The following is a 54333-nucleotide window of genomic DNA, read 5'->3' as shown; positions in this document are numbered from 1 at the left end:
CGGCGGTCTGTCGCGCTCGTTCCACTGGGCTGGTTACGACGCGGCTCGGATTGGTGAGCGCCCGGGCCAAGGCCTCGGCCTGACGTCGGCCGGCCTCGCCCAAACCTACGCCCGGCGCCCGCCCGCAAAGTCGCCGCGACACCAGGTCATGGGTTCCATGCCGGATCAGATGGATGAGGGTCATGAGGCGAGGCGTGCGGAGCGAAGGCCGGCTGCAGGCGAAGCTTCGTCTCCGTGGATGAAGCGCAGCGTCCGCGCGCGCGCCTCCTCGTCGGTGAACTGCTCGGGCGGCGACTTCATGAACCAGCTGGACGGTCCGATCAGGGGGCCCGATACGCCCCGATCCATGGCGACCTTGGCGCAGCGCACGGCGTCGATGACGACGCCAGCGCTGTTGGGACTGTCCCAGACCTCTAGCTTGACCTCCATGCTGATCGGGACATCGCCGAAGGTCGTGCCCTCCAGTCGGATGTGCGCCCATTTTCGGTCCGTCAGCCAAGGCACGAAATCGCTGGGGCCGACGTGGACGTCGTCCTCGGCCAGGGGCGCATCGAACTGGCTGGTGACGGCCTGGGTTTTGGAAATCTTCTTGGAGCTCAGTCGCTCGCGTTCCAGCATGTTCTTGAAGTCGGCGTTGCCCCCGAAGTTGAGCTGATAGGTGCGGTCCAGGCGAACGCCGCGTTCACGCATCAGATTGGCCAGAACCCGGTGAACGATGGTGGCGCCGACCTGGCTCTTGATGTCGTCGCCTAAGATCGGCAGGCCCGCCTGGGCGAAACGCTTGGCCCAAACGGGGTCAGAGGCGATGAACACAGGGATGCAGTTGACGAAGGCGCAGCCGGCCTTCAGCGCCTGTTCGGCGTAGTATTCGGTCGCCCGCTGCGACCCGACCGGCAGGTAGGACACCAGCACCTCGGTCCCGCTGTCGCGCAACGCCTGGGCGACGTCGATGGGCGGAGCCGCGCTCTCCTCCAGATCCTCGACCATATAGCAGCCGATCCCATCCAGTGTGGGGCCGCGCAGAACCTGCACGCCCGATGGGCGAGGCGAAGCGAAGCGGATGGTGTTGTTCGGCGCAGCGAAGATGGCGTCAGACAAATCTCGCCCGACCTTGGCGGCGTGGATGTCGAAAGCGGACACCACCTCCATGTCCTCGACGCGATACCCGCCGAGCTCGACGTTCATCAGGCCGGGAGGGGGGGCGTTGCTGGCGGCCGCCTCATAATGGGTGAGGCCTTGCATGAAGGACGACGCGCAATTGCCTACGCCGACGAGGCCGATCCGGACGGAGTTCCGCTGCATTGGCTGGTCCCCTTGGAGTAACGCGGTCTTGGCGACCGCAGCAGGGGAAGGATCTACAAAGCTCCCGGTTCCGTGAAATGGCTAAGTATCCATGATTACGGAAGCTGATCACCGAAAAGGCTGTGATTGTGTAGGTTTTTGAACACAATAATAGTGGCTATAAACTATAGTCCTTGATGTCTGTGTTCAACATTGAACACTGAATGTGGCGGAACAGATCTGTAGAAGAAGCTGTTGCTCAAGTGAACCTACCGGAGCCGTAAGATGTCCGAAGCGAACCGCCTGACCGATCACGACGCCATCCGCCGTTGGGCCGAAGCCCGAGATGCGAGGCCCTCTCGCGTGAAGATGACGACGGACGAGAAGGGCGGCGGAGTGCTGCGGTTCGACCTTGGCGACAAGGAGGACGCGCTGGAAGAAATCTCGTGGGACGACTTCTTCCGCATCTTCGAAGACAGCGAACTGGCCCTGCTCGAACAGGATGAGACCAGCGGCGGCCAGCTGAGCCGCTTTTCCAAGTTCGTGAAGCGCTGAGCGGGAGGAACCCATGGCGGACACCATCCTCATCACCGGCGGCGCAGGCTTCGTCGGCCGGCATCTCGCCCGGGCGTTGCTAGAGCAGGGCCACAGAGTGCGGGCGCTCGACAGCCTGATCGAGCAGGTTCACCCCACCGCAATGCGGCCGGAGGAACTGGATTCAGAGGTCGAGCTGATCGTCGGCGACATTCGCGACGAGGACCGGGTCAGGGCCGCGCTTGAGGGGGTGGACAAGGTGGTTCACCTGGCGGCCGAAGTCGGCGTCGGTCAGAGCATGTATGCGATTGATCGCTACACCTCCGTCAACGACTACGGCACGGCGGTGCTGTTCCAGCAGTTGATCGATCGGCCTGTGGGACGAGTGGTCGTGGCGTCCTCGATGAGCATCTATGGCGAAGGGCTTTACCGCACCGCAGACGGCGAGCTGCGCCAGGAGGTGGTGCGGGGCCCACGCAATCCTGACGGCTCGTGGGATCCGAAAGACAATTCAGGACGGCCGCTGATCCCTGTGCCGACGCCGGAGACCAAGTCGCCGGCGCTGAAGAGCGTCTATGCGATCAACAAGTTCGTTCAGGAACGGCTGACCCTGACCCTGACGGCGCAATACGGCATGGAGAGCTGCGCGTTGCGGCTCTGGAACATCTATGGACCGGGCCAGGCCCTTTCCAATCCCTATACCGGGGTCCTCGCCATCTTCGCCTCCCGCATCGCCAACGGACAGGCGCCGATGGTGTTCGAGGACGGGCTCCAGCGCCGAGACTTTGTCCACGTCTCGGACGTCGCGCGGGCTTTCCTGCTGGCGCTCGACAGGCCGGAGGCAAACGGCGAGGTGTTCAATATTGGCTCCGGCGAGGATCGCACCGTCGAGGAAGTGGCGCGGCTGCAGGCGGCGTCGATGGGACGACCGGACATCGAACCCCAGATCACCAACAAGGCGCGCGCCGGAGACATCCGCCACAATATTCCCGATCTGACCAAGGCGCGCGAAGGGCTGGGCTACGAGGCGCGTCAGGACTTTGCTGCCGGGCTGGAACAGTTGGCCGAGTGGGTGGCGCGACAGGAAGCGCAGGATCGCGTGGATCAGGCGCGCCGCGAGCTGGAGCTGCGGGGGCTGGTGGCATGAGCCGGGTCCTGATCACGGGAGGCGCAGGCTTCATCGGTTGCAACCTCGCAGATCGTCTGGCGGGGGAGGGCCACGAGGTCGTGGTGATGGACACCCTGGCGAGGCCGGGGGTGGAGGCCAATCTGAAATGGCTGCTCCTGCGCCACGGATCGCGGGTCAAGCATCTGACCGCCGATGTGCGTAAGGCTGAGGCGGTCGAGGCGGCGGCCGCCCGCGCCGATGTCGTCTTCCATCTGGCCGCCCAGGTGGCGGTGACCACCAGCCTGGCCGATCCCCACACCGACTTCGACATCAATCTGGGCGGCGCCCTGAACGTGCTGGAGGCGGTGCGTGCTCGAAGGACGCCGGTGATCTTCGCCAGCACCAACAAGGTGTATGGCGACCTGGCCGATATCGAATTGATTTTGCAGAACGAGGCTTGGCAGCCGGCCGATCCGGCGCTGCGGCTGCGGGGAGTCGATGAGCGGCGGCCGCTCGACTTCCACACGCCCTACGGCTGTTCCAAGGGGGCGGCGGATCAGTATGTCCTCGATTATGCGCGCAGCTACCAGGTGCCGACCTGTGTCCTCCGCATGAGTTGCATCTACGGGCCCCGTCAGCTGGGGACTGAGGACCAGGGCTGGGTCGCCCATTTCCTCATCCGCGCCTTGGAAAATGCCCCCATCACCCTCTACGGCGATGGGCGTCAGGTCCGCGACATCCTTCACGTCGACGACGCGGTGGACGCCTATGTCGCCGCCTGGACGCGGATGCAAGCCGTGTCCGGCCGCGCGTTCAACCTGGGTGGCGGGCCGGAGAATGCAGTCAGCCTTCGAGGTCTGATCGGCCATATCGACCGGCTGGTCGGGCGGCAGACAGACCTGCGGTTCGAGGATTGGCGAGCAGGCGATCAGCGCTATTTCGTGGCCGACGCTTCCGCCGCTCATCGAGCGTTGGGACTGGGTGCGCCGAAACCGTGGCGGACGGGCGTGTCCGAACTGGCGGAGTGGCTGAGGGTGGAGCGACGCCTGGACGTCCGCGTCGGATCGGCTGCGGCATGAGCCTGCACCCGCGTCATGTCCTGATGACCACCGACGCCGTAGGGGGCGTATGGACCTATGCGCTGGATTTGGCCGACGGGCTGCTGGCGCGCGGAATACGTGTTTCCCTGGCCATACTGGGGCCAGCGCCGGAACACACCCAAAGGCAAGCGGCGCATCGGATCCACGGCTTGAAACTGATCGAGGCGGGCGAGACCCTCGACTGGCTCGCCGACCGGCCGATTCAGCTCGACCAGGCAGGCAGAGCGCTGCGGAGCCTCGTTGCGCGGGTCGGCGCCGACCTGGTGCATCTGAACGCGCCAGCCCTCCGAGGCGAGGACGACTGGGGCGCGCCCGTCGTCGGCGTCTGTCATTCCTGTGTGGCGACTTGGTGGGACGCGGTTCGCGGGACCGATCTGCCGGAGGATTTCGAGTGGCGGACGGAGCGGCTGGGACGCGGCTATCGCCGTTGCGACCGTCTCATCGCCCCCAGCTATGCCTTCATGCAGGCGACGGCGGCGCGTTACGGCGTCCTGCCCACAGCCGTGCGAAATGGTCGTCGTCCGCCCGAGATCGGCGTGGCGAAGCGACGGCGGAGCGTGCTCACATCCGGTCGCCTCTGGGACGATGGAAAGAACATCGAGGTGCTGGAACGCGCCGCAAGTCGGATGCGGGGAACGGTGGAAGCCGCCGGCGCCCCGGAGGGGCCGAACGGCCAGGTCGCGCGTCTCGACCATCTTCGCGCGCTGGGTCAGCTGAGCGGCGGCGCGCTGCAGCGGCGCTTGCAGGAAACCGCCGTCTTCTGTGCGCCCTCCCTCTATGAGCCGTTCGGCCTGGGGGTGCTGGAGGCGGCTCAGGCAGGCTGCGCGCTCGTTCTGGCGGACATTCCGACCTTCCGGGAGCTTTGGGAGGGCGCGGCGCTGTTCGTGCCGCCACAGGACGATGTCGCGCTGGCGACGGTGCTGGACGATCTTCTGGACGACGCCGACCGTGCGCGCCGCCTCGGTCGTCTGGCGACGGCGCGGGCGCGTCAGTTCGGCGTCGACGCCATGGTCGAGGGCACGCTGGCGGTCTACGCCGAGGCGCTGGCCCAACGCGCTCCCTTCGGGGAGGCGGCCGCATGAAGGTCGTCTATTTCACCCATTCGTTGGAGTCTTGCTGGAACCACGGCAACGCCCATTTCCTGCGCGGTGTGCTGCGCGAGCTGATCGCGCGCGGTCACAAGGTCGAGGCGTGGGAGCCGCACGACGCCTGGAGCCGGGCCAACCTGGTCGCCGACCATGGCGAGGCTGGACTGGCGGCCTATCACCAAGCCTATCCCGAGCTGTCCAGTCGGCGCTTCCATCCGCCACTGGACGTGGATCTGGCGCTGGATGGGGCCGATTTGGTGATTGTTCACGAATGGAATGATCCGGCGCTGGTGGCCGCTATCGGACGCGCCCGCGCTCGCGGCCGTTTCACCCTGCTGTTCCACGACACTCACCATCGGGCGGTCAGCGAACCCGATGCCATGCAGGCCTTCGACCTTTCGCGCTACGACGGCGTCCTTGCGTTCGGCGAGACCTTGGCGGCCGTCTATCGTCGGTGGGGTTGGGGCGATCGCGTCTTCGTTTGGCACGAGGCCGCCGACGTCCGGCTGTTCCATCCGCCTGTTTACGAGCAGGCGCGCGAAGGGCTGGTCTGGATCGGCAACTGGGGCGACGGCGAGCGCGCCGCCGAACTGGAACGCTTCCTGTTCGCACCGGCGGCGGCGACTGGGCTTGGGCTCGATCTCTATGGCGTCCGCTATCCCGAGGCTGCCCGGCGGACGCTGGCGCGCTATGATGTCCGCTACCACGGCTGGCTGGCCAATGCGGCGGCGCCGCAGGTGTTCGCGAAACATATGGCGACGGTCCATGTGCCCCGTCGCTTCTACGTCGAGACACTGCCCGGCATTCCGACTATTCGTGTATTCGAGGCGCTGGCCTGCGGTATCCCCCTGGTCAGCGCGCCCTGGACGGACAGCGAGGGCCTGTTCGACATCGGCCGTGATTTGCTCATGGTCCGGTCCGGCAGCGAGATGGCCGCAGCGCTTAGGACCGTCAAGTCGGACAGGGACCTTCGTCGTGAACTGGCCGCCTCAGGGTTGGCCGCCATCCACGCCCGCCACACCTGCGCCCACCGTGTCGATGAACTGATGGCGGTGCTGGCTCGGCTCGGGGCCGGCGCACGCACCCCAGCCATGGAGATCGCGAAATGAAGATCGCCTTTTACGGCTCCAGCCTGTTGTCGTCTTATTGGAACGGCGCAGCTACCTATTACCGGGGATTGCTTGGCGCCCTAGCCCAGCGGGGCTGGGACATCCTATTTCTGGAACCCGACGCCTTCGAGCGCCAGCAGCATCGCGACATCGACCCGCCCGATTGGGCCGAGGTCATGGTGTGGGAAAACTCCGTCACAGGCTGCACCGCCGCCATGGCGCGCGCCGCAGAGGCCGACGTGGTGGTCAAGGCGTCGGGCGTGGGCGTCTACGACGATGTCTTGCTGGGCGTGTTTGACAGGGCGCGGACTGACGCTCTGACCGTCTACTGGGACGTGGACGCCCCCGCCACGCTGGCGGAGGTGAGGACCGCGCCCGATCACCCGTTGCGAGAGGTTCTGCCCCGGATCGATCATGTCCTGACGTACGGCGGCGGTGATCCGGTGGTGCAGGCCTTTCGAGCGCTGGGCGCCCGCGACTGCCGGCCGATCTACAATGCGCTGGACCCCGTCACCCATCACGCGGTCGCGCCGGATGCGCGGTTCTCCGCCGATCTGGCGCTGCTGGCCAATCGCCTCCCGGATCGCGAGCGCCGCATCGAGCAGTTTTTCCTGGAACCCGCCGCGTCCCTGCCGCAGCGACGCTTTCTGTTGGGCGGCAACGGTTGGGGCGACAAGGCCGTGCCTGAAAATGTGCGGGCCATAGGCCACGTCGGCACGGCCGAACACAACGCGTTCAACTGCAGCCCTTTGGCGGTGCTGAACGTCGCCCGCGACAGCATGGCGGAGGTTGGGTTCTCGCCGGCGACACGGGTCTTTGAAGCCACGGGCGCCGGCGCCTGCCTAATCACCGATCATTGGGAAGGCGTCGAGCAATTCCTGACGCCTGATGTCGAGGTGCTGGTAGCCCGCGACGGCCAGGACGTAGCCGCCCATCTCGCGTCACTGACGCCGGAACGCGCGCGGACCATCGGTCAGGCGGCGCGCGCCCGGGTGCTGGCCGACCACACCTATGCCCAGCGGGCGGCTGTGGTGGATCGGCTGTTTCGCAGCCGCCTCGAGGCCCGGCACGAGAGGAGCGCCGCATGAAGTTGGTCGTGCTCGGGCTCAGCCTGTCGTCCGCCTGGGGCAATGGGCATGCGGTGACTTTTCGCGCCCTGCTGTCCGCCTTTGCGGCGCGAGGCCACGAGGTGGTCTTCCTGGAGCGCGAAACGCCCTGGTACGCCGCGCACCGGGATTTGTCGGAGCCCGACTATTGCCGCCTGGCCTTCTATGCGGACCTGAAGGATCTGGAGCGTTTCGCCGGCGAGGTGCAGACCGCCGACGCCGTTCTGGTCGGTTCATACGTGCCGGAGGGGATCGCTGTCGGCCGGTGGGCGCGGCGCACGGCGAACGGCGTGGTGGCCTTGTACGACATAGACACGCCGGTGACGCTGGCGCGGCTGGCGCGGGACGACTGCGATTATCTGCAGACGGACCAGATCCCCGACTACGACCTGTATTTCTCCTTCACCGGTGGCGACACGCTGAAGCGTCTGGAGCGGGACTATGGCGCGCCGGCCGCGCGCGCCCTCTATTGTTCCGCAGACTCCGAGATTTACCGCCCGCAAGCCGTGACCATGCGGTGGGACCTCTCCTACCTCGGCACCTACAGCCCGGATCGTCAGCCGACGCTGGAGCGCCTGCTTCTAGAACCTGCCCGGCGCATGCCTGACCGTCGCTTCGTCGTGGCAGGGCCGCAGTACCCAGAGGACATCGACTGGCCTGCGAACGTCGAGCGGATCGACCACCTGCCGCCGGCGGAGCACTCGGCCTTCTACGCCGCCAGCCGATTTACCCTGAACGTCACACGCGACGACATGCGGATGGCCGGACACAGCCCGTCGATCCGCCTGTTCGAAGCCGCCTCGTGCGGCTGCCCGATCATTTCGGACACCTGGCCGGGGATCGAGACCCTGTTCACACCTGGTGTCGAGATCATCCTCGCCGAGGCCGCCGAGACGGTGATCGAGGCGCTGTCCGCACCTGCGGGTCAGGCTCAGTCGATGGGCGAGGCCGCCCGACGTCGCATTCTTTGCGAACATACCCCCTCCCATCGCGCCCAGACCCTGGAGCGTGAGTTGATCGCGGCCCGACGGGCCAAGACGAAGGACCGACCTATGAAGTCCATTTCCGACACCCGCACTGTCCTGGTCGCCGGCGGCGCCGGATTCTTGGGGTCCCACCTGTGCGACCGGTTGCTGGCGGAAGGCTGCCACGTCGTCTGCCTCGACAATCTGCAGACCGGCGACCTGGGCAACCTCAAGGCCGCGATGAAACAGCCCCGTTTCGAGTTCGTACGCCATGACGTCGTCGAGCCGCTGCCGGAACGGATCACCGAACGTCGCTTCGACCGCATCTATGACCTAGCCTGCGCCGCTTCGCCGCCGCAGTACCAGCAGGATCCAGAGCATACGATGCTGACCTGCATCCTCGGCGTCCGTCATCTGCTGCAACTGGCTGAGAAGACCGGGGCGCGCCTGTTGCTGACCTCCACCAGCGAAATCTACGGCGATCCGGAGGTGCACCCCCAGCCGGAGACCTATCGCGGCAACGTCAATCCGATCGGCCCGCGCGCCTGTTACGACGAAGGCAAGCGGGCGGCCGAGACCCTGGTGTTCGACTACGACCGGGCCGGGCGGTCCGACGTGCGTGTGGCGCGTATCTTCAATACTTACGGACCGCGCCTGTCCGCCGCGGATGGTCGGGTGGTCTCCAACCTGATCACCCAAGCACTCGCGGACGCGCCGATCACCATCTATGGCGACGGCAGCCAGAGCCGGTCTTTCTGCTATGTGGACGACATGGTCAGCGGCCTGATCGCGCTAATGGAGCATGAGGGGCCGCAGCCCGGCCCGATCAACCTCGGCAACCCGGTCGAGCTGACGGTGTCCGAACTGGTCGATGTCATCGTCGATCTGACCGGATCCAGCTCGGAGATCGTGTACCGGCCGCTGCCGATCGACGACCCTCGTCGCCGGCGTCCTGATATCGCCAAGGCGGAGACGGTCCTGGGATGGCGGCCTTGCATCGCCCTTCAGGACGGCTTGCGGCGTACGATCGATTGGTTCGACGCAGATCGCTCGCCGACGCTCGGCGATCGCCCGGCCCTCAGCGCCTAAAAATGCGCCCTGACGGAGACATGGCTGGCGTCTTAAGACGCAACATCGAGGTCATGCGTGCACAGCGCCGAGAGCAGGCCGAAGCGGCGCCTTGGCCGCAACGCCTGGCTCAGCGTATCACCGATTTTGCGGGAAGTATGGGGTTTGTGCTGCTGCACCTGCTGATCTTCGGCGGCTGGATCATCTCGAACCTGTGGGGGCCGGAGTTCTGGCGGTTCGACCCCACCTTGGTGATCCTAGCCATGGCGGCGTCGGTGGAGGCCATCTTCCTATCGACCTTCGTTCTGATCAGCCAGAACCGGATGGCCGCAGCGGAGCATGGGCGAGCGGAACTGGATCTGCAGATCAATCTGCTGGCCGAACATGAGATCACCCGGCTGATCGATCTCGTCGGCCGCCTCGCCGCACACGCCGGTCTCGCGTCCGACGATCCCGGCCTGGACGACCTTCGCCGCGACGTCGCCCCCGAGGTAGTGCTCGACCACATCAGCCAAGCCAACGAGGAAGACCATGACCGAGGTTCTTGACCAGACGCGCACCATGCGCGCCGCCGTCGTCACCGGGCCGGGCCAAATGGAGGTGCGCCACGTGCCTCGACCCGAGCCGGAGACCGGCCAGGTGCGGATCAAACTGGAAGGTTGCGGCGTCTGCGCCTCCAATCTGACGCCATGGGCAGGCCCTGAATGGATGACGTTTCCGACCTCGCCCGGCGGTCTGGGCCACGAAGGCTGGGGCGTGGTCGATGCGGTTGGATCTGGGGTGACCAGCGTCGTCGTCGGCGACCGGGTCGCCGCCCTCTCGCACAATAGTTTCGCCGAATACGATGTGGCCGACGCGGACGCAGTCGTGCCGTTGCCGCCGGAACTCGACGGCATGCTCTTTGCGGGAGAGCCGCTGGGATGCGCCATGAACATCTTTCGGCGCAGCGGCATTGAGGCTGGCCAGACCGTCGCCATCGTCGGCATCGGCTTTCTTGGGGCGGTGTTGACGCGTCTGGCGACGGACGTCGGCGCTCGGGTGATCGCCCTGTCCCGGCGGCCCTATTCGCTGGAGGTGGCGCGTCGGATGGGCGCTGCGGAAACCCTGGTGCTCGACGATCATTACGCCCTGATCGCCAAGGTGTCGGAGCTGACGGACGGACGGTTCTGCGATGTGGTGATCGAGGCGGTCGGCAAGGCCTGGCCGCTGGATCTAGCGGCCGAGCTGACGCGAGAGCGCGGGCGGCTTGTGATCGCCGGCTATCATCAGGACGGCCCGCGGCAGATCAATATGCAGCTGTGGAACTGGCGCGGCCTGGACGTCGTCAACGCGCACGAGCGCGACCCCGCCGTCTATGCCGAAATTGTGCGCGAGGCGGTCGAGGCGGTGCGCAGCGGTCGGCTGGATGTACGCGACCTGTTCACTCACGCCTATCCTCTGGAGCAGCTGGACGAGGCTCTGAACGCCACGCGCGACCGGCCGGACGGCTTTCTCAAGGCCGTAGTAGTGATGCGATGACCGATATCTTCCTGGAACGTTTGCAATCGTCCGCCCTGCGCCGTCCGCGCGTCGGCTTTCTGGGCGTCGGGTGGATCGGACGCAACCGCATGCAAGCCATGCTTGCGGGTGGACAGATCGAAGCGGCGGCAATCGCCGATCCGGACACGGAGATGGCGCGGGAAGCGCTCCGGCTCGCGCCGAACGCGGCGGTGTGCGCGGACCTCGATCAACTATTGGCCCAAGGGCTGGACGGACTGGTGATCGCGACTCCCAGCGCCATGCACGCGGAACAGACCGTGCGCGCGTTGGACGCCGGGGTCGCGGTCTTCTGTCAGAAGCCTTTGGGCCGAGACGCGGTGGAAACACGAGGGGCGATAGCGGCGGCGAAGTGCGCCGACCGGCTGCTGGCGGTGGACCTCAGCTATCGCCATACCGCCGCGGCCCAGGCTCTGCGAGGCTTGCTCAGGGCCGGGCGCTTGGGACGGATCCGGGCCGTCGATCTGACCTTTCACAACGCCTACGGCCCCGACAAGCCCTGGTTCTATGATCCTGCGCTTTCAGGCGGCGGATGCGTCATGGACCTCGGGGTCCATCTGATCGATCTCTGTCTTTGGCTGCTCGATGACGATATCGCCGAAGTCGATGCGCATCTGTCTCGCGATGGTCTCGCCGTGGCTGGCCGGACAGAGGCGGAAGATTACGCGGTGGCGACGCTTGTTCTGAAGTCCGGCGCCATCGTGCGGCTCGCGTGCTCATGGCGCCTGCCGGCAGGACAGGACGCGGTTATCGAAGCCGCCTTCTACGGCGAGGGCGCAGGCGCTGCGATGCGCAATGTCGGCGGCTCCTTCTATGATTTCGAAGCGGTGGCGTTCGAGGGCGTGAAATCCAGCGCGCTCGTCCGCCCGCCTGACGAATGGGGAGGGCGGGCCGCCTTGGCATGGAGCGATGCCCTGGCCAGGGGCGGTAGGTACGATCCTGCGGTGGAGAGCATGACGGATGTCGCCGCTGCTCTCGACCGTATCTACGCCTCCGCAAAAAGCCTGGTCGAGAGCTGAAAAAGGCCGGAACGCAGCCGTGCAACCGATGGGATCAGCGACATAATGCGTAAGCGCGGCGACAGGGAACATGTCCGGTGAAACAGGGTGAGCCCGAAGGGGGCATGGCGGCGGCGATTGCCCACAAGGACTGGTCGGGGACTTCCCTTGGGCCGATCGACGCTTGGCCCGCCACCTTGAAAACGACGGTCGCCCTGATGCTGGGGTCCGGCTTTCCGCAAGCCATTGTGTGGGGCGAGAATTTGATCACGCTCTACAATGACGCCTTCCTGCCCATTCTCGGCGACAAGTCGGAGCCCCTCGGGCGACCGTTCAGCGACATCTGGGCGGAGGCCTGGCCCCAGATCGCGCCGATCGCCGATGCCGCCTTTCAAGGCCGCGCCACCTATGTCGAGGACTTCCCGCTCAAGGTCGATCGGGGAGCCGGCTTAGAGGAAGCCTTCTTCACCTTCAGCTACAGCCCCATCCGGGACGAGCGCGGCGTTGTCGTCGGCTTCCTGGACACCGTCAGCGAAACAACCGCGACAGTCCTGGCCCGCAAGAAGCTGTCTATCCTCGACCATCTGAGCCGCGCGCTCACAGATGTGGCTGATGCGGACCAGATCATGGCCGAGAGCACCCGCCTGGTGGCGCAGCATCTTGGCGTCTCCAATTGCGCCTATGCGGACATGGATGACGACGAAGACGGTTTCACGATCCGTGGCGATTGGGCTGCGCCCGGCTCGCCCAGCATCGTCGGCCGCTACAGCCTCGCCGACTTTGGACGGTTAGCGGTGCAACAGTTGTCCGCCGGACGCCCGCTGATCGTGAACGACAACGGATCTGAACTGGCGCCTGAAGACGCGGCGACATTTCAGGCTATTGGCATCGCAGCGACGATCTGCATGCCGTTGATCAAGAACGGTCGCCTGACGGCGCTCATGGCCATCCATGATCGTGAACCGCGGCGGTGGTCCGCGTTCGAGCTTGAGGTCATCCGCGAGATCACCGATCGATCCTGGGCGCATATCGAACGTGTCCGTGACGCCGCCGAACTGAAGACATCGATCGGCGCCTTGGACGATCTCAACCGGACGCTGGAACAGAAGATCGACATCGCGCTGGCGGAACGCGCAACGCTGGAGGAGGCCTATCGGCACACGCAGAGGCTGGAAGCGATTGGCCAACTGACCGGCGGCGTCGCCCACGACTTCAATAATCTGCTGACGATCATTCGCGGGTCGGCCGATCTGCTGTCGCGACCCAATGTTCCTGAGGCGCGAAGGGAACGGTATTTGGCCGCCATCCGCGATACGGCGGACCGCGCGGCCAGGCTCACCAGCCAGCTCCTCAGCTTTTCGCGACGACAGGCGCTGGCGCCGCGGGTGTTCGACGTCGGGGAATGCGTTCGATCGATGGGCGAAATGATGCGGACCACCTTGGGCGTCGGCATCGTCGTGGACATGTCGGACGCACCCTTGGGTCTGTTCACGAACGCCGACCCGATCGAGCTGGAAACGGCGCTTCTCAACCTCGCCGTCAATGCCCGCGACGCCATGAAAGGGCACGGTAGGTTGACGCTTACGGTCGAGGCCGTCGGTGAAATTCCCGCAATCCGGGGCCAGGCCGTTCGTCCCGGAGCCTTCGTCGCCATCCACGTCGCCGACACCGGCGAAGGCATTCCCGCCGCACTTCAGGGACGGGTATTCGAGCCCTTCTTCACGACCAAGCCTGTGGGCGAAGGGACAGGTCTGGGCCTCAGCCAAGCCTTCGGTTTCGCCAATCAATCCGGCGGAGACATCACAGTCCAGAGCGACCTGAGCCAAGGGACCGTCTTCAGCCTTTATCTACCTCGCGCCGAGGCGTCGGAAGTCGTCAGCGAACCCGGCCGATCGGAAAACTGCCACCCGAGTGGCCGCGGCCGAATCCTGGTCGTTGAAGACAACGCCGATGTCGGCGCCTTCGCCGTCAATTTGCTGGAAGACCTGGGATACACGCCGGTCCTCACGACGACGGCCGAGGATGCGCTGAAGATTCTTGAAGGGGACGACCGTTTCGACCTTCTGTTCAGCGATGTCGTCATGCCGGGCATGGGAGGAGTGGAACTGGCCCACCTCTCGCGCAAGCGTTGGCCCGATATTCCGATCCTTCTCACCAGCGGCTTCAGCCATACGTTGGCGAACGACGCCGCGCACGGATTCGACATTCTGCGAAAGCCCTACGCGATGGACGAACTCTCACTCAGCCTTCAGGAAAAGCTGGGTTGATCCGCTCGCTTACAACTGCGGCCGGTCATCGAATGGAATGATGAAGACCCCGTCGTAACTCGCCCAGCCGTCGCTCCGTGGCAAGGCGACAAACTCCTGGCCAGAGCTATCGATGGCGTCACGAACGAAGGCGTCGAACGCGGCGGCATCCGTCTTGGGCGTCTTCAGGATGACGAAGCCTGCATCGATGGGTTCGACCAAGAAACGATCTGCGCAATTGCGCAGTTGCTGAACCGAGAGTTTCATCCTGCTGCAGCTCCGGTAATCGGTGGCGACGGATCAACGATGGGGGAACGGCGCTCCCCCGGCGACAACATGGATCAATCGCGCCGATAAATTTGGCGCCTGGATCGCCATACCTACCCCGACTCCCGTTCGAGAGCGCTCAGCGCTGTCGGCGGCGCAACAGGCTGGAGGCGATCGGGCGCTGTCGCGCGACGCTCGTGGCGGCCCAGACGACAGCCGCCGTCGAAAGAAGAATGCCGGACACCAATCCCCCGATTGCGAAGAGACCGCTGTTCGTGACCTTGACCTTTGCACCGCACCGGACGCGCCCGGCGCGAAACACGAGGGCTGCGGTGTTCATCGGTGGCTGTTCCATTCGTTTCCTCATCGGATCTCAGGGGGCAAGCGCCGATACTCGGAGGTTTCGGCGTTCTGCTACAGCGCTTGGAAGCTTGTAACGCCGGCTGATCCTCCCTTGTGTCGACGATTGGACGCTGGGAGCGTTTGCGTGGCGGTGAAGTTGGCGTCTGTTCGACGTCAATCTCATCTGGATGCCCGATGCGCGATTATCCCAAGCCGCCGTTCGACACGCCTCAACAAGCCGTTCCCGGACAGACGCAGTCGATGAACCCTCGACCGGATCATGGCGAGGACAGCTACAAGGGTTGCGGCCGCCTTCAGAACAAGGTCGCCGTCATCACGGGCGCGGACTCCGGCATCGGCCGCGCCGTCGCCCTGGCCTATGCCCGCGAGGGTGCGGACGTTGTCGTGGGCTATCTCAGCGAAAGGCATGACGCAGAGGAGACGGAGCGGCTGGTCAAGGACGCCGGGCGGGCCTGCCTGCTTTTCAAAGGCGATCTTGCCGATCCGCAGGTCTGCCGTGACTTGATCGCCCAGTCGGTCGATCGGTTCGGCCGCATCGACATCCTCGTCAACAACGCGGCGCATCAGATGTCTTTCGAGACGATCGAAGCCATTCCAGACGCGGAGTGGGAACGCACCTTCGCGGTCAATATCTCCGCGATGTTCTACATCGCCAAGGCGGCTGTGCCTCACATGAGGCCGGGTGCAGCGATCATCAACACGGCCTCCATCAATGCGGACAAACCCAACCCTACGCTGCTCGCGTATGCGACGACCAAGGGTGCGATCCAGAACTTCACTGCGGGGCTAGCGCAATTGTTGGGACCGAAAGGAATACGCGCCAACGCCGTCGCGCCTGGGCCGATCTGGACCCCGCTGATCCCCTCGACCTTGCCGCCCGAAAAGGTCGAGCAGTTCGGCGCGGATACGCCCATGGGAAGGCCAGGTCAGCCGGCGGAACTGGCGCCCGTTTATGTTCTCCTGGCCTCAGACGAGGCCAGCTATGTGTCCGGCTCGACCGTGGCTGTGACGGGCGGAATGCCTTTGCTCTAAGCGGCCCTTATCGCGCGGAGCTCAGATAAAAGCCCGCTCTCTCGAAGAGGGAGCGGGCCTCCGTTTGCGCAACGGGCGCCAAGACTCGACGCTGGGGGCGAGATCGGCTCGGCGAAACGTAAACCGGCAGTTTTGAGATGCGATCCAAATGTCGGGCTTCGAACATTGTTCAGCCCGCCAGCAAGCTCGTCTCCTATCATCAGGAACAGAGCCAAGCGCTTATGTGACAGTTACGTGGATCTCGTAGACGATGTCGCCGCCGGCATTCAACACCACCAAGTCCAGTGCGGCCCCATAGTCGCCTCTAAATGCTTGATCTCTCAGCATATCGCCCATGGTCAGCAACGCTTGCCGCCGCGCCGCGTTATCATCAACTGCCGTCAGTTGGAGCCGTTCATCTACACCAGCGACGCCGAGTTTTAATCGATATCCGCTCATGACGTTCTATACGCCCGGACCGGGAGAATGGATCGCACAATATAAGGATTTATTCGATGCTGGATGTGTTGATCCGAAAACTGGAAAGTCGAGATGATCTCAGCCGCAGCCAGCGCGAGGCGATTCTCAATCTGCCGTGCGAGCACCGGACCGCCCGCCCTGGCGACTTGATCGTCAAGGAAGGCGAGCGTCAGACAACCAGCCTGATGCTGATCTGCGGCTTTGCGGGTCGATTTGCACTTCTGGGGAACGGAGGCCGGCAGTTTACGGAATTGGCCGTGCCAGGCGATTTCATGGATCTCCACAGCCTTGTGATGAAGCGGCTCGATCACAGCGTCCTGGCGATCTCGGACTGCAATATGGCGACCATCCCGCACAGGGCCCTGCGCGAGTTGATCGCCCGAGATCCTCATCTTGGCCGCCTGTTTTGGCTGGAAACCGTGGTCGACGCCGCCATTCACCGGGTATGGCTGGTGGGGCTTGGGCGCCAGGACGCACAGGCGCGAATGGCCCATCTTTTTTGCGAGACCCAGACGAGATTGGATGCCGTGGGACTGGCCGATCAAGACGGCTTCGATTTCCCTCTCAGTCAGGCGGAGTTGGCCGATGTGCTGGGTCTTTCCGCGGTACACGTAAACCGTACCCTGATGAGCCTTCGATCGGCCGGTCTAATGGAATGGCGCGATGGGCGTGTCACCATCGGCGACTGGAAGCGGATGGTGCAAACCGCCGAGTTCGAGCCTCTGTACCTCAGACTATGGAAAGAGCCGGTCTGAGCCGTCACGCGCCTGAGCCAGGCTCGGCCATCTTGCGGTGCCTTTCCGCCAGCAGGGTCTGAGGAGTGACGGCCGCCATGGCGGCCTGAATCTTGTTGCCCAGGCCGGCGACGACATCGCCTTGACCCTTCTTCATCGCTTCATAACCTGCCTTGGCCAGGTCGGCCGGATCGGCCTTGTGCTCATCCTGGCCCACCTTGGTGTCGGACAGGTCGCCGCGTTCGAAGAAGTGCGTCTCGGTAGGCCCGGGCATCAGCACCGTGACGGAGACCCCAGTGTCCTTCAACTCATTGCGCAGGGCGAAGGAGAAGCTGTCCACGAAGGCCTTTGTGCCGTTGTAGACGGCCTGGAAGCTGCCCGGCATCAGCCCGGCGATGGATCCCGTGAACAGGATGCGGCCGCGTCCGCGCGCGCATCTCGCGGCCCAGCAGTTGCGTTAACCGGATGCATCCGGTGATGTTGGTGTTGATGACATGGACGATGTCATCGAAATCTTGATCGAGAAACGCTTTTCCCAGCCCATGCCCTGCATTGGCGGCGAGCGCCTCGACAGGACGGTCGGCGATGGCCTTGTAAAGCGACTGGACGCCTTTTCGGACGCCAGATCGACGTGAACCGCGTACACTTGCGCGCCCAGCCCCCGGAGCATCTGAACGGCCTCGGCCAAAGGTGTGTCGGCGGCGACCACCAAATCGTACCCGTCCTCGGCGAACAGTTTGGCGAGTTCATAGCCGATCCCGGACGAGGCGCCGGTCACGACCGCCAGGGGCCGAACGTGTTCTGCAGCGGCCGCAGAGAGGTCGTCGGTCATGAGAAATCTCCAGATTTGATGGGGAGCAACCCCTTCGTCAGGGGTGCTGTTCCGTCCAAAATCGGACGGAACGAAGGGGGGTGGCCCCGGTTGAGGAGGTTCAGCGGACCCGGAGTGACAGCCATGTCTCACAGCGAAGTTTCAACCGACGCCGAGGTGGGCGCCACAGCCTTCACCAACAGTGATCAGCGAGAAGGGGAGTATGAGGCGTCGAGTCTGCGGGCGGTGATGATCAACCGGCCGAGGCAGGCGCTTTACGCTTTCTGGCGCGACTTCAGAAACCTGCCGACCTTCATGGAAAACGTGAAGTCGGTCGAGATACTCGACGCCGACCGGTCTCAATGGGCGATCGCCGGCCCGGCGGGCGCCGAGTTCGATCTCGTATCGACGATCACCGAGGATATCCCCGGCGAACGGATCGCCTGGAGCTCTTCGGAGGGTTCCGATGTCGATCACGAGGGCTGGGTCGCCTTCAAGGACAACCCGTTTGGGCGAGGCACGGAAGTGCGGGTCTTCATCAGCTATGATCCGCCGGGGGGCGTGGTCGGCAAGATCGTCGCCAAGGTCATGCAGCGCGAACCTCGCATCCAGGCTCGCCGAGAGCTGCGTCGGTTCAAGCAGCTGATGGAGACCGGCGAAATCTCGACGTCGAAGGCCCCCGACGCCGCGCCTCGCGCGTCGCGCCATTTTTGATCATCCATCCATTCTAAAAAGGAGCCGCCGATGCGCGCCCTGACCTGGCACGGCAAACACAACGTCCAAGTCGATACAGTGCCCGATCCGCAGATCGTCAATCCACGCGATGCGATCATCAAGATCACCGCCACCGCCATCTGTGGCTCGGATCTGCACCTCTACGACAGCATGATCCCTGGAATGTCGAACGGCGACATTCTGGGCCACGAATTCATGGGCGAGGTCGTCGAGGTCGGACGGGGGAACACCAGCCTGAAGAAGGGCGATCGGGTCGTGGTGCCGTTCGTGATCGCTTGCGGCCAGTGTTTCTTCTGCGAGCGATCGATGCCGGCGGCGTGCGACAACTCCAATCCGGCCGACAAGGCGGACGCCACAGAGATCGCTTATGGCCAGTCGGTCGCCGGCCTCTTCGGCTATTCGCACCTGACTGGCGGTTTCGCCGGCGGGCAGGCCGAGTATGCCCGAGTGCCCTATTCCGACTACGGACCGATCAAGATTCCCGACGGGATCGAGGACGAGAAGGTTCTGTTTCTTTCGGACATCTATCCCACAGGGTGGATGGCGGCGGAGAATGCGCAGATTCAGCCTGGCGACACGGTGGCGGTCTGGGGCTGCGGACCTGTCGGCCTGTTCGCGATCAAAAGCGCGGTCCTGCAGGGCGCGGGCCGTGTGATCGCGATCGATCATCATCCCAACCGATTGGCCCTGGCCAAGGCGAATGGCGCAGAGGTGTTGAACTATCACGAGGTCAAGGTGCGAGAGGCTCTGCTGGAGATGACGGCCGGCCTGGGGCCGGACAGCTGCATCGACGCGGTGGGCATGGAAAGCCACGGCTTCTCCCCGGACAACGTCATCGACGCGATCAAACAGGAAACCAAGCTGGGCACGGACCGTCCCCATGTCCTTCGCGAAACCATCATGGCTGTGCGCAAGGGCGGCACGGTTTCCGTACCCGGCGTCTATGGCGGCGTGGCCGACAAATGGCCCGTCGGCGCCTTCATGGAAAAGGGGCTGACCTTGAAGACGGGTCAAACCCACGTGCAACGCTATCTGCCGCAACTGCTGCAACTGGTGCTGGACGGCAAGATCGATACGACCGATCTGATCAGCCACCGTCTTCCGCTGGAACAGGCGCCGGAGGGCTACAAGAATTTCAAGGAAAACCAGAACGAGTGGACCAAGGTGGTGCTGAGGCCTCACTGAGGGGCCGTCAGCAACCGCAGGCAAAACGTTCCAGTCGCGCGGGGTCGGTCACGATCAACCGCCCGCGCGACAGCCTGATGGCGCCGTCGCGTTCCAGAGCCTTGACTGCGGCATTGACGCTGGTGCGCTGCACGCCCATCGCCTGGGCCAGGATCGCCTGCGTCGTGCGAAGTTCCGGCCCCGCTACCTGATAGAGGCGGAAGATCCAGTTTGCTGCGCGATGGGGTATCTGGTGCACGGCATTGCAGGCCGCCTCGGCCTGAACGCGCGCCAGTCGATCCAGTGCATGTCTTGCAAAGACGTGCTCAAGCCAGTTCTGGCCCATCAGCTCCGAAAGCTCGTCCGCAGGGACCTCGATCCAGCGCGTGTCGAGGAGGGGCAAGAAGCGCACAGGGAAGAAGGCGGATGACAGGGACGCCTCCCAGCCGAACATCGATCCGCGCCCATGCAGACCGACGCAGGCGATGTTCTTGCGATCGAACGCCGCTAGGGCGCCGTCCAGGACGAACCCGACCGCAGCGCGTCCCGTCGCGCAATCACCCACGCTCAGGCTGCGCGACTGACCGCAGGTTCGGATCAGGTTCTGAACCTCCTCGGGCATTAGGCGAAGGACGGGATGATCGAGAATCGCCTGGGAACGATCATCAATGCGAACAGGCTCGGCGAGGATTTCCCTCGTGGAAGAGGCGGCGTCGAACATGAACGCAACCTGAAGGACAATCAAAGGCCAAGGCATTCACATGTGTTAGTCGATGTCGCGATAATGCGTTTTTTCGCGTGACGGGCGACTAGACTAACCTATGTGAAAGGGAAGGGCGGCGGCGCGTGCTGATGCTCTTTCTAATGACGAATCAAAGCCCCAGCGAATTTAGCAACGAGCGGCCCACGGCACCGCTGGAACGCCTTTTGGCCGGCTACGCAATGCTGGGTCACTCCGATATCGAACGCATTCGTGAAGGGATCGCAGGGGGCGAAATCGCTCATGGGGTCGGCGCTTTACTGGATGACGATCTCCGTCGTACGCCGGCTCGCCTGATCGCCAAGGGTTGGGTGGCGCGCGCGGGGGTGTTGGCCGATGGGCGTCGTCAAATCGTCGGCCTTCATCTGCCTGGGGACCTGCTGACCCCAGCCGAAGGCGAGGGCGGCGACATGACGGTTTGGGCGCTGACCGAGGCGATCACGATCGACGCCGGTCGCTTCTGGCGTGCTGTCGAAAATGAGACTGCACCCGACAGCAGACTGGGCGCAGCCTGGCGTCAAATCCGGGAGGTGGAACGCGCCCGACTGGTGCATCAGATCATCCGGCTTGGTCGGCTCACGGCCTATGAACGCACCGCCCATCTGTTCCTTGAGCTTCACGACAAACAGCTGCGGGCGGGGTTGACGGACACCGGCGCCGTGCAGCTGCCAATTACGCAAGATGTTTTGGCCGACAGCCTGGGCCTCAGCGCCGTGCACATGAACCGTACGCTGCAACAACTTCGTCGCGATGGCCTCATCGTCTATCGCGGAGGCCAGTTGTTGTTGCCCGATCTTAGAGGATTGCGGCAGGCCGCGCGGTTGAGTTCGGCGAACGAGGCTGAAACCCGCTAGGGCGCTTGTGCCGAAAATCGGCTGACGGAACCAATGGGCCACCCTGCGCTTGACCCACCAAAGGAGCCACGACGATGCGATTTTATGACGTTGAACTGGAAAGCGGCGGCGCCAGCCGCACCGTCCGCGTCTCCTCGCCGACGGACGTCCAGGCTGCCGACGCGGCCGCACCGCTTATGAAGTCCGGTGACCGGATCCTCGGCATCGAAGAGGTTGAAGATGACGGCCTTCAGCGGGCTGATGCTCCACCCCCGCTCTCACAAGCGGCGGAGTTGGCGGATGCCACACCCGGAGCGGCCGCCAAAAGTGATCGATCGTCTGCGAACCAAGGGTGATGGCGCTCGACAGCGATGTCTCAGGTCCACCAGGCGTCGTTTCTGAAGGTTTGGGAGCAGGATTAATGCCGCGATATTTCTTCGACCTCGTAGGGCCGCAAGATCGCCAGGTCGATGATGTCGGTCTGACGTTCGACGATCTGGACGCCGCCTATATCGACGCGCACCGGGCGATCGACGACATCAGTCTGGAGATGCTCCGGGACCGGATCGACTACAGGCGATACCGGTTCGAGATACGCGACGAGGGCGGCCGACTGCTTATGGAGGCGCTGTTTGACGAGCGGCTCAAAAACGCCGTGCAAAAACCGTCTGCAGGGCCGAACGACTTGGCAATACGGGTCAAGGCGACCCTGGCGCGCAGCCGCAGTCTGCGTGGCGAGCTCGCCGGTCGGCTGGACGAGGCCCGCGCCGGAGTAGATCGGTTGAGAGCGACACTGGAGCGTGCGGGCGATGCCGCAAAGCGCCCTGTTGATACAGCCGGCGGTTAAGGGGATGATTGGCGCGCCTCGTCCTCTTCGCCGAGTCGCTGCGGAATGATGGATAGGACGGCAATGAACGACACACCCGCAGATTCACGCTTTCCAATCGTCGGCGTGGGCGCCTCGGCGGGCGGCGTGGAGGCGCTGGAGGGGTTCTTCAAGGGCATTCCCGAGGCGCCGGGCTTCGCCGTGGTGATCGTCACCCACCTCAATCCAGAGCGGGAAAGCGTGCTGCACGCGATCGTCGCGCGCTACACCCACATGCCTGTTCACATCGCGCAGGACGGGGCGGCGGTCGAGGTCGGCAGCGTTCACGTCCTGCCGGCCGACGCCATCGCCACCATGCGAGACGGAATGCTGTCGATCCGTCCGCACGAGCCGTCCCAGCGCGAGCGCAAGCCGATCGACATTTTTCTCTCTTCGTTGGCGAAGGACCAGCAGGAATACGCCGTGTCCGTCGTGTTGTCGGGCGGCGACGGGGACGGAACGTTGGGAACCAAGGCCATCAAGGAGCATGGTGGGCTGACCCTGGCCCAGGTTCCCGACGGTCACGGTCCCGCCAACCCCGATATGCCGGAAAGCGCGATCTCCACCGGGATGGTCGATTTCGCCTTGCCGGTGGATCAGATGGGCGAGCGTCTGGCCGAGCATGCCCAAAGCTTCGGCCTGCTGGACGCCATCGCCGCCAATACGCCTGCCAACACGGGCGACGCGAACCGGCGCGCCATCTATGCGCTGCTCCGAGACCAGATCGGCCATGACTTCGAGGGTTACAAGCCGCTCACCTTCATGCGCCGGGTTCAACGCCGAATGCAGGTCGTGCAACTGACGACGCTTGAAGCCTACATTGAGCGCCTCCGGCACGACCCGAACGAGGTCAGCGCCCTGTTCCATGACCTGCTCATCAATGTGACCAACTTCTTCCGCGACGCCGAAGCGTTCTCCAAGCTGGAGACCCTGGTGATCCCCCGACTTTTTGAGGGGCGTGGAGCGAACGACACGGTGCGCGTCTGGGTGCCGGGGTGTTCGACCGGCGAAGAGGTCTTCTCCATCGCCATGCTGATGCGCGAGCATATGGACGGCTTGGCGGCACCGCCAAAGGTCAACATCTTCGCCACCGACATCGATGACAAGGCGTTGGTCGTGGCGCGTTCCGGTCGCTATCCCGAAGCGCTGCTGGACAGCGTCAGCCCCGAGCGCCGCAAGCGGTTCTTCATCCCCGATGGCGGCAGTTTCGTGATCGCCAAGGAGGTGCGCGATCTTTGCATCTTCTCGCCCCACAGCGTCATTCGCGACCCCCCGTTTTCGCGGATGGACTTGGTCTCATGTCGTAACCTGCTGATCTATTTTGGACCGCAGGTACAGGCGCAGGTCATCCCGACCTTCCATTATGCGCTGCGCTCGGGTGGTTATCTGTTCCTTGGCGGGTCTGAAAACGTCAGCCAGTATAGCGATCTTTTCGCCCCCGTGGACAAGAAGCACAGGATTTTCCGCAGTCGCGAGGACGGCGCGGCGCGCCGCCCGTTGACGGTGAACGGCAATCTGGGTGGAGGTCTCTTCAGCGGAGGCTCTGAGTTTTCTCGTCGGTCCTCGACAGGCGCGCTGGCGTTGCGCCAAAGCGTCGAGCAGCAGGTGCTCGATCGCTTCGCCCCGTCGCATGTAGTGACCAGCCGCGACGGCGAGGTCATCTACTATTCTGCGCGTACGGGAAAATATTTGGAATCGCCCTCTGGCGCGCCCAGCCGTCAGCTGATGAATCTGGCGCGCAAGGGCCTGCGGCTCGACCTTCGCACCGCGTTCCGCGAAGCGGTCGAATCCAATACGACTGCGGTGCGTGAGCACCTGGAACTCGAAGGCGAGAACGGTCAGATCCAGCTCGTCACCCTGACGGTGCAACCCATCCTGAACAGCCCGGACGGAGAGGCTCTGCTTCTCGTCCTGTTCACCGATGAAGGCCTGCCGCTCAGTCGCCAGGAAGTCTCCGTGCGCGCAGGCGCTCGCCGCTTCGGCGACGCCGAGCATCTGGAGCAGGAACTGCGAGACACGCGCGACCGTCTCCAGTCGTTGATCGAGGAATATGAGACCGCGCTGGAAGAGCTGAAGGCATCCAATGAGGAACTGGTCTCGGTCAACGAGGAACTGCAATCGACCAACGAGGAACTTGAGGCCTCTAAGGAGGAGCTCCAATCGCTCAACGAGGAGCTGCACACCGTAAACGCCGAACTGCACGACAAGGTCGAGGCGCTGGATCGCGCCAATGTCGATCTCCAAAACCTCTTCGCCAACACGCAGATCGCAACGGTCTTCCTCGACCGCGATCTGGTGATCCGCAGCTTTACGCCGACGTTGAAGGAAGTCTTCAACGTCCTGCCCAGCGACCGTGGACGCCCTATCACCGACCTGACTGGTCGTCTGTCATTGATCGACCTCGCGGAAGACGTTCGGCAGGTCATAAGGGATGGGCGGGAGCTGGAACGTCAGCTCGTCGCCACGGATGAGAGCGCCTATTTTCTGGTGCGGCTCGCACCCTACCGTGATGTCGATCAGCGTCCCCACGGCGTGGTGGTGACCTTCTCCGATATAACGACGGCGCGCGAGGCGGAGGCGACAGGACGTCGGATGATCGACGAACTGAACCACCGTGTGAAGAACATGCTCACGGTGGTCATCTGCATCCTTGAGCAGACGCTGAAGACCTCCGACGCAGCGGTGTTCCGAGACGTCTTCCTGGGTCGGCTGCACGCGATGTCGCGGTCCTATGAACTCCTCAGCCACGAGGCCTGGAGCGATGTCTCCATCGGCGAACTCGTTCGTCAGGAGATGGAGCCGTTCGGCCTGAACCGTGTGGAGTGCGACGGGCCTGTCGTCAGGGTTCAGCCACGAATGGCGCTCGCGTTAGGCATGATCCTCCACGAACTGGCGACGAACGCCGCCAAATACGGCGCGCTCTCTGACGCCAAGGGGCGCGTTTTCGTAACGTGGACGTTGGCGAATGATCAGGTCAGGCTGCACTGGGAGGAGCGGGATGGCCCGCAGGTCGCGGTCCCCTCACGGCGGGGCCTGGGTCTTAAACTCGTCGAGCGGGAAACAGCCTCGGCTCTGGGCGGAAAGGCCAAGGTATCTTTCGAAAGCCTTGGGCTTCAGGTGTCGCTCCTATTCAAGCGCACATCCCCATGATGCTTCCATTCCGAGTTGGTGAAGGACCATCTCGGGAACGCTCCAATAGTCGGATCACGGACTGCTTTTGAGCGTCTGCTCCCGGTCTGTCGCCGTGTGGTGGTGAGCCCGCACCAGGGTCAAGTGGAGCATCAGATACTGGTTTCCTCGACGAGATCGGCGAAGACCTTCTGCCACACCCCGGTCGCTGCCCACGCCTGACGCGCTTGTGCGCCGTCTTCCACTTGCCGTAACGCTCGGCCAGGTCTTGCCAGTGCGCGCCAGACCTCAAGACCCACAGCACACCGTCAGGTTGCCCGCCCCAGTCACGTCAGGATCGGAAGCCTTGCCCGCCAGCAAGGGGGCAATCCGATGCCAATGTGCATCGCCATGTTCGTAACGCTTCACACCCATCAAAGACTTCCACCGACGCGGAGACCCGCGGATCACTCATCAGGCCGCTCGGAAATCACAAGTGTCGATTGGACTCAGTCCATGCCCTTCGACGGGTCATCACCGGGTGTGTCGGGATCAATCTCTCTGTCGCGCTTTGCGCCGCGCAGATAGCCATAAGCGATGACGCAAAGCAGGATGGCTGGCCCGCCGATGATGACGAAGCCCCAAGGAAAGGTCTCCATCAAGCCTCTCCTTTGTGCGTGTATGCCGAGGAGGCAGTCACAGATGTGACAGCGGCTCCTTCCGGACGCATCGGGCTGACGGCATCCCGAATATCCGAGACTTGTCCTTCGCGTCGTGCGGTCTCCTGTATCGCGGAAGTTCCGCCTTCCTGAAGTCTGCGCGTGGACGGGTCCGGGCCGACCTGTCCGCCGGGGCCGATACCACCGGCTTGAAGTTGTTGCTCTTGCGGGGGCGTATCCAGACGGAGGCCCTTCGCGACGCCAGGCGGCAAGGCGTCTTCAGCTTCCTGATCAGTTTTCATCAGCCCCGTCGCTCCCGTTTGATTGCATCGGCTTGATCCCCACGTCTTAAAAGGCTTCGCGCAGGCGGTCTTCGCTCACATCGAACTTGGCCGCACAGTCTCGGACTTCGTAATCCTCGGTCGAACTTATGTGTTGGCGGTCCGCGCCGCCGCTGTTGAACCGCGTCCGTCACGACCTCTCTCCTTTAGACGGAGAGAAACTCAGCAAGCCATCACCTGTTTCGTGTGTCGGGTGTTGGTCAGTTGAGCTTACGTGAAGGCGAGCACGCGGCGCCGAAGACCTCGGTCTGCTGTCCACCCTCTGAGACATTGGAAGCTCCGTTGTCTGGTCGAGAAATCGGCGTGCTGAACGTGACTTGGAATGTTGTGGGGAATTTGACGTAGGTGCGCCGCCGTGGACGAGACTGAGAACTATTTCTCCAGTGTGACGCTGGCAGGGTGATGTCTTGAATGCGCCACGAGCGGTCATTGGCTAACCGCTGTAAACGCGACATTCAGCCGTCCTGCGTCCGTGTGTAGGCAGGTTCGCTTTTCGGAAGATCAGTCCGACCGAATTCAACCCTTGCCGACGTTGGAAAGCGGAAAGCAGAAGAGCGGGCGCGGAACGACGCGTTGGCCGCGTTGGAGGCTGACTTAGATCTGACTGATCGATTGGTCAGCTAACATTCGCCTGAGGGCACAATCCCGACAATCCATAACCACGCCTCCCGTCATCGAAACCGACCTGGTCTTCGTTTTTATTCAGGCTCGGCTTGTGGATTTTCTACGATGGCTGCCTCTCGCCAAGAGGAATCGGTTGCAACCTATAACTTTGGTTCGATTTGCCGTGTTCGAGGCGGCCGCGTGCTCGACACGAGGTCCAATGGGGTCGATTTTCTCCGCTCATACCGGCGGCGACGCCAGATTGGTGTTTGGAGAACTGCCATGAAGATCATTGCCGCAGCTGCTGCTCTTGTTGTGATCGCATTTGCGTCGCCCTCTTTGGCGCAGTCGAGTTCCTCGACCACCGGTTCGGGTTCGATCACCGTGATCCGTCCGTTGACCATCACCAAGACCGCCGACTTGAAGTTCGGCACCGTGGTTCGCCCCGGCTCGGGTTCCGGCACGGTCGTAGTCAGCGCCGCCGGCGCGCGTTCGGTCACCGGCGGCGTGGTTAGCTTGGTCTCGGGCGACACCCCGGCCGCTGCGGCCTTTGCGGTCGCCGGTGAAGGCGGCCAGTCCGTCTCGGTCACCATCCCCGCCACCTTCTCGATGGCGAACGGCACGGACACCCTGACGGTGACGACGTCGAACAGCCTGACGGGTTCGGCCGCGAGCCAGACCCTGTCCAACGCCCTGGGGTCGGCGGGCTCGCTGGCCTTCAGCGTCGGCGGCTCGGTTCCCGTCGGTTCGACCACCGCGACGGGCGCCTACACCGGCACCTTCACCGTCTCGGCCGCTTACAACTGAGATCAAAAGCGGCCGATGAGTGGCGATGGGCGAATGTGTCGCGCGGTCCAAAGGAGAGTTTGGCGGTAAAACTGCTGCAGGAAGCTTCTACAGTTGCGTGGGCGACAAGATGATCGTGCGTTGGCTTTGGCTACTTTGTGCAGTTGCACTTCTTAGCGGCGCGTCTGGAGCTCAAGCTCAAGTGAGCTTATCGCCTCGTACCGCACCCTCCCTTGGCACCACCATTCGCGGGTCCAGCGCGACGACATTTTCCATCAGCAATACAGGGGCGGTAAGCCGCCTCAGCGGTGATGCCATCCGGTTGTCAAACAGTTCGGTGACCGTGCCGACAATCTCCTTCAACTGCGGTCTGCTCAACCTGGGCGGCCTGTGCGCCCTCAGACCGGTGCGCATCACAATCGCCCCCGCGAACGCTGATCCAGTCGCTATATCGAAGTTCCGCGTCTCCGGTCTAAGAGGCGGGACGTATCGAACCGGGGCGGCGCCGCCTGACGCTCAAATGATCGTATTCGATCTCAATGCGATTGGACTACTTTCCACGGTCAGCTTTAATCTGAGCATGGATGTCGTTCTGCAGGGCGGCGCCTCGTCGGGAGTTCACAGCTTCCCATACACAGTGACCGTTCAACTCCTTTGAAGGCGATGATCGGTGCTGTCAGTCTAACGCTAACTTGTCTCCACTTCGGGCCGCCTAACGGTCTGATTGGAGATCGCATTTCGTGAAGCCACTCTCGTTTAAGCGCCATCGCTTCCCAGCGGCGGTGATCCGCCAGGCCGTGTGGCTCCACTTCCGCTTCAGCCTCAGCCTTCGTGACGTCGAAGAGTTGATGGCCTCGCGCGGAATCGACGTGAGCTATGAGACGATCCGTTGCTGGACCATCGAATTCGGGCCGCAGATCGTCCGACGGCTGAGAAAGCTTCGTCCCTCCCCCTCTCATTGCTGGCATCTCGACGAGGTCGTCTGCTCGATCGGTGGAAAGCGCATATTCTTGTGGCGCGCCGTGGATGACGAAGGCGAAGTGCTGTTCCTTGTCGTACAGCGACGCCGGGATACCGACGCGGCCTTGAAGCTGCTCAAGCGTCTCCTCCGGGACCAGCTGGTCGAACCTGAGAAGATCGTGACCGATGGCCTCGGGTCTGACCAAGCGGCGCTGGGCCAGCTTGCCCTGCGGCATCTACATTCCCCAGGCCGACTGCGAGAAAACAATCGAGCGGAAAACTCGCACCTCCGGATCCGGCGGCGAGAGCGGCAGCAGCAGCTGTTCAAGTCCCAAGCCTCAGCCCAGCGTTTCCTCACCACCCACGCCGCGATCCACAACACCTTCTACACCCAGAGACACCTCATCAGCCGACCAACTCTCCGCCGATTTCGCGCGGGTGCTGATGATGCTTGGATTGAAGCCACCGCCTGAGGTTCGTCTGGTTGGGCAAGGTTCAACTCATCCGTTTAACCTGACAACGCTCTCCGACAGCACTGGCGGTCTCTATGCGCGGCCGCGCTCATCAATACTGACCCGCCCGGCGCCAAAAGCGATGACCTGTAGCAGTCCGCCGGTGATGGCGAGATTTTTCATGAAGTGGATCATCTGGTTCTGGTCAGCCAGATTGTTGTGAAACAGAACAGCCGCGACGATGGTGAAGATCGCCAAGGCGAGTGCCGCCCAGCGGGTGTGGAAGCCGATGATCAAAGCCAACCCGCCGATGACCTCGACCAGAATGGCGAGGAAATAGCCGACCTCAGCGAAGGGCAGACCCACGGACTGGATGTAGCCGATCGTCATCGCGGGCGCAGCGATCTTGCCTGCGCCGGAGGCCAGGAAGATCACGGCCAGAAGCAGTCGCCCGGCGAGAGCGGCGGCGTTCGAAGGCGTGGAGGCGCGGTTAGGCTTGGCCATAGTCGAGGTCGTTGTCATGTTCTGCATTCTGGGAGACGGCGATCGAGCGCCGGGTTTCAGGGAAGGTTGGAGAGATCGGCGGTCACGCGGACGGCCTCGTCAGTGGGCCGACTTTGAAAGAGGACCCGCTCCCGGCGTTACCGGCGCTTCATGACGGGAGCGGAGATTGCAGGTGGTCAGTCCATCGCCCGCAAGGCGGCGACTTCCGGCGTTCGACCGAGATCGGCAATGTTCGCTTCTCCGACCGCCAGCGCCGCCTCGCTCGTGTGGACGGAGTAGTAGCCGAGCACGATAGGATGCGGGTGTCGCGCGGCCGACGCGATGACCAGTTCCACGGAGCCTTCCGCGACAATATCGATCGGCGCCGCCCCGTCTTCAAAGACGGCCATCTCCCGTTCAAGGATGGCGCCATCGACGTGGACCCGACCGCTGTTTAAAGCCAGCCAAGCGACATCGTGATCCGACCCCGGGTGGTAGGTCCAACGCTCCCCGTCGCTCAGTCGGACATGGAGATAGGTCAACGACATGGGCAATTCGATGGGGCTTGTTCGATCCTGATACTGGCCCAGAAGGATGCGCGCAGGACCCACCGCCTGGATCATCTCGGCGCCGAGATATCGGCTCTCCGGCGGGGTCAGCTCGAGTTCGGCGGGCAGGGCGAGCCACAGCTGATACCCCAGCAGCGGGCTGTTCTCGGTCGGCAGGCCGGTGTGCCAAACCCCGGCACCGGCGCGCATCCATTCGACGGAGCCTTCGGCCAGCGTGCCGGACTCTCCCGTCGAATCCGCATAGCCGGTCGCGCCTTTCAGCAGGGTCGTATGGGTGGCGATACCGGAATGCGGATGCGCTTTGAATCCTCCGCCCAGGGAATCCGCCTCGGCCAGATCGAGAAACACGAACGGCTTGACGATCTCACCGAGATCGCTCGGGCTCATCAATCGGGTGATCGGACCGTGCCGCTTGCCCCTCGTGCGGTGGACGATCTTGCGCGCCGGTTGAGGCAGGTCCAGCGCATGGGCAGACGCCGTTTCGACGGCGATGGAATGGGTGGCGGACATGGTGAGCTCTGAGCTTTCGTGAATCAGGCCGCCAGTGCGGCGATCTGGGTCGTCGCGGCGGCGAGGGCCTGTTCGCGTTGGGCCGGTCCGACGGCGATACCTTCCGCCGAGATGACCTCCGGATTGATGCCGACGAATCCGAGTGCGGTGCGGACATGGGTTTCGGCGTGTTCCATGGGCGCCATGGGCGAACCACTGGCATAGAAGCCCCCGCGGGCGACGGCCAGAATGACCCGCTTGTCACCCGCCAGTCCCTCGACTTGGCCTTCAGCGGTGTAGCGGAAGGTCCGGCCGTTGATCAGGATCCGGTCAAACCAGGCTTTCAACTGAGTGGGCATGCCGAAATTGTACAAGGCGAAGCCGATAACCACTGTGTCTGCCGCGAGAAACTCGTCGAGCAGAGTCGCGCCAAGGGCGAGATCGGCCCGAAGGTCAGGCGCATGCTGGCCTTCGGTGCTCTGGAGGGCCGTGAGGTAAGCGCCGGAGAGATGAGGCACCGGCGAGGCTGCCAGGTCGCGATACGCGACCTGGGCATCGGGCCGCTCGCTGGTCAGACGCGCGACGATCTCGGCCGACAAGGTGCGGCTGACGGAATATCCGCCAAGGATGCTGGAGTCGATGTGAAGGATGGTCATGTCTAGCCCGTTGCTGGTATCGGCTTGTAACTGGGGCTAAGTTAGTGCCTATAGAAACCCTGCCAAGGAGGCACAATTTTGGAACTCGAGCACACGGATGTGCCTGGGGGCGTCGCCGGCGAGCTACCAAATCGCTGCGGGGATGTTTCGCAGGTCCTCGCGCGCGTCGGGGACAAGTGGACGGTCCTAGTGGTGATGATGCTGGCTGCCGGGCCCATGCGGTTCAACGCGCTAAAACGGCGGATCGGCAAGGTGTCCCAGCGTATGCTGACGTTGACACTGCGCGGGCTGGAACGCGACGGTCTCGTCTCTCGGACCGTTTTTCCAACGGTCCCACCGCGCGTAGACTACGAACTGACGCCGCTCGGACGATCTTTGCAGACACCGGTCGTTGCGCTGGGGGAATGGGCGTTCGCTAACCTGGACGCGATGAACGAGGCGCGTCGAGACTACGATGCGCGACGGGAAGACCTTTAGCCGCCACGGCCTGACTGCGCCCGTCGGCCACCCCAAAACCCCAGCCCGGCGCCCAGCGCAAATATTCCGCTAGGGACACCGATCAGCATGCCGACCCAAAGCAGTGGCCATGTGGCGAAAGCCTCTCCAGATTTTAGTCCGAGGTAGCCCACGACAACCGATGCAAAAGCCAAGGGCAGACAGCACCAGCCTATCAATGCACACCTGCGAAAGCGGGCGGTGCGAGCGCGGGCAATCGCCACTCCCCCAAGCGCTCCGACGACAAAGGCGATCATCACAAGGCTGAACACAGGCGCACCTTTCGTAGTCGGAAGTTAGAACTGAGCTTTGCGCAGCAGGCCTGGCCGGGCTGCGTGGGAATTCTGCCGGCCTCGAGACGCCGCAACCTTGGCTATCCCTCAGTCGATGATATCGGTTTGCGGATCTAGAAAGCCGTATTTGCACTCGGGGCTATCGTCGCCCGAAAGACAGTCCGACCAACGGAACAGGTTTTCGATCTGGACGACGGGACCGGTCCTGCCTCCGCCGCCGGAACCTATGTAGGTCGTGCCCGAGATGCGACCGATGATCGTGACATTGGTAAGCTCATGAACCAGCCTCGGGTCGTACGCGCTCGCGGCGCAGGCTTCGAAGTGTTGATAGGTTGGCGTGTTGGTCCAGCGAGGCTCGCCATCCTCACCGCTGCGGGCATAAAGTATGGTCAAGCACACGCCCTGATCGGTTGCGGTGATCCGCTCTACCGCGCCTGCCCAACGGATGCGCTTGCCACGGTGTCGCTGCTCAATCCCCTGATTAGGGCTCAACGCAGCAACCGAAACTGTCCTTAAAACCTCGAAGTCGTCGGAGGCTACGCCCGCTTCCGAGGGCGAGGGCGAGGGCGAGGCGTAGGGCTCGGAAGATGCGAGAAGCGGCTTCACCGTCCGAGAGCCATCCGACGCGACCGGGATCGGGGACGTGACGCATCCCGACAAGACCGCACAACTGAGCAAAACGCCTGCATTCAGTCTGCTCGACATGTTGAGGAGGCGAAGTTTCATCGAGCTGCACTTTCGTCTTGGGCGGATGCGCGCGCAATCATCAAACCACAGGTCGGCGGTCACCACACCCTTCAACGCTTGCCTATACGGCGGTTGGTGTTTTGGGCCAGTGCGTGCAGCATCGGGCCCTAACTGCGGCAAGGGTTGATGTGATGGTGCGCACGACACGACAGTTTAAACAGAAGACCGTCGGCTCGATTGTGTCGCAGACTCTGGCTTGCGCGCTGCTCGTTGCGGGCGTCTGGACTTCGACCGCCGTCGCTGCGCCCGAACGTTCGGGCGAGGAAGTCTTCCTCACCTGTCGAATTGAAGGGCGCGATCGAGAGGCATCGGTATCTCTCAGTGATATCGGCGCAACCTATCGCTACGGGCCTTCGTCGTCAGAGCCGGAGTTGACGCTGACGAGCCCCTTGGCCGACCTCGACTATGTCCGCTACAACGGCCCGGCGGGAACGGTCGACGAGATCATGACCTTCGCGAATGGAGACACCACCTACCGTTTTGAGACAGGCCTTCGCAACGGCGCGCAGCCCGATCCCTCTGCCCTTCTCCCGTTCGGGCATCTCACCATCAGTCGCAGCGGCAGCGAACTTGCTCGGCTGCCTTGCCGTCCCGACACGATTGAGCGCGCACACGACCGGCTGCTGGCGCGCATGCGCGACATCGGGCGGGAGCGGGCGTCGGACGGCGTTGGCTTCCCAAACTATACTATTCATGACCTCGCGGCCGCATCGGCATCTGCGCCTTGCGAGGTTGAAAACAACGTTGACACCTGCTGGAGCCGCGGCGTCAGCGCGGCCCGGGGCGGCGATCTGAAGGCGGCGCTGGAACACTACGACATGTCCTGCGCTGCCCGCATCATGACTGCAGGCTGCTACGAGGCCGGCAAGCTGTATCTCCAGAACCGCCAGCTGCGCGATTACGTGCGTGCCCGGCAAAGTCTCGTGCCCACCTGCGACGGCGACGATTCAGGTCAAGGACCCTACGCCTGCAAATACCTCGGCTGGATGTACCTCACGGGAACCGGCGTCGAGCGTGATCTAACCCAGGCCTTCGTCGCGCTATCGAAGGCCTGCTTTCTGCACAACGACGCCATCCTCATCGACGGAGAAGGCTGCCATTTCCTCGGCCAGGTGATTTTCGAGACGCGGTCCCCATCCGTCCGCAGCGAGACGAACGTCGATTACCTTGCTTTCCTGTCGTTCGCACAGGGGTGCACCGACGAGGCCGAGACGGTTTGCAACGAAGGACGCGCCCTCCTCCGGCGGGGGCAGGCGAGCGCCGCGCCATGGATCAAGCGTTGCGATCGAAACGTCGGCCGTTACGGCGACATAGGCTCATGCGCGGAGTTGCTCACCCTTTCGGCGGACTACGACGTCCGGCAGGCGATGCGGCGACAGCTCAAGTCACTCTTTAGCCAGGCCTTAGCCGCCCCGGAATAGCGCGCTGGGTTGAAGCTCATTGTCATTCTCCAGTGATGGTTGCGCGCAATAGGTGCGCACGATTACGTCGAGGCTGAGCCTTTCGGCTCACTCTAGCGGGGATCTAAGGCTGAAGATTCCGCAGATGCCCCGGCCAGTCTTCCGAATTTGCCAAGCCGTGCAGTGAGGCGATACGGCAGAGCTGTCGCGGCTCATGCCCGAACTGCGTCACGCGGCCCGGCTGGGCGAGGACACATTCGGCCGGGCCGCATTACAGCGATGGGGGTTGCGATGGATGACGGGACGCTGGAGCGGCGCGCTATGGGGGCTGAGCAGTTGGTCGCCGCCAAGATGACCGAGTTCGGTGCGCACTTGACGGCAGGCGACCGAGCAGCGGCCGAGCGAGCGCGGACGGAAGTCCTTGCCGCCCTGGAGGTTCACCTCGACCTGACCGATCAGTTGATCAGCCAGACGTTCGCGTAGGCCTGATGATCCATCATAGCAGCCTTGCCGGTTGAACGACTCGCGTTATCTAAAAGGTATCCGGGAGGAAACATCCGGACAGGCCCGTTCCGAACCTTGTCGGGTCAGGTTGGGCGGCTGGCGCGCCTGTCTGAATACGCGATGGGCGCAGGCATGATCGCTTCCGACGGTGGACGCTTCCATCGCGGAGCTTCGACTGGCTCGCAGCCCGGGCAGTCGCGGGGCCCGCAACCGTTGACGATAGCCGCCACAGCCGACACCTGAACAGACATGCGTTTCATCGTGGTAGGGACATGAACACCGACGGTCCAATTTCCACCCAAGCCGACAACCAATAGGTCGGCCCCCGTGCTTGGATTTCGGCATTTTGTTTCAGCGACTTCGCAATGACCGAGGTCAAGCATTGCAGACGGGCAATCCCTGTGTGAAACGCCCAACGAACGCGCAGGAAGTCGCCATGCAGCTATTCCGACCCATCCTGCCCGGCACGACCATCGTCGATCGAGTTATCGCCTGCATCGGAGCCATAATCGGGATCGCGGCGACCGGGCTCGTCACTCGATGGATGCTGGGATCGGACAGCCCAGCGTCCTTGGTGATGGTCGCATCGATGGGAGCCTCCGCCGTTCTGGTCTTCGCCGTTCCCGCGAGCCCTCTTGCACAGCCTTGGCCTGTCCTCGGCGGTAATGTTGTTTCGGCCGCCGTAGGCGTGGCGGTCGCCCACTTGATCGAGGATCCTATGCTTGGCGCAGGAATCGCGGTCGGAGCGGCCATCGGAATGATGTCGCTTCTTCGCTGTCTACATCCGCCAGGCGGGGGAACGGCTCTCATCCCGGTGCTCGCCGGCGTCGGCGCACCAACGGCGATGTGGTTGTTTCCTTTTTTGCCGGTTGCGCTCAACGCCGCGTTTTTGCTTGGCGTCGCCTGGCTCTTCCACCGTTTCTCGGGGCACCGCTACCCGAGGGTCGTCCAAGTCGCGACAGCGCCAACGGTCTCAATCAACGACGACGACATCACCTACGCACTCGCCCAACTTCACGAGCCTCTGGACGTAAATCCAGGCGACCTCCGTATCATCGCAACACTGGCTGCCGAGCACGCGCGAAGTCGCAAGTGAAATGTCCGCCACTCGTCACTAACGTTGCACACGTCCGCTTGAAGGAAGGGCAGCCTCGAACCGAGGTTTCTTCCAAAAGCGGACCCTGCGAACGTCTCAGATGAGTCGGGTCCAGTCGTAGTGAAACGCACCACCGATGGCCTAAGCGAGGTTTGTCGTAGGTGCGACCGGAGCGATTCGAACCGCCGTTCCCACTGGGTGGATCTAGGTGGAGTAGGAGGCCGCGCTTGTGCGGTCGGTCGTATCCAAACGTAGAATTTCGAGAGAACGAAAAGGAACGAAAATAGGAACTCCGTGTGCAAATTTTGCACACGGAGAAGCTTAAATATCTGAATTAAATCAGCTAGTCGTCCAATCCATCATCGGGGCGATGGAGAGCGTGCGGTCCTGATTGGTCAGCATCGTGATATTATATCAAACGGGGGGTTGGATTTGGCGTGTAAAGGGCAACGGGATGGGTCGCTATATAGGTGACGCATTCGTCAAACGCGATGTGCCGCTGGAGGGGGGCGCACCACACCCGAAGGTTCTACGGGGATCCGGTTCCAGACTGACGGAACATCCGAGGGCGCGGATCGGTTAAGCTGGCGCTTGAACCCGTTCACCCCGGAGACTTCCCATGCCCGTCCGCGTCGCCCTGATCGTCGGGAGCCTGCGTGAGGGATCCCATTCCCGCGCCATAGGCCTGGAGATGAAGACCATCGCCGCGCCAGGGCTTGAACTGGAATTGATCGAGATCGGCGACCTACCGCTCTATAATCCTGATCTGGAGACCGACGCCCCGCCGGCCCCCTGGGTGCGGTTCCGTGAAGAGGTCGAGACGACCGAGGCCGCGCTGTTCGTGACGCCGGAATACAACCGCTCCATCCCCAGCGCTCTGAAGAACGCCCTGGACGTCGGTTCGCGCCCCTATGGCCACAGCATCTGGCAAGGCAAGCCTGCCGCCATCGTCAGCGTCTCGCCCGGCGCGCTGGCCGCTTTCGGCGCCAACCACCACCTGCGCCAGCCGCTGGTCTTCCTGAACATGCCCACGATGCAGCAGCCCGAAGCTTATATCGGCAATGTCGCCGACCTGCTGGACGACGACGGCAGGCTGAAGAAGGACGATACGAGGGCGTTCCTGAAGAGCTTCATGGACGCGTTCGCCAAATGGATCGACCAGACGAAGGGGTGATCACCTTTGTCGGGCGTCGGTGTCGGCGTTTAAAGTCATTCGACTGAAACCGCCTTGAAATCCAACGTCATTATGGCGCGAGTATTTTCGATATCCTGATGCCGATCAGTAAAATAATCAACCAAATCAAATAAAAAAGAAGAATAAATTCGATCAAATATTGGGAAAAATGGAACAAAATCTCCCCAATAACGCTGATACTGTGAACAGCGTTATTGGACGCGAACCCATGTGCCTCTCTATCAAGATGAAGATCACTTCGACCATCAAGTCCTAGAACTTGGCGGATTCCTCACATCGTTGCTCGCAAGTCTGGGCGCGTATATGAAACGAAGAGATGAAGCCTGTCAGGCCCAAACGGTCGATCTCAAAGAGATTTGGGCCGAGGATTGCATCACGGAGCCCGCCGACCAGTCCTTTGCAGACGAGCCCGAGTTGAAGGCCGCCTAGACCTGGAATTGAAAACGGCGGCTCCGTGAGGAGCCGCCGTCGTCCTATCAGCTGTGAAGCTGAAATCAGCCGATGGTTTGCAGCTGGCCAGCGGATTCCTTGCCCGAACGCTTGTCGCGTTCCAGCTCGTAGGAAACCTTTTGGTTTTCATCCAGGCCGCGCAGGCCAGCGCCTTCAACGGCCGAGATGTGGACGAAAACGTCCTTGCCGCCGTCGTCGGGTTGGATGAAGCCATAACCCTTGGTGGGGTTGAACCATTTAACAGTGCCGGTAGCCATTTTGAGACCTCCGTTAGAAATTGACCGAGGGAACGTCCGTTCGGCCTGTCGGGTCTGAATGGGAGCGGCCTTGACTCGTGCGTTCGCAGAGAGAGTGGGCGTTACGCAGAGAGATCGACGAGCGATATGTGCGCAGATATTTGCGGCGGATGCAAGAGTGACTCATGTGAAGGAAATTCAACGGTCGGAACGGTTTAGCTTGGCGGGCGTTGTTAAGGATCACGAAAGGCTCCCATCATGAACCGCACCCACGTCGTGGAGCGCGCCTACCAGCTCGCCCGTTCGCCGGATTGTCTGAACACTGGCGACGTCGTCAAGGCCCTGTCCGGCGAGGGTTATTCCGGCGCCGAGATCTCACATTTCCAGGGCAGTTCGATCCGCGCCGACCTGAACCGCATCTGCAAGATGCCCAAGCCGGACTTGGTCGCCAACGCCGACGCGGAGCCGGCTTCAGACGCCGCCTGACGCCTGCTCAGTGCGCGCCGGCCCCGTCCGGCAGATGCATTTTCTCGAACCGCCCCACCCGCGTGACCAGGGTGCGGGCGGCGTCGTTCATGCCCACCACCTCGACCTGCGCGCCTTGGCGGCGATAGCGGAAGACGACCTTGTCCACGGCGGCGACGCCGGTCAGATCCCACAGATGGGCGTCGCTGAGATCGATCTCGACGCGTCTGGGATGGCCATGGTGCTCGAAACTGGCGGCGAACAGATCGGCCGAGGCGAAGAACAGCTGGCCTGAAACCCGGTAGCGCAGCACGCCCTCCTCTGGCGTCTCGATCTCGGTGACCATGATCGTCTTGCCGACCTTGCGCATGAAGAAGACCGCCGACAGCAGCACGCCCAGGATCACCCCCTTGGACAGGTCATGGGTGAGGACGACCGTGACCGTGGTGGCGATCATCACCAGCGACGACTGGAAGGGCAGGCTGCGCAGGTTCCGCAAAGAGCTCCAGTCGAACGTCCCCACCGAGACCATGGTCATGACCGCGACCAGGGCCGCCATGGGGATCTGCGCGACCCAGTCCTGAAGCACCAGCATCAGGAACAGCAGGAACAGGCCGGCCCACAGGGTCGACAGCCGACCGCGCGCGCCAGACCCGACGTTGATCATCGACTGGCCGATCATGGCGCAGCCGGCCATGCCGCCGAACAGGGGCGACAGGAGGTTGGCGATGCCCTGGCCGCGTGTCTCGCGGTCCTTGTCGGACGGGGTGTCGGTGATGTCGTCGATCAGATTGGCGGTCAGCAGGCTTTCCAGCAAACCCACGAAGGCCAGGGTCGCCGAGATCGGGGCGATGATCGTCAGCGTTTCCCACGTCAGGGGCACGCCCGGCAGGTGGAACATCGGCAGGGTCGTGGGCATCTGGCCCATGTCGCCGACGGTGCGCACGTCCAGATTCAGCACGATCACCACCGCGCTGATGGCGACGATGGCGACCAGGGGCGAGGGCACGGACTTGGTGATGCGGGGGAAGCCGTAGATGACCACCAGAGCCGCCGCGACCAGGGCGTAGGTGATCCAGCCCCTGCCGATCAGTTCGGGCATCTGGGCCAGGAAGATCAGGATCGCCAGGGAGTTGACGAAACCGGTCATCACGCTGCGGCTGACGAACTTGATGTAGCGGCCCAGTTTCAGCAGGCCGATGACGATCTGGAACACGCCGCACAGCAGCGAGGCGGCGAACAGATATTCGAGGCCGTGGTCGCGCACCAGCGTGACCATCAGCAGGGCCATGGCCCCGGTCGCGGCCGAGATCATGGCCGGGCGCCCGCCGACGAAGGCGATGGTCACGGCGATGACCACGCTGGCGTAAAGGCCCACGGCCGGATCGACGCCCGCGATGATGGAAAAGGCGATGGCTTCCGGGATCAGGGCCAGGGCCACGACGGTCCCCGCCAGCAGGTCGCGGCGAGGATTGGCGAGCCATTGCTGGCGCGCGGAGGCGATGATGGACATTTCAGGATTTCATCTGGATGAGCCGTACCGATGCTTCGGTTTCGGGCTCGGTTTCCCAGCGGATCGGCGGCGGGGATAGCCACCCGTCGCCTGCGAACAGGGCCGGGTCCAAGGTGATGGCGTCCTGATGCGGCGTTGCGTCGCGAAAAGCAAGCGTGGCGGCTAGACGAGACTCTCCATCACCGGCGCCTCGACGGCGCTGCCGGGGAAGACGCGGGCGTCCAGGGCGGCGCGGTCGACGCCCATATGGTCGCGCAGCACGCCCTTGAACACCGAACGGATGTCCATCGTCGGCGTCAGGTCGCGGTTCTCGAACAGGCGGTTGTCGGCCAGGGTCGGCCAGTCGCCGATGGGGCCGCCGCGCTTGATCGCACCGCCCGCCAGCAACAGCGACGAGCCGGTGCCGTGGTCGGTGCCTTGCGTGCCGTTGGCGCGGGCGGTGCGGCCGAACTCGGTGGCGACGACGACCACCGTGCGCGACCATGTTTCGCCCAGCCCGTCCTTCAGACCCGTGACCAGTTGATCCAGGCCGGTCAGGCGCGTCTGAAGCTGCGCCCTCTGGCCCGCATGGGTGTCCCAGCCGTCCAGCGACACGGCGACAATGTCGGCCCCCTCGGCGCCGGACATCAGTCGGGCGACGGCGCGACCCAGGCCCAGGACGTCGTTGCGGCGCAGGCGGCCGTCCTCGCCGTCCATGTTCTGCCCCTGGCCGACCAGTTCCTCGGTCGCCAGGCCGCGCGCCAGGTTCTGGCCCAGCATGGGATCCTCGACATAGAGGTCCTGAAGCAGGGAGGCGATGCGGTCGCCGCCGCGCACCTGACCGCCCGGCGCCCAGCTGGAGACGGGGGCTTCGCCGCGCAGGATCAACGGCGTCTGGGCGCCGATCGACAGGCCCTTCAGCGACCCGCCGCCCGCCGCCACGATGGCGCGGTTCAGCCAGCCGTCGGTCTGTTGACGCAGACCCTCGCCGCCGTTCTCCAGCACGTCCTGAGCATCGAAGTGAGAGCGAATGCGGACGGGCAGGGCCATGGCGGGCGCGAACCGCATCTGGCCCTGACCATACAGGTCGTGCAGGCCGGCCAGCGCCGGGTGCAGGCCGAAGCCTTCGCCCAGCGCCAGGGCGCCGTTCGCCTCGCCGGGGGCGGGGATGGCCAGGCCGCCACGCAGCGGAACGTAGTTGGCGTCGCCATAGGGGACGGTGACGGACAGGCCGTCCATGGCGCCGCGCGCGATGACCACGACCAGTTTGTTGGCCGGTCCGTTGGTCTGGGCGGCGACCCGTCCGGCGAAGGCCAGGCCGACCCCGGCGGATGCGGCGGCCAGCAGATGGCGGCGGTTCATATTAAGGGCGGTCATCGGCGTTGGAACTCCGGCGACATGAAGAGAAGGGTGAGGGCCTCGGGCCGGCTTTCGGCGCGGGCGACGGCGAGGCGGGTGCGGTCGCTCAGGCGGGGCCCGAGAGCCGAGGCGGCGACGGCGCTGGGGTCGGCCGCCTGGGCCGTGTCGGCGGCGGTGCGCGACCAGTTCAGCCGTTTGACCAGGGCGTCTGGACCGGCCCAGTCGGCGGCCGCGTCGGGCCACCCCTCGGGCGAGGGGGCGGAGAACGGCGGCTGGCCCATGTCGAACAAGGCCTGGCGCAGGGGCTGAATCCGCTGGGGCCGGGTTCCCAGGGCGCGGTGGGTGGAGACGACGAACTCATACGGCGTCTTGATCTTGGCGGGCTGGGGCGTCCAGGTCTCGGGCGCTTCGATCAGGGCGCGCGCGACCTGGGCCAGATCGCCGCCGGATCGGGTCCAGGCGTCTTCCAGCCGGGCGACCAGGGTCTGGGGCGGGTCGTCGGCGACGAAATGGGCGGCGAGGCGGCGCGACAGGCGTTTGGCGGTCGCCGGATGTCGGGCCAGGTCGCGCAGGATGGCCTGACCCTGAGCCAGGCCGGCGGCGGGATAGGTCTTGCCCATCACCGTGCGGTCGCCCGGTTCGTGGACATTGAGGCGGAAGATGAAGCCGTTCGCCTCCGGCTGGGCCTGTGCGGCCGCCATGCGCGCCCGTCTTGGGCGGGCGGTCTGACGTTGATCGCGCGCTGTGGGGATCGACCAGCCGGTCAGGGCGCGGGCCAGTTCGGTCACGTCGGCCTGGGTGTAGCCGCCGTCGGCGCCGACGGTGTGCAGCTCCATCATCTCGCGGGCCAGGTTTTCGTTCAGCCCGGCGTTGCGGCGGGCGCCGGCCATGCTGTCGGGACCGACCGAGCGGGCCTGATCCAGATAGAGAAGCATGGCGGGATGCTGTTCGGCGGCCAGGACCAGATCCTCGAAGCGGCCGAAGACGTGGGGGCGGATGGCCTCGCGCTCGTACTGGCCGACGAAGGCGCCGCTGGCGAACTTGACGGCCGAGACGGTGACGGCGTTGGCCCAGAACAGCGCCCACCGCTCGGCGAACCCGTCGTCTGTGGTCGCGCCCAACTGCGCGCGGGCGAGGAACTCTTGCGCCGTATCTTGGGTGATCTCTCGACGCGCGGCCTGGCGGGCTTCGCGCCGGGCGACGGCCTCGGGATCGGCATCGGGGGCGGGCGCGGTCTGCGCCATTGGGGTGGACGTGGCGCCGGCCTGTGGCGCAGAGCGTCGATCACGACGGACCAGACCGGCGTCGCTCTGATAATCGACATACTGGGCGACACGCTGGGCGGTGTCGGCGAACGCGCCGGACGGCTGGGGCGCGCCCTGGAAGCGGATCTGGGCCGTGGCCCAGGCGCGTGGATCGGCGGCGACGCGTTCGATCTCGCCGGGCCTGGCGCCGAGACCCAGGCGGGTCAGGGCGATGGCGGCGTCGGTCGGTGATGAAGCCATGGCCTTCTCCTCGTCCGTCCCCGCAGAGTGTAACGCAGCCGGTGCGAAAACTCCGTCGCGAGATCGGATCAGAGGATCAGGCCGGCTGGGCCACGCCCGCCTCGGCGTCGGCGATCAGGTCGCGGTCGTCCACCTGCCACGGATGGAAGTCGGGTTTGTAGAAGGCGAGGTAATCCCCGAGCATGCGGCGATAGAGGCCCGGCTTCAGCCACAGCCAGCGGAACAGGCCCAGGCGCGCCTTCCAGCCGACGATGCCGTCCTGCTTAAGCAGCATCAGGGTCGTCTCGCGCACCGCCTGGGTGAACAGCAGGGTCGTCAGGAACATGGCCCAGCGCCGGATACGCCAGCGCTTCAGCGGGCTGAGGTCGCGGGTCGCGTGCAGGAAGACGTCATAGGCCACGCCCTTGTGCTCGATCTCCTCGATGGAGTGCCAGCGCCACAGGCGGGCCAGGTCGGGGGGCGACCCCTTCAGCAGGTCCGGGTCGGCCAGAAGCCGATGGGCGAAGGCGGCGGTGAAATGCTCCAGCGCCATGGTGGCGGCAAGCTGGATGATGGCCGGGCGGGCGCGGGCGAGATTGAGGCGGGCCGTGACATAGGCCTCGATCTCGGCGGTCTCGTAGCCGGCGCGGGCGGTGATGGCGTTGAAGGCGATATGTTCGCGCGTGTGGGCGCCTTCCTGAACGGTGAAGGCGCGGATGTCGGCGGCCAGGTTCGCGGGTGTATCCTTGGCGAACCGCTTGACCGACTGGATGAAGAACCGCTCGCCGTCAGGGAAGGTCAGGCTGAGGGCGTTCATCACGGCCGTGCCGAACGGGTCGCCGTTCAGCCACCAGCGTGGCGTCGGGGCCTCGCGGTCGATATGCAGGTCGCGCGGCTTGATCTGGAGATCGGCGGGGGTGGCGGATTTCGCCATGGGTCTGCTCCTCGATTTCAAGAGGAATATGGAGTTAACTGACATCAATGTCAACTAATGGTCCGGTGAAGCGGAGACGCGGGGCGGTGGCGCGCGAAGAGGCGCTGGAGGCGGCGCGCGACTTGCTGCTGTCCGGCGGCCCGGCGGCGGTGACGCTGAAGGCGGTCGGCGAGCGGATGGGCGTGGGCCACGCCAATCTGATCCACCATTTCGGCTCGGCGGCCGGGCTTCAGGGCGCGCTGATGGACGCGATGGTGCGCGATCTGGCCGAGCGGATCGAGGCGGGCCTGAATGAAGGATCGGGCGAAGGGCGCGAGGGGGTAGAGCCGGATCGGTTGATGACCGTCGTCTTCGACGCCTTCGGCAAGGGCGGGGCGTCGCAGATGGCGGCCTGGCTGGCCCTGGCGCGCGAGCAGGGGCGGGCGGAAAGCTTCGGCGGGGTGGTGCGGGACTTGGCCGACCGGCTGGCGGCCATGGCGCCCGACGATCCCAGGGCGGCCGAACGGGCGCGGTCGCTGGTCATGACGGCGGCCTATATGGCCTTCGCCGAGGGGCTGATCGGCGACATCCTGACGCCGATGCTGGGCGCGCCCGAGGGCCTGGGTCGCGAGCTGGCGTTGAAGTTGACGGCGACCGTCTTGGCGGAACCGTGAGTTCAGGCCACAGTCGTCCTGTTGTATGAGGCGTCATGGCCCTGCTGGACTGGATGAGCGATGTGGCCGGGCCGGTGGTCCGGGGGGACGGCGTGCTGCTGCGGCCGCCGCGCGCCGGCGACTATGCCGCCTGGTCCACGCTGCGCGACGGGTCGCGCGACTATCTGCAACCGTGGGAGCCGGCCTGGCCCGAGGACGATCTGACCAAGGCGGCGTTCCGGCGTCGGCTGTCCATCTATGCGCGCGAGATGGAGCTGGGCCACGCCTGGCCCTTCTTCGTGCTGGTGGACGGGGGCAAGACCCTGGCGGGGGCGGTGACCCTGTCGAACGTGCGACGCGGCGTCGCCGAGACCGGGACGCTGGGCTACTGGATCGGCCAGCCCCATTCCGGTCAGGGCGTGGCGACGGCGGCGGTGCAGGCCGTGGTCGGATACGCCTTCGACAAGCTGAAGCTGCACCGTCTGGAGGCGGCCTGCCTGCCCACCAACCACGGTTCGCGCCGGGTTCTGGAAAAATCGGGCTTTCGCAACGAAGGTCGGGCTCGCGCTTATTTGAAAATTAACGGCGAGTGGGCAGATCATCTGCTGTTCGGCCTGGTCGAGGACGAGCGTTGACGGCCGGGGGCCGTCTGAAGGGGCGAGACGCGTGACACCACGATCCCGATCGCTGGCCTGGGACGCCACGACCGCCATCGAGGCGTTGGCGGCCGCCGACACGGCCCTGTGGGTCTGGACGCCGGCGACGGACGAACTGCGCTTCACCGGCGCGACCCGGTCGCTGGGCCTGGGACCGCTGGCCCCGGAATGCACCGCAGCCGGCTTCGTCGCCCTGGCCATGCCCCAGGATCGCAGCCTGGCCGAACGCATGCTGAAACCGCAGGACGAGGGGGCCGAGGTCGCCGTGCGTCTGCGGATGCGCGGATCCGAGACCTGCCTGTGGCGTGGCGTCTGGCTGGAGGACGGACTGCGCGCCGCCGGGGTCGTGGCGCTGGAGACCAAGTTCGCCGGATCGGATCGGGATACGCTGACGGGCCTGCTGGACCGTCGCGCCTTCATCGCGCGCGTGGGCGAGGTGCTGACCCAGCCGGGCGAATACGAGATCGTGGTCGGCGACGTCGACCGGCTGCGGCGCCTGAACGAGGCGCTGGGGCATGAGCGCACCGACCTGGTGCTGTCGGCTTTGGGCTCGCGTCTCGCCGCCGCCTTCAACAAGGACGCCTCGGCGGCGCGGATCGGCGAGGACGAGTTCGCCATCATCGTGCCCAGGACCGCGTCTCACACCAGCTACCGCGTCCGCGACGCGCTGGAGCAGCCGTTGCGGGTCGCGGGCTTCGACATCTATCCGACCGTTTCCATCGGGGCGGTGATGGTGGAGGGCGGGCCGGATGCGCCCGACGCCGCCGAACTGTTGCGCCGGGTCGAGCTGGCGGTGGAATCGGCCAAGGGCGCCGGGCGCGGCGGATCGGCCGCCTATGGCCGGGCGCTGGAAAGCGACAGCCTCAGCCGCCTGGCCCTGGAAGCGGACCTGCGAAACGCCTTCGTGCGCGGCGAGATCGTGCCCTTCTTCCAGCCGATCGTGAACCTGAACACCGGGGCGGTGGCGGGCTTCGAGGCCCTGGCGCGCTGGCGTCACCCGCGGCGCGGCCTGGTGCCGCCGGACGAGTTCCTGGGTCTGACGGCCGACTTGGGCATGATGAACGACCTGGGCCTGCTGATGATGACCCAGTCCGCCCGGCAACTGGCGGAATGGATCGAACGCCATCCGCTGGCGGGCAAGATGTTCTGCAGCGTCAATCTGTCGGTCGGCGAGATCGAACGCCCGCACCTGTGCGAGGACGTGGCGCGCATCATCAAGGAAAGCGGCCTGCCCCGGGGCGCGCTGAAGCTGGAGGTCACCGAGGGCGACATCATGCGCGACACCGCGCGCGCCGCCGAGGTGCTGCAATCGCTGAAGGACGTGGGGGCGTCGCTGGCGCTGGACGACTTCGGCACCGGCTTCTCGTCCCTGTCCTATCTGGCGCGCCTGCCGTTCGATACGCTGAAGATCGACCGCTATTTCGTGCTGACGATGAACAAGGACGAGGGCTCGGCCAAGATCGTCAAGTCGGTGGTCAACCTGGGCCGCGATCTGGAACTGGAGGTCGTCGCCGAAGGGGTCGAGAACGCCGAACTGGCCGCCCTGCTGCTGGAAGCCCAGTGCCACTACGGCCAGGGCTTCGGCTATGCGCCGGCGCTTCCGGCCCAAGAGGCCGAGGTCTATCTGGCCGAAAGCCTGGCGGACGGGACCGCGCCGCTGAAGCAGCGGTCGGCTTAGGCTTCAGTCCACGATGCGGCCGATGCGCACCAGGGCGCCGTTGGGGTCGCTGACGGCGAACTCATACGTGCCCCACGGCTTCTTCTCCGGCCCTGCGCCGATGATCAGTTCGCGCACGCGGTCGGCGACGGCGTCCACATCATCGACGTAAAGGTAGAGCCCGAGGGCGTTGTCCTCGATACGGGCCGGCCAACCGGGCGTGGCGTTGAGGTGCAGATGGCCGCCGCGCCCATCCTCCAGAATGCGATAGTCGCCGTAGTCGCTGACCAGGTCGAAGCCCAGGCGGCGATAGAAGGCTTCGCTGAGGTCCATGTCGCGTGCGGGCACGATGGCGACGGCGCGGTGCTGTGCAGTCATTGAAGCCTCTCTGGATGAGGGGCGATGATGCCCTTCGCCCGGCCTGCGCGAAACCCACAACGCCCGGCCTTCGGCCGTTTCCGGACAGTGGGGCCATCTTGTCCGTAAGCCTCGGAAAACTCTGCCTGGCGCGACGCGCGTGGGCTAGGTTGTCGGCATGATCGAAGGCGACGCGCAGGATCGGGACGGCCGCCGCGCGCGGACGTGGCAGGCGATCACGGATGCGCTGATCCGGCTGATGTCCGATCAACGATACTCTGCCATTCGCACGACAGATTTGATCCAGGCCGCCGGCGTCGGCCGCTCGACCTTCTACGAGCATTTTCAGAGCAAGGCGGCGGTGCTCGAAGCCGTCGTTGAGCCGATCCTGATCCCCTTGGCACAGGCCGGCGCGGGGCAGGGCAATACCGCGCGGCTCAAGGTCATGCTGGACCACCTCTGGGATCGTCGCACCCTGACGCGCCACCTGTTCGAGACGCCCCTACAGACGAAACTGCAACGCAGGCTGGCGGCGATGATCGAAGCGAAGATTGCGGACCGCGCCGACGACGTCCTTCCCGCTTCGCTGATCGCGAGGGGCACGGCGGCCGGCCAATTCGCGATGCTTCAGATGTGGCTAACCGGCGAGGTCTCGTGCCGTTCCGGTGATCTGGCGAATGCGCTGGCGGGCGTCCGGCGGACCCAAACGATCAGATGCGATCCTGTGCTCTGATGAGGTCATAGACCTGTCTCAGATTCCTGATCTGCAGGAACTGCGAAGAGCCGCCGAGTGACGGAGTCCAGAGTCCAAATCCATTCATGGCGATGGCTGACGTCATCCAGTTGCCTTCGAAAACGATGCTACCCGTTCCGTCGCTGCGCTCCGAAAGTTCCAGCTTCGGCAATCGCCGGATGTCAAGAGACGTAAGCTTAGGCTGCTTGCGACCCCGCAACATCAGAACGCGTTGGTTCGTCACGGCGTAGAACTGGGTTTTTCTGATCATCGCGTCGTGAAAGAAGCGGCCGACGATCATGTAGAGGCCGACGACGAGGAATGGCAGGCCCCACAGGCGAAAGAACCAGAGGCCCGCTTGTTCGCCGCCCGGCAGGATCCACACCATCGCATTCCAGAAGATCGCAAACCCTCCCCAAAGCAGGGTGAATGGGATCAGGAAGATGTCCTTGCCGCTGACCATCAGCCCTTGCTTAGGCTGCCCTGCCCATAGAACGTTTTCGTCTGCGGCCAAGTAAGATTTGAAACGGTCGGTTGCATCTAGGGAGTTCATAGGGCGCTCCTAACCGACTTCGGAAAGCGGCGCTATATGTGGCGGCATATATGGCCGCGCTTCCACCTAGCCATCGGCGCTGCGATCCCACAAAGTGTGTTTCATGACCGACGCCAGACTGGAGATCGCCGCCGGGTTTGCGACCTTGCAGGGGCCAAAGGCGGACAATCAGGATTTCGGCGGCGTCCATATCGGCACGGCGGCCGAGCAGCGCGAGCACGGGGTCGTGGCGGTGATCGCCGACGGGGTGTCGGGGTCCAAGGCCGGGCGGATGGCGGCGGAGCTGACGACGCGCAGCTTCATCGACGGCTATCTGGATCAGAACCCGCTGAACGGCATCGCCGCCAACGGGATCAAGGCGCTGAGGGGCTTCAACCGCTGGCTCCATTCGCGCGGCAAGATCGATCCGGCGATGGAGGGGGCGGCGACCACCTTTACGGCGGTCATCCTGCGCGGGCGCGAGGCGACGGCCCTGCATGTGGGCGACAGCCGGGCCTGGCATTTCCGCGACGGCGTGCTGACGCGGCTGACGGAGGATCATACGCGTTCTCAGCAGGGGCTCAGCCATGTGCTGTACCGCGCGGTGGGCATCGAGGCGGACGTGAAGCTGGACGTGCGACAGGTTCGGCTGGAGCCGCACGACAGGCTGCTGCTGACCACCGACGGGGTGCATGGGGTGCTGACCGATGCGGTCATCGCCGTGCTGCTGGGGCGGCGGAGCTCGCCCGACGCGGATGCAAAGGCGATCCTGGCCGAGGTCGAGGCGGCGGGCGCCCGCGACAACGCCACCGCCATCGTCATCGACGTGGTCCGCACCGGCGCGCCCGACTGGGAGGCGATCACGGCCGAGGCGGAAGGCCTGGCCATCCTGCCGCCGCCCGTCGTGGGCGACAATGTCGACGGCTTCGCCCTGCAGCGGCTGGTCGCGGACGGACGCTATACGCGGCTGTTCCTGGGCAAGGATACTCTGGGCGACGGAGGCATGGTGGTGCTGAAGTTCCCCAAGCCCGCCGTCGTGTCCGAGCGCGGCGCGCGCACGGCCTTCCTGCGCGAAGCCTTCATCGGGCGGCGCATCGACAGTCCCTTCGTCGGCAAGGTGCTGAGCCTGGATGCGGGCCGCCAGAGCCGCCTGTATATCGCCCAGCCCTTCCATGCCGGTCAGACCCTGCACGCGCGATTGGCGGAGGAAGGACCGTTCGAGATCGCCGAAGGCATCGGCGTGGCCCTGCGCCTGTCGCGCGCCGTCTCTGCCCTGCACCGGGCGGGGGTGACTCACCGCGACATCAAGCCGGACAATGTGATCCTGGAGAGCAACGGCGGGCTGAAGCTGGTCGATCTGGGCGTGGCGCGTCTGAGGCAGGCCGAGGAGTTCGCTGAGGCCGAGGCGCCCGGCACCGCCGGCTACAAGGCGCCCGAGATGTATGCGGGCGAGAGCGGGAACGCCGCCACCGACCAGTTCGCCCTGGGGGTGACGCTGTATCGGCTGTTCACGCGCACCTATCCGTGGGGCGAGGTCGATCCCGCCGATGCGCCGCGTTTCGACCGGACGCCCGTGCCGCCGATGCGGCATCGGCCGGACATGCCTGCCTGGCTGGAGGCGGCCATCATGCGCGCCGTCGCCGTCGATCCGAACGAGCGGTTCGAGGATGTGGAGGAGCTGATCCATGTGCTGGAAACCGGCAGCGCCGTCGCCGCCCCGCCGCCGCGCCAACTGTCCCTGATCGAGCGCGATCCGGTACGATTCTGGCAGGGGGTCAGCCTGCTGCTCCTGCTCGCATTGCTGGTGTCGATGACGACGCGTTAGGCCCCCATACGTCCAAACCAAGCCTTTGGATGTGCGGCATTTAGCGGCGCGAATGGCGGGAACCTGTGGCCGCCTTCGGCTTTTGTGACGGCGAGCGGGGACGTCGCGCCCGCAAGTTTTGGCACGAAAGCCTCCCCCAATGATCAAGACACTCGCATCCAGCGCCCTGGCGCTGGCCATGGTCTCCACCCCCGCCCTGGCGCAATCGGTCGCCCCCGACTGGTCCGGCCCGTACATCGGCATCTTCGGCGGCTATAACCAGTCGAACGACGACGGCGACGAGATCCTGCGCTTCGACCGCAATCTGGACGGCAACTACGGCGACCCCGTCACCACCGCGCCCCCGGCCAACGCCAACGCCTTCAGCCCCGGTTTCTGCGGCGGCATGGCGACCAGCACCGCACCGGGCACCGGCTGCCGTGACGACAACGACGGCGTCGAGGCGGGCGTGCGCGCCGGTTACGACATGCAGTTCGGCAACTTCGTCGTCGGCGCCCTCGCCGAATACAGCGTCAACAACGTCCAGGACTCGGTGACTGGCTTCTCGACCACCCCGGCCTTCTACACCTTCACGCGCGAGCTGGAGAGCACGGCGGCCGCCCGTCTGAAGCTGGGCTACGCCTATGGCCCGGCGATGATCTACGGCACCGGCGGTTACGCCTATGGCAAGTTCGAGAACAAGTTCCGCACCTCGAACCAGGCCAACAGCTTCACCGAAACCAGCGAAGGCGATGACGGCGACGGCTGGCAGGCCGGCGGCGGCGTGGAATACGCCCTGGGTCGCGGCCTGACGGTCAACGGCGAATATCTGTACACGTCGCTTGACGTGGACAGCCCGGTGATCCGCGTCGGCAACACCGGCACGACGCCCGCCGCCAACCCGTTCATCCTGGCCCCGAACACCACGGGTACGGACATGGTGCGCGGCAACGGCAAGTTCGGAACCCACATGTTCCGCATCGGCATGAACTACCGCTTCTAGGCCTCAAAGCGGGCGGCTGAGCTCAGGCTCGGCCGCCCTGGCTGGACAGCATGGCCGCGTCGACGCCCATCTGGGCCAGGGCGCGCGTCCATTTCGACGTGTGTTCGCCGTCGAAGATCAGATCTAGATCGGCGTCGGCGGTCAGCCAGACGTTCTCGGCCAACTCCTCCTCCAACTGCCCCTCGCCCCAGCCGGCATAGCCCAGCAGCAGGGCCGAACGGCTCGGCCCCGAGACCGCATCGGTCATCGCCGCCAAAGCCTCTCGCGTGCCGGTCATGGCCAGGCCGTCGCCGAACGGCAGGCTGTCGTCCCCGATCATCCAGTCGTCGGTATGCAGCACGAAGCCGCGCTCGCGCTCGACCGGACCGCCCATCAGGACCGCGCGGCCGATCGACTGGTCCGGGGCCGGGGCGTCCAGCTTGTCCAGGACCGTCTTCAAATCCACCCCCGGCGCCGGTCGGTCCAGCCTCAGACCCATGGCATGGTCGGGTCCGTGGGCGCAGATCAGGATGACGGCGTGTTCGAAACGCGGGTCGTCGATACCGGGCATGGCGACCAGCAGACGACCGGTCAGGGTGGAGGCTTGGCTCATGATCCGATCATCGGTCGCGAAAGCGGCGCATGCAAGTCGAGCGGACGCTTGCGGTCCCGTCGGCGCGCTCTATGTGTCGCAGACGGTGTTTCCTACCCCGTCAGCCCCAACCTCAGCGAGACAATCATGACCATCCAGATCGGCGATCGCATCCCGAACGCGACCCTCGCCCAGGCGACCGCCGAAGGGCCCAAGCCCGTCAGCACCGCCGACATCTTCGCGGGCAAGACCGTGGCCCTGTTCGCCGTGCCCGGCGCCTTCACCCCGACCTGCTCGGCGCGCCACCTGCCGGGCTTCAAGGATCATCTGGCCGACATCAAGGGCAAGGGCGTCGATACGGTCGCCTGCATCTCGGTCAACGACGCCTTCGTCATGAAGGCCTGGGCCGACAGCCAGGACATCACCGACGACAGCATCGTCATGCTGGCCGACGGCAACGGCGAACTGACCAAGGCCCTGGGCCTGGTGCTGGACGGTTCGGGCTTCGGCCTGGGCGAGCGCTCGCAGCGCTATTCCATGCTGGTCAAGGACGGCACGGTGACCCAGCTGAACATCGAACAGGGCGGCGAGTTCAAGGTGTCCTCGGCCGAGCATCTGCTGGCGCAGCTCTAATCTGGTTTGACCACGCTATCGCTTCGCTGCTTGAGCGTGGTCAAACATTGATGTCTGTCGATCCAGGCTCAAGTAGCGAAGCGATAGCCTGGATCGACAAAAGATGAATACCGACGTGTTCAGCCCCGAAAAGCGCAGCGCCGTGATGCGTCGCGTAAAGGGCAAGGATACGTCGCCGGAACTGGCTGTGCGCAGGATCCTGCGTGCGGCCGGGATCGGTTATCGGCTGGGCGGGGTGGGTCTGCCCGGTCGGCCGGATGTCGTGATGAAGGGCCGCCGCGTCGCCCTGTTCGTCCACGGCTGTTTCTGGCACGGCCATGACTGTGCGCGTGGCGCGCGCCAGCCCAAGACCAACGCCGATTACTGGATCGCCAAGATCGCCCGCAATCGCGCCCGCGACGCCGCCGCCGTTCAGGCGCTGGAGGTGTCAGGCTGGCGCGTGGTCACGGTCTGGGAATGCGACATGCGGCGGCCCGACTTCGCTGCGACCCTGGTCGCCGCCGTCAGGGATCAGGCGGCCTCGGTCCGGGCCTGAGCGGCGGTGTCGTTCAGGACGTGCTGCAGGGCGCCGATCAGCGCCGTGGGCGTCAGGGGCTTGGAGACGAAATAGGCCATGCCCGCCGCCTGACACGCCGCGACATCCTCGGGTGCGGTGTCGGCGGTGACGGCGACGACGGGCGTGCTCGCATTGGGTCCGCTGCCGGCGCGCAGGCGACGCGTGGTCTCGCGCCCGTCCAGCTCGGGCATCCGCACATCCATGAAGATGACGTCGAACACCGCCTCGTCGCAGCGTTCCAGCGCGATCAAACCATCGGCGGCGGTGGTGATCTCGCAGCCCAGCGGCTGAAGGATCAACTGTACGGCGCGGCGATTGATGTCGTGGTCGTCCACGACCAGCAGGCGCAGGGGCTGGTCGTCGGCGTGGTCGGGTTCCGCTTCAGCTTCGGCCGCCACAGGTTCAGGCGTGGGTGCGGGCGCAGGTGTGACGACGGCCTGGACTGCGGGTGTGAAGTGGGCCAGCGACCGGGCGATATCCAGACGGCTTTCCTCGACGATTTCCGCGATCGGCTCGGCGTCTTCGCCCTTGGGCAGGATCAGGGAGACAGTGAAGCGCGACCCCTGGCCGGGCGCGCTGCGCACCGTCAGGCGACCACCCATCAGATCGATCAGATTGCGGCTGATCGCCAGGCCCAGGCCCGAACCGCCATAGCGGGCGCTCACGCCGTCGGCGGTCTGGTCGAAGGGGGTGAACAGGCGCGCCAGTTGGTCGGTCGTCATGCCGGGGCCGGTGTCGGCGATCTCGAACAGCAGGGCGTAACCCGACGGTTCTTCCGGCCAGGCCTGAACGCGCAGGGTGATCTGGCCTTCCTCGGTGAACTTCATCGCGTTCGACATCAGGTTGTTGAGCACCTGACGGATGCGCATCACGTCGCCCTTGACCTGGCGCGGGACGAAGGCTGCACCCTCGACCCGCAGCCTCAGGCCCTTGGCGTCGGCCAGGCCGCGCCACAGCTGAAGCGTCTGGGCCAGCATCTGGCGCAGGTCGAAATCGCTGACCTCGACCGTCATTCGGCCCGCCCCGATGCGGGTGTGGTCCAGCAGGTCGTCCAGCAAAGCCTTCATCATGACGCCGGCGTCGGTGATCAAGTTGGCGCTGGCGCGGGACTGGGGATCGGGCGCACGCAGCTCGGCTGCGCCGGTCAGGATGGCGCCGATGGGGGTGCGCAGATCGTGACCCACGGCGGCCAGGAAGGCGGTGTGATCGGCCAGGCTGCGTTCGGCCTTGAGGCGCAGGTCCTGGGCCTCGGCATGGGCGCGGATCAGGCTGGTCGTGGTTTCGCTCATCCGTTGCCAGGTGATGACGACATAGAAGACATAGAGGACGACGGTCGCGGCCGACGTCATCACCAGGGGCGCCGGCGCGCCGAACAGATGGGCGAAGAAGGGCGTCGTCAGCAGATAGAGCATCTGCGGCGCCAGGCTGGCGATCATCATCGGCTGGCAGCGCGCGGCGGTCATCATCGACGACAGCATGATCGCAGGCAGCATCAGGGCGGCGCAGACCCCGCCCAGAGGGCCGCCGGTCTGCCACATCACCAGCGACAGGCCGCCGAAAACCGTCGCGCTGACCGCCAAGGCGATGCAGCCGACGACCTTGCGCGCCGTGGACATCTCGCCCTTGTCGCCGCGTGCGACGGGACCGAAGACCACCAGCTCGACGCCCTGGCAGGCTATGTACAGGACCACCCAGCTCAGGCTGAACCAGACGCCCACCATGGGCGTGACGACCAGGGCGACCGCGCAGGCCGAGGCGAGGCGTTGCAGAAGCGCGCCGCG

General features: G+C 64.6%; 58 protein-coding genes, 3 pseudogenes and 1 other annotated feature (2 of these 62 only partly in view). Of the genes and pseudogenes, 37 read left to right on the top strand and 24 right to left on the bottom strand.

Features of this window, described 5'->3' with window-relative positions; genetic code table 11:
- Positions 1–184: the start of a histidine phosphatase family protein gene (locus EGY25_RS03120; protein ID WP_135193597.1), read on the bottom strand. The gene continues 404 nt to the left of window position 1, outside the view; only the first 184 of its 588 coding nucleotides appear in the window; it begins with the start codon at positions 182–184; the stop codon falls past the left edge of the window.
- Positions 181–1242: an inositol-3-phosphate synthase gene (locus EGY25_RS03115; RefSeq protein WP_245159324.1), complete on the bottom strand. Its 1062-nt coding sequence runs from the start codon at positions 1240–1242 to the stop codon at positions 181–183. Before EGY25_RS03115 ends, EGY25_RS03120 begins: the two co-directional genes overlap by 4 nt.
- Before the next feature lie 324 nt (positions 1243–1566).
- On the opposite strand from EGY25_RS03115, the gene EGY25_RS03110 reads away from it, so the two are divergent.
- From EGY25_RS03110 to EGY25_RS03055, 11 genes are all read left to right on the top strand, one after another.
- Positions 1567–1836, top strand: a complete 270-nt coding sequence (locus EGY25_RS03110) for a hypothetical protein (protein ID WP_135193595.1) — start codon at positions 1567–1569, stop codon at positions 1834–1836.
- Between the two features lie 13 nt (positions 1837–1849).
- Positions 1850–2962, top strand: a complete 1113-nt coding sequence (locus EGY25_RS03105) for an NAD-dependent epimerase/dehydratase family protein (RefSeq protein WP_135193594.1) — start codon at positions 1850–1852, stop codon at positions 2960–2962.
- Positions 2959–4002, top strand: a complete 1044-nt coding sequence (locus EGY25_RS03100) for an SDR family NAD(P)-dependent oxidoreductase (protein WP_135193593.1) — start codon at positions 2959–2961, stop codon at positions 4000–4002. The genes EGY25_RS03105 and EGY25_RS03100 overlap by 4 nt, the downstream gene beginning before the upstream one ends.
- Positions 3999–5105, top strand: a complete 1107-nt coding sequence (locus EGY25_RS03095; RefSeq protein WP_209307954.1) for a glycosyltransferase family 4 protein — start codon at positions 3999–4001, stop codon at positions 5103–5105. Before EGY25_RS03100 ends, EGY25_RS03095 begins: the two co-directional genes overlap by 4 nt.
- Positions 5102–6220, top strand: a complete 1119-nt coding sequence (locus EGY25_RS03090) for a CgeB family protein (RefSeq protein WP_135193592.1) — start codon at positions 5102–5104, stop codon at positions 6218–6220. Before EGY25_RS03095 ends, EGY25_RS03090 begins: the two co-directional genes overlap by 4 nt.
- Positions 6217–7308 carry a CgeB family protein gene (locus tag EGY25_RS03085; protein WP_135193591.1) on the top strand — a complete coding sequence of 364 codons (1092 nt, stop codon included), beginning with the start codon at positions 6217–6219 and terminating at the stop codon, positions 7306–7308. The genes EGY25_RS03090 and EGY25_RS03085 overlap by 4 nt, the downstream gene beginning before the upstream one ends.
- A complete protein-coding gene (locus tag EGY25_RS16735) occupies positions 7305–9380 on the top strand; it encodes a bifunctional glycosyltransferase/UDP-glucuronate decarboxylase (RefSeq protein WP_245159323.1) in 2076 nt (691 codons plus the stop codon). Before EGY25_RS03085 ends, EGY25_RS16735 begins: the two co-directional genes overlap by 4 nt.
- Before the next feature lie 20 nt (positions 9381–9400).
- Positions 9401–9907 carry a DUF1003 domain-containing protein gene (locus tag EGY25_RS03070; protein ID WP_245159322.1) on the top strand — a complete coding sequence of 169 codons (507 nt, stop codon included), beginning with the start codon at positions 9401–9403 and terminating at the stop codon, positions 9905–9907.
- Positions 9891–10877 (top strand): MDR/zinc-dependent alcohol dehydrogenase-like family protein, encoded by a 987-nt coding sequence (locus EGY25_RS03065; protein WP_245159321.1) that lies wholly within the window; start codon positions 9891–9893, stop codon positions 10875–10877. The genes EGY25_RS03070 and EGY25_RS03065 overlap by 17 nt, the downstream gene beginning before the upstream one ends.
- Positions 10874–11914: a Gfo/Idh/MocA family protein gene (locus EGY25_RS03060; RefSeq protein WP_135193589.1), complete on the top strand. Its 1041-nt coding sequence runs from the start codon at positions 10874–10876 to the stop codon at positions 11912–11914. The genes EGY25_RS03065 and EGY25_RS03060 overlap by 4 nt, the downstream gene beginning before the upstream one ends.
- Positions 11915–11991: 77 nt before the next feature.
- Positions 11992–14160 (top strand): ATP-binding protein, encoded by a 2169-nt coding sequence (locus EGY25_RS03055; RefSeq protein ID WP_209307953.1) that lies wholly within the window; start codon positions 11992–11994, stop codon positions 14158–14160.
- Between the two features lie 9 nt (positions 14161–14169).
- Here EGY25_RS03055 and EGY25_RS03050 read toward each other — a convergent pair whose 3' ends face one another.
- Together EGY25_RS03050 and EGY25_RS03045 are read right to left on the bottom strand one after the other, a co-directional pair.
- Positions 14170–14361, bottom strand: a complete 192-nt coding sequence (locus tag EGY25_RS03050; RefSeq protein WP_135193588.1) for a hypothetical protein — start codon at positions 14359–14361, stop codon at positions 14170–14172.
- 184 nt (positions 14362–14545) lie between these two features.
- On the bottom strand, positions 14546–14746 hold the full coding sequence (locus EGY25_RS03045; RefSeq protein WP_135193587.1) for a hypothetical protein: 201 nt from the start codon (positions 14744–14746) through the stop codon (positions 14546–14548).
- Positions 14747–14943: 197 nt separating this feature from the next.
- On the opposite strand from EGY25_RS03045, the gene EGY25_RS03040 reads away from it, so the two are divergent.
- Entirely contained in the window at positions 14944–15801 is an 858-nt protein-coding gene (locus tag EGY25_RS03040; protein WP_135193586.1) for a glucose 1-dehydrogenase, read from the top strand.
- Positions 15802–16020: 219 nt separating this feature from the next.
- Here the strand turns inward: EGY25_RS03040 and EGY25_RS03035 are convergent, their stop codons facing one another.
- Positions 16021–16239 (bottom strand): DUF6894 family protein, encoded by a 219-nt coding sequence (locus EGY25_RS03035; protein ID WP_135193585.1) that lies wholly within the window; start codon positions 16237–16239, stop codon positions 16021–16023.
- A gap of 56 nt (positions 16240–16295) precedes the next feature.
- On the opposite strand from EGY25_RS03035, the gene EGY25_RS03030 reads away from it, so the two are divergent.
- Positions 16296–17015, top strand: a complete 720-nt coding sequence (locus tag EGY25_RS03030; RefSeq protein ID WP_135193584.1) for a Crp/Fnr family transcriptional regulator — start codon at positions 16296–16298, stop codon at positions 17013–17015.
- 4 nt (positions 17016–17019) lie between these two features.
- Here the strand turns inward: EGY25_RS03030 and EGY25_RS16640 are convergent.
- Positions 17020–17415: pseudogene (locus tag EGY25_RS16640) on the bottom strand (SDR family NAD(P)-dependent oxidoreductase); the annotation flags it as partial.
- Between the two features lie 36 nt (positions 17416–17451).
- Entirely contained in the window at positions 17452–17826 is a 375-nt protein-coding gene (locus EGY25_RS16635) for an SDR family NAD(P)-dependent oxidoreductase (protein ID WP_209307952.1), read from the bottom strand.
- Positions 17827–17949: 123 nt separating this feature from the next.
- Between EGY25_RS16635 and EGY25_RS03020 the strand changes: the two genes are divergently transcribed.
- A complete protein-coding gene (locus tag EGY25_RS03020; RefSeq protein WP_135193583.1) occupies positions 17950–18519 on the top strand; it encodes an SRPBCC family protein in 570 nt (189 codons plus the stop codon).
- Positions 18520–18549: 30 nt separating this feature from the next.
- Positions 18550–19725, top strand: a complete 1176-nt coding sequence (locus EGY25_RS03015; protein ID WP_135193582.1) for a zinc-dependent alcohol dehydrogenase — start codon at positions 18550–18552, stop codon at positions 19723–19725.
- Between the two features lie 7 nt (positions 19726–19732).
- Here the strand turns inward: EGY25_RS03015 and EGY25_RS03010 are convergent, their stop codons facing one another.
- Positions 19733–20425, bottom strand: a complete 693-nt coding sequence (locus tag EGY25_RS03010) for a Crp/Fnr family transcriptional regulator (protein WP_167762463.1) — start codon at positions 20423–20425, stop codon at positions 19733–19735.
- A gap of 131 nt (positions 20426–20556) precedes the next feature.
- Here EGY25_RS03010 and EGY25_RS03005 point away from each other — a divergent pair, with 131 nt between their 5' ends.
- The 5 genes and pseudogenes from EGY25_RS03005 to EGY25_RS02990 all read left to right on the top strand — a co-directional run bounded on the left by EGY25_RS03005 (position 20557) and on the right by EGY25_RS02990 (position 25312).
- On the top strand, positions 20557–21318 hold the full coding sequence (locus EGY25_RS03005) for a Crp/Fnr family transcriptional regulator (protein ID WP_245159358.1): 762 nt from the start codon (positions 20557–20559) through the stop codon (positions 21316–21318).
- Between the two features lie 74 nt (positions 21319–21392).
- Entirely contained in the window at positions 21393–21653 is a 261-nt protein-coding gene (locus tag EGY25_RS03000) for a hypothetical protein (RefSeq protein ID WP_135193580.1), read from the top strand.
- Positions 21653–22144, top strand: coding sequence for a DUF6894 family protein (locus EGY25_RS02995; RefSeq protein ID WP_135193579.1), 492 nt, complete (start codon positions 21653–21655; stop codon positions 22142–22144). Before EGY25_RS03000 ends, EGY25_RS02995 begins: the two co-directional genes overlap by 1 nt.
- Positions 22145–22189: 45 nt before the next feature.
- A pseudogene (locus EGY25_RS16920) lies at positions 22190–22717 on the top strand (chemotaxis protein CheB); the annotation flags it as partial.
- Between the two features lie 45 nt (positions 22718–22762).
- The gene (locus EGY25_RS02990) at positions 22763–25312 is read left to right on the top strand and encodes a CheR family methyltransferase (protein ID WP_245159318.1); all 2550 of its coding nucleotides are present in this window, start codon (positions 22763–22765) and stop codon (positions 25310–25312) included.
- On the opposite strand, the gene EGY25_RS16915 is transcribed toward EGY25_RS02990, so the two are convergent.
- The 3 genes and pseudogenes from EGY25_RS16915 to EGY25_RS16910 form a co-directional block, all read right to left on the bottom strand.
- A complete protein-coding gene (locus tag EGY25_RS16915) occupies positions 25293–25595 on the bottom strand; it encodes a transposase (protein ID WP_135193577.1) in 303 nt (100 codons plus the stop codon). The genes EGY25_RS02990 and EGY25_RS16915 overlap by 20 nt on opposite strands.
- Before the next feature lie 184 nt (positions 25596–25779).
- Entirely contained in the window at positions 25780–25929 is a 150-nt protein-coding gene (locus EGY25_RS16420) for a hypothetical protein (protein ID WP_209307951.1), read from the bottom strand.
- Positions 25930–26277: 348 nt separating this feature from the next.
- Positions 26278–26376: pseudogene (locus tag EGY25_RS16910) on the bottom strand (DUF3606 domain-containing protein); the annotation flags it as partial.
- Between the two features lie 779 nt (positions 26377–27155).
- Here EGY25_RS16910 and EGY25_RS02975 point away from each other — a divergent pair.
- The 3 genes from EGY25_RS02975 (at position 27156) to EGY25_RS02965 (ending at position 29092) form a co-directional block, all read left to right on the top strand.
- A complete protein-coding gene (locus tag EGY25_RS02975) occupies positions 27156–27680 on the top strand; it encodes a DUF4402 domain-containing protein (protein ID WP_135193576.1) in 525 nt (174 codons plus the stop codon).
- Positions 27681–27699: 19 nt separating this feature from the next.
- Complete coding sequence (locus EGY25_RS02970) at positions 27700–28317, top strand: hypothetical protein (RefSeq protein WP_135193575.1); 618 nt, start codon at positions 27700–27702, stop codon at positions 28315–28317.
- Between the two features lie 82 nt (positions 28318–28399).
- Positions 28400–29092, top strand: a complete 693-nt coding sequence (locus tag EGY25_RS02965; protein ID WP_135193574.1) for an IS6 family transposase — start codon at positions 28400–28402, stop codon at positions 29090–29092.
- A 72-nt stretch (positions 29093–29164) separates the two neighbouring features.
- On the opposite strand, the gene EGY25_RS02960 is transcribed toward EGY25_RS02965, so the two are convergent.
- From EGY25_RS02960 to EGY25_RS02950, 3 genes are all read right to left on the bottom strand, one after another.
- Positions 29165–29593 (bottom strand): DoxX family protein, encoded by a 429-nt coding sequence (locus tag EGY25_RS02960; protein ID WP_135193573.1) that lies wholly within the window; start codon positions 29591–29593, stop codon positions 29165–29167.
- 158 nt (positions 29594–29751) lie between these two features.
- Positions 29752–30633, bottom strand: coding sequence for a pirin family protein (locus EGY25_RS02955; RefSeq protein ID WP_135193572.1), 882 nt, complete (start codon positions 30631–30633; stop codon positions 29752–29754).
- Positions 30634–30656: 23 nt separating this feature from the next.
- Positions 30657–31268, bottom strand: a complete 612-nt coding sequence (locus tag EGY25_RS02950) for an FMN-dependent NADH-azoreductase (RefSeq protein WP_135193571.1) — start codon at positions 31266–31268, stop codon at positions 30657–30659.
- A 78-nt stretch (positions 31269–31346) separates the two neighbouring features.
- Between EGY25_RS02950 and EGY25_RS02945 the strand changes: the two genes are divergently transcribed.
- Positions 31347–31745 (top strand): winged helix-turn-helix transcriptional regulator, encoded by a 399-nt coding sequence (locus EGY25_RS02945; RefSeq protein WP_245159317.1) that lies wholly within the window; start codon positions 31347–31349, stop codon positions 31743–31745.
- A gap of 398 nt (positions 31746–32143) precedes the next feature.
- On the opposite strand, the gene EGY25_RS02940 is transcribed toward EGY25_RS02945, so the two are convergent.
- Positions 32144–32845, bottom strand: coding sequence for a Slp family lipoprotein (locus tag EGY25_RS02940; RefSeq protein WP_135193569.1), 702 nt, complete (start codon positions 32843–32845; stop codon positions 32144–32146).
- Between the two features lie 89 nt (positions 32846–32934).
- On the opposite strand from EGY25_RS02940, the gene EGY25_RS02935 reads away from it, so the two are divergent.
- The 4 genes from EGY25_RS02935 to EGY25_RS02920 all read left to right on the top strand — a co-directional run bounded on the left by EGY25_RS02935 (position 32935) and on the right by EGY25_RS02920 (position 36977).
- On the top strand, positions 32935–34224 hold the full coding sequence (locus tag EGY25_RS02935; RefSeq protein ID WP_135193568.1) for a sel1 repeat family protein: 1290 nt from the start codon (positions 32935–32937) through the stop codon (positions 34222–34224).
- A 270-nt stretch (positions 34225–34494) separates the two neighbouring features.
- A complete protein-coding gene (locus tag EGY25_RS02930) occupies positions 34495–34686 on the top strand; it encodes a hypothetical protein (protein WP_135193567.1) in 192 nt (63 codons plus the stop codon).
- A 352-nt stretch (positions 34687–35038) separates the two neighbouring features.
- Positions 35039–35803 (top strand): HPP family protein, encoded by a 765-nt coding sequence (locus EGY25_RS02925; protein WP_209307950.1) that lies wholly within the window; start codon positions 35039–35041, stop codon positions 35801–35803.
- Between the two features lie 619 nt (positions 35804–36422).
- Positions 36423–36977, top strand: coding sequence for an NADPH-dependent FMN reductase (locus EGY25_RS02920; protein ID WP_135193566.1), 555 nt, complete (start codon positions 36423–36425; stop codon positions 36975–36977).
- A gap of 515 nt (positions 36978–37492) precedes the next feature.
- Here EGY25_RS02920 and EGY25_RS02915 read toward each other — a convergent pair.
- A complete protein-coding gene (locus EGY25_RS02915; RefSeq protein WP_008260410.1) occupies positions 37493–37705 on the bottom strand; it encodes a cold-shock protein in 213 nt (70 codons plus the stop codon).
- 237 nt (positions 37706–37942) lie between these two features.
- Between EGY25_RS02915 and EGY25_RS02910 the strand changes: the two genes are divergently transcribed.
- Positions 37943–38170 (top strand): hypothetical protein, encoded by a 228-nt coding sequence (locus tag EGY25_RS02910; RefSeq protein WP_135193565.1) that lies wholly within the window; start codon positions 37943–37945, stop codon positions 38168–38170.
- Positions 38171–38177: 7 nt separating this feature from the next.
- On the opposite strand, the gene EGY25_RS02905 is transcribed toward EGY25_RS02910, so the two are convergent.
- From EGY25_RS02905 to EGY25_RS02890, 4 genes are all read right to left on the bottom strand, one after another.
- Positions 38178–39662 (bottom strand): SulP family inorganic anion transporter, encoded by a 1485-nt coding sequence (locus tag EGY25_RS02905; RefSeq protein ID WP_245159316.1) that lies wholly within the window; start codon positions 39660–39662, stop codon positions 38178–38180.
- A 49-nt stretch (positions 39663–39711) separates the two neighbouring features.
- Positions 39712–39775, bottom strand: a sequence feature (sul1 is cis-regulatory element that is thought to sense ions involved in sulfur or methionine metabolism; They are found in Alphaproteobacteria).
- A gap of 49 nt (positions 39776–39824) precedes the next feature.
- Positions 39825–41018, bottom strand: a complete 1194-nt coding sequence (locus EGY25_RS02900; protein ID WP_135193564.1) for a DUF1501 domain-containing protein — start codon at positions 41016–41018, stop codon at positions 39825–39827.
- Complete coding sequence (locus EGY25_RS02895) at positions 41015–42505, bottom strand: DUF1800 domain-containing protein (RefSeq protein ID WP_135193563.1); 1491 nt, start codon at positions 42503–42505, stop codon at positions 41015–41017. The genes EGY25_RS02900 and EGY25_RS02895 overlap by 4 nt, the downstream gene beginning before the upstream one ends.
- Positions 42506–42581: 76 nt before the next feature.
- Positions 42582–43418, bottom strand: a complete 837-nt coding sequence (locus tag EGY25_RS02890; RefSeq protein WP_135193562.1) for a metal-dependent hydrolase — start codon at positions 43416–43418, stop codon at positions 42582–42584.
- A 65-nt stretch (positions 43419–43483) separates the two neighbouring features.
- Between EGY25_RS02890 and EGY25_RS02885 the strand changes: the two genes are divergently transcribed.
- The 3 genes from EGY25_RS02885 to EGY25_RS02875 are packed head-to-tail and all read left to right on the top strand — an operon-like array spanning position 43484 to position 46384.
- Positions 43484–44071, top strand: a complete 588-nt coding sequence (locus EGY25_RS02885; protein WP_245159315.1) for a TetR/AcrR family transcriptional regulator — start codon at positions 43484–43486, stop codon at positions 44069–44071.
- A 35-nt stretch (positions 44072–44106) separates the two neighbouring features.
- Positions 44107–44685, top strand: a complete 579-nt coding sequence (locus EGY25_RS02880; RefSeq protein WP_135193560.1) for a GNAT family N-acetyltransferase — start codon at positions 44107–44109, stop codon at positions 44683–44685.
- A 31-nt stretch (positions 44686–44716) separates the two neighbouring features.
- Positions 44717–46384 carry a putative bifunctional diguanylate cyclase/phosphodiesterase gene (locus EGY25_RS02875; RefSeq protein ID WP_135193559.1) on the top strand — a complete coding sequence of 556 codons (1668 nt, stop codon included), beginning with the start codon at positions 44717–44719 and terminating at the stop codon, positions 46382–46384.
- Between the two features lie 3 nt (positions 46385–46387).
- Here the strand turns inward: EGY25_RS02875 and EGY25_RS02870 are convergent, their stop codons facing one another.
- On the bottom strand, positions 46388–46741 hold the full coding sequence (locus EGY25_RS02870; RefSeq protein ID WP_135193558.1) for a VOC family protein: 354 nt from the start codon (positions 46739–46741) through the stop codon (positions 46388–46390).
- Positions 46742–46898: 157 nt separating this feature from the next.
- Here EGY25_RS02870 and EGY25_RS02865 point away from each other — a divergent pair, with 157 nt between their 5' ends.
- Positions 46899–47453: a TetR/AcrR family transcriptional regulator gene (locus tag EGY25_RS02865; protein WP_135193557.1), complete on the top strand. Its 555-nt coding sequence runs from the start codon at positions 46899–46901 to the stop codon at positions 47451–47453.
- Here the strand turns inward: EGY25_RS02865 and EGY25_RS02860 are convergent.
- Positions 47431–48006, bottom strand: a complete 576-nt coding sequence (locus EGY25_RS02860; RefSeq protein WP_135193556.1) for a PH domain-containing protein — start codon at positions 48004–48006, stop codon at positions 47431–47433. The two genes, EGY25_RS02865 and EGY25_RS02860, sit on opposite strands and share 23 nt — an antisense overlap.
- A 103-nt stretch (positions 48007–48109) precedes the next feature.
- Here EGY25_RS02860 and EGY25_RS02855 point away from each other — a divergent pair, with 103 nt between their 5' ends.
- Both EGY25_RS02855 and EGY25_RS02850 read left to right on the top strand, forming a co-directional pair.
- Positions 48110–49810, top strand: a complete 1701-nt coding sequence (locus EGY25_RS02855) for a bifunctional protein-serine/threonine kinase/phosphatase (RefSeq protein ID WP_135193555.1) — start codon at positions 48110–48112, stop codon at positions 49808–49810.
- Between the two features lie 139 nt (positions 49811–49949).
- Complete coding sequence (locus tag EGY25_RS02850; protein ID WP_135193554.1) at positions 49950–50792, top strand: outer membrane protein; 843 nt, start codon at positions 49950–49952, stop codon at positions 50790–50792.
- Between the two features lie 22 nt (positions 50793–50814).
- On the opposite strand, the gene EGY25_RS02845 is transcribed toward EGY25_RS02850, so the two are convergent.
- Positions 50815–51384, bottom strand: coding sequence for a YqgE/AlgH family protein (locus EGY25_RS02845; protein WP_135193553.1), 570 nt, complete (start codon positions 51382–51384; stop codon positions 50815–50817).
- A gap of 126 nt (positions 51385–51510) precedes the next feature.
- Between EGY25_RS02845 and EGY25_RS02840 the strand changes: the two genes are divergently transcribed.
- Positions 51511–51996, top strand: a complete 486-nt coding sequence (locus tag EGY25_RS02840) for a peroxiredoxin (protein WP_135193552.1) — start codon at positions 51511–51513, stop codon at positions 51994–51996.
- Between the two features lie 103 nt (positions 51997–52099).
- Entirely contained in the window at positions 52100–52531 is a 432-nt protein-coding gene (locus EGY25_RS02835; RefSeq protein WP_135193551.1) for a very short patch repair endonuclease, read from the top strand.
- Here the strand turns inward: EGY25_RS02835 and EGY25_RS02830 are convergent.
- Positions 52507–54333, bottom strand: partial view of an ATP-binding protein gene (locus EGY25_RS02830; protein WP_135193550.1) — the 3' portion only. 60 nt of this gene lie beyond the right edge of the window; the window shows 1827 of its 1887 coding nt (coding positions 61–1887); the start codon falls outside the window, past its right edge; the stop codon is at positions 52507–52509. The two genes, EGY25_RS02835 and EGY25_RS02830, sit on opposite strands and share 25 nt — an antisense overlap.

Source organism: Brevundimonas intermedia (assembly GCF_004614235.1).
Taxonomy (GTDB): domain Bacteria; phylum Pseudomonadota; class Alphaproteobacteria; order Caulobacterales; family Caulobacteraceae; genus Brevundimonas; species Brevundimonas intermedia_A.
This window is presented reverse-complemented; position numbering and strand designations above follow the sequence as displayed.

Coding starts and splice junctions, on each gene's coding strand:
- EGY25_RS02835 (WP_135193551.1), top strand. CDS start 52,100: ATGAATACCGACGTGTTCAGCCCCGAAAAGCGCAGCGCCGTGATGCGT.
- EGY25_RS03100 (WP_135193593.1), top strand. CDS start 2,959: ATGAGCCGGGTCCTGATCACGGGAGGCGCAGGCTTCATCGGTTGCAAC.
- EGY25_RS02990 (WP_245159318.1), top strand. CDS start 22,763: ATGGGCGAGCGTCTGGCCGAGCATGCCCAAAGCTTCGGCCTGCTGGAC.
- EGY25_RS03110 (WP_135193595.1), top strand. CDS start 1,567: ATGTCCGAAGCGAACCGCCTGACCGATCACGACGCCATCCGCCGTTGG.
- EGY25_RS16635 (WP_209307952.1), bottom strand. CDS start 17,826: ATGACCGACGACCTCTCTGCGGCCGCTGCAGAACACGTTCGGCCCCTG.
- EGY25_RS03015 (WP_135193582.1), top strand. CDS start 18,550: ATGCGCGCCCTGACCTGGCACGGCAAACACAACGTCCAAGTCGATACA.
- EGY25_RS03020 (WP_135193583.1), top strand. CDS start 17,950: ATGTCTCACAGCGAAGTTTCAACCGACGCCGAGGTGGGCGCCACAGCC.
- EGY25_RS03070 (WP_245159322.1), top strand. CDS start 9,401: ATGGCTGGCGTCTTAAGACGCAACATCGAGGTCATGCGTGCACAGCGC.
- EGY25_RS03095 (WP_209307954.1), top strand. CDS start 3,999: ATGAGCCTGCACCCGCGTCATGTCCTGATGACCACCGACGCCGTAGGG.
- EGY25_RS03005 (WP_245159358.1), top strand. CDS start 20,557: ATGCTCTTTCTAATGACGAATCAAAGCCCCAGCGAATTTAGCAACGAG.
- EGY25_RS02895 (WP_135193563.1), bottom strand. CDS start 42,505: ATGGCTTCATCACCGACCGACGCCGCCATCGCCCTGACCCGCCTGGGT.
- EGY25_RS02910 (WP_135193565.1), top strand. CDS start 37,943: ATGAACCGCACCCACGTCGTGGAGCGCGCCTACCAGCTCGCCCGTTCG.
- EGY25_RS02840 (WP_135193552.1), top strand. CDS start 51,511: ATGACCATCCAGATCGGCGATCGCATCCCGAACGCGACCCTCGCCCAG.
- EGY25_RS03115 (WP_245159324.1), bottom strand. CDS start 1,242: ATGCAAGGCCTCACCCATTATGAGGCGGCCGCCAGCAACGCCCCCCCT.
- EGY25_RS16420 (WP_209307951.1), bottom strand. CDS start 25,929: ATGGAGACCTTTCCTTGGGGCTTCGTCATCATCGGCGGGCCAGCCATC.
- EGY25_RS02960 (WP_135193573.1), bottom strand. CDS start 29,593: ATGACAACGACCTCGACTATGGCCAAGCCTAACCGCGCCTCCACGCCT.
- EGY25_RS02855 (WP_135193555.1), top strand. CDS start 48,110: ATGACCGACGCCAGACTGGAGATCGCCGCCGGGTTTGCGACCTTGCAG.
- EGY25_RS03045 (WP_135193587.1), bottom strand. CDS start 14,746: ATGAACACCGCAGCCCTCGTGTTTCGCGCCGGGCGCGTCCGGTGCGGT.
- EGY25_RS02890 (WP_135193562.1), bottom strand. CDS start 43,418: ATGGCGAAATCCGCCACCCCCGCCGATCTCCAGATCAAGCCGCGCGAC.
- EGY25_RS03035 (WP_135193585.1), bottom strand. CDS start 16,239: ATGAGCGGATATCGATTAAAACTCGGCGTCGCTGGTGTAGATGAACGG.
- EGY25_RS02880 (WP_135193560.1), top strand. CDS start 44,107: ATGGCCCTGCTGGACTGGATGAGCGATGTGGCCGGGCCGGTGGTCCGG.
- EGY25_RS02995 (WP_135193579.1), top strand. CDS start 21,653: ATGGCGCTCGACAGCGATGTCTCAGGTCCACCAGGCGTCGTTTCTGAA.
- EGY25_RS03000 (WP_135193580.1), top strand. CDS start 21,393: ATGCGATTTTATGACGTTGAACTGGAAAGCGGCGGCGCCAGCCGCACC.
- EGY25_RS02900 (WP_135193564.1), bottom strand. CDS start 41,018: ATGACCGCCCTTAATATGAACCGCCGCCATCTGCTGGCCGCCGCATCC.
- EGY25_RS03085 (WP_135193591.1), top strand. CDS start 6,217: ATGAAGATCGCCTTTTACGGCTCCAGCCTGTTGTCGTCTTATTGGAAC.
- EGY25_RS02955 (WP_135193572.1), bottom strand. CDS start 30,633: ATGTCCGCCACCCATTCCATCGCCGTCGAAACGGCGTCTGCCCATGCG.
- EGY25_RS02930 (WP_135193567.1), top strand. CDS start 34,495: ATGGATGACGGGACGCTGGAGCGGCGCGCTATGGGGGCTGAGCAGTTG.
- EGY25_RS16735 (WP_245159323.1), top strand. CDS start 7,305: ATGAAGTTGGTCGTGCTCGGGCTCAGCCTGTCGTCCGCCTGGGGCAAT.
- EGY25_RS03065 (WP_245159321.1), top strand. CDS start 9,891: ATGACCGAGGTTCTTGACCAGACGCGCACCATGCGCGCCGCCGTCGTC.
- EGY25_RS02950 (WP_135193571.1), bottom strand. CDS start 31,268: ATGACCATCCTTCACATCGACTCCAGCATCCTTGGCGGATATTCCGTC.
- EGY25_RS03010 (WP_167762463.1), bottom strand. CDS start 20,425: ATGTTCGACGCCGCCTCTTCCACGAGGGAAATCCTCGCCGAGCCTGTT.
- EGY25_RS03090 (WP_135193592.1), top strand. CDS start 5,102: ATGAAGGTCGTCTATTTCACCCATTCGTTGGAGTCTTGCTGGAACCAC.
- EGY25_RS02975 (WP_135193576.1), top strand. CDS start 27,156: ATGAAGATCATTGCCGCAGCTGCTGCTCTTGTTGTGATCGCATTTGCG.
- EGY25_RS03105 (WP_135193594.1), top strand. CDS start 1,850: ATGGCGGACACCATCCTCATCACCGGCGGCGCAGGCTTCGTCGGCCGG.
- EGY25_RS02860 (WP_135193556.1), bottom strand. CDS start 48,006: ATGAACTCCCTAGATGCAACCGACCGTTTCAAATCTTACTTGGCCGCA.
- EGY25_RS02870 (WP_135193558.1), bottom strand. CDS start 46,741: ATGACTGCACAGCACCGCGCCGTCGCCATCGTGCCCGCACGCGACATG.
- EGY25_RS02915 (WP_008260410.1), bottom strand. CDS start 37,705: ATGGCTACCGGCACTGTTAAATGGTTCAACCCCACCAAGGGTTATGGC.
- EGY25_RS03060 (WP_135193589.1), top strand. CDS start 10,874: ATGACCGATATCTTCCTGGAACGTTTGCAATCGTCCGCCCTGCGCCGT.
- EGY25_RS02850 (WP_135193554.1), top strand. CDS start 49,950: ATGATCAAGACACTCGCATCCAGCGCCCTGGCGCTGGCCATGGTCTCC.
- EGY25_RS02920 (WP_135193566.1), top strand. CDS start 36,423: ATGCCCGTCCGCGTCGCCCTGATCGTCGGGAGCCTGCGTGAGGGATCC.
- EGY25_RS02905 (WP_245159316.1), bottom strand. CDS start 39,662: ATGTCCATCATCGCCTCCGCGCGCCAGCAATGGCTCGCCAATCCTCGC.
- EGY25_RS02845 (WP_135193553.1), bottom strand. CDS start 51,384: ATGAGCCAAGCCTCCACCCTGACCGGTCGTCTGCTGGTCGCCATGCCC.
- EGY25_RS02935 (WP_135193568.1), top strand. CDS start 32,935: ATGGTGCGCACGACACGACAGTTTAAACAGAAGACCGTCGGCTCGATT.
- EGY25_RS03030 (WP_135193584.1), top strand. CDS start 16,296: ATGCTGGATGTGTTGATCCGAAAACTGGAAAGTCGAGATGATCTCAGC.
- EGY25_RS03040 (WP_135193586.1), top strand. CDS start 14,944: ATGCGCGATTATCCCAAGCCGCCGTTCGACACGCCTCAACAAGCCGTT.
- EGY25_RS02865 (WP_135193557.1), top strand. CDS start 46,899: ATGATCGAAGGCGACGCGCAGGATCGGGACGGCCGCCGCGCGCGGACG.